The sequence below is a fragment of the Streptomyces sp. 35G-GA-8 genome, from assembly GCF_023534745.1.
In the GTDB taxonomy this organism is placed as follows: Bacteria; Actinomycetota; Actinomycetes; order Streptomycetales; family Streptomycetaceae; genus Streptomyces.
Map to the genome: position 1 here is coordinate 1 of NZ_JAMHJQ010000027.1, position 48,558 is coordinate 48,558.

39 protein-coding genes and 1 rRNA gene are annotated in these 48,558 nt (G+C 69.0%); 18 read left to right on the forward strand and 22 right to left on the reverse strand.

The genetic code is table 11. The annotated features are described in order from the left end of the window. The 4 genes from M1203_RS36655 to thyX form a co-directional block, all read right to left on the reverse strand. Window positions 1-91, reverse strand: a 16S ribosomal RNA gene (locus M1203_RS36655); the annotation flags it as partial. 639 nt (window positions 92-730) lie between these two features. Continuing rightward, window positions 731-2,416, reverse strand: a complete 1,686-nt coding sequence (locus tag M1203_RS36660) for a ribonuclease J (RefSeq protein WP_249954191.1) — start codon at window positions 2,414-2,416, stop codon at window positions 731-733. A gap of 161 nt (window positions 2,417-2,577) precedes the next feature. Beyond that, on the reverse strand, window positions 2,578-3,477 hold the full coding sequence (gene dapA / locus M1203_RS36665) for a 4-hydroxy-tetrahydrodipicolinate synthase (protein WP_249954192.1): 900 nt from the start codon (window positions 3,475-3,477) through the stop codon (window positions 2,578-2,580). A 199-nt stretch (window positions 3,478-3,676) separates the two neighbouring features. Continuing rightward, a complete protein-coding gene (gene thyX / locus M1203_RS36670) occupies window positions 3,677-4,414 on the reverse strand; it encodes an FAD-dependent thymidylate synthase (RefSeq protein WP_249954193.1) in 738 nt (245 codons plus the stop codon). 214 nt (window positions 4,415-4,628) lie between these two features. Here thyX and M1203_RS36675 point away from each other — a divergent pair, with 214 nt between their 5' ends. Together M1203_RS36675 and M1203_RS36680 are read left to right on the forward strand one after the other, a co-directional pair. Continuing rightward, entirely contained in the window at window positions 4,629-4,868 is a 240-nt protein-coding gene (locus M1203_RS36675; protein WP_249954194.1) for a hypothetical protein, read from the forward strand. A 94-nt stretch (window positions 4,869-4,962) separates the two neighbouring features. Then, entirely contained in the window at window positions 4,963-5,508 is a 546-nt protein-coding gene (locus tag M1203_RS36680) for a hypothetical protein (RefSeq protein ID WP_249954195.1), read from the forward strand. A 96-nt stretch (window positions 5,509-5,604) separates the two neighbouring features. Here the strand turns inward: M1203_RS36680 and M1203_RS36685 are convergent, their stop codons facing one another. The 6 genes from M1203_RS36685 to eccD form a co-directional block, all read right to left on the reverse strand. Then, window positions 5,605-6,057, reverse strand: a complete 453-nt coding sequence (locus M1203_RS36685) for a hypothetical protein (RefSeq protein ID WP_249954196.1) — start codon at window positions 6,055-6,057, stop codon at window positions 5,605-5,607. 4 nt (window positions 6,058-6,061) lie between these two features. Then, complete coding sequence (gene dapB / locus M1203_RS36690; protein WP_249954197.1) at window positions 6,062-6,817, reverse strand: 4-hydroxy-tetrahydrodipicolinate reductase; 756 nt, start codon at window positions 6,815-6,817, stop codon at window positions 6,062-6,064. 39 nt (window positions 6,818-6,856) lie between these two features. Next, complete coding sequence (locus M1203_RS36695) at window positions 6,857-8,233, reverse strand: pitrilysin family protein (protein WP_249954198.1); 1,377 nt, start codon at window positions 8,231-8,233, stop codon at window positions 6,857-6,859. Beyond that, the gene (locus tag M1203_RS36700; RefSeq protein ID WP_249954199.1) at window positions 8,230-10,464 is read right to left on the reverse strand and encodes a polyribonucleotide nucleotidyltransferase; all 2,235 of its coding nucleotides are present in this window, start codon (window positions 10,462-10,464) and stop codon (window positions 8,230-8,232) included. The genes M1203_RS36695 and M1203_RS36700 overlap by 4 nt, the downstream gene beginning before the upstream one ends. Window positions 10,465-10,808: 344 nt before the next feature. Then, complete coding sequence (gene rpsO / locus M1203_RS36705; RefSeq protein ID WP_030351649.1) at window positions 10,809-11,099, reverse strand: 30S ribosomal protein S15; 291 nt, start codon at window positions 11,097-11,099, stop codon at window positions 10,809-10,811. A gap of 154 nt (window positions 11,100-11,253) precedes the next feature. Then, window positions 11,254-12,762: a type VII secretion integral membrane protein EccD gene (eccD, locus tag M1203_RS36710; RefSeq protein ID WP_249954227.1), complete on the reverse strand. Its 1,509-nt coding sequence runs from the start codon at window positions 12,760-12,762 to the stop codon at window positions 11,254-11,256. Between the two features lie 401 nt (window positions 12,763-13,163). On the opposite strand from eccD, the gene eccCa reads away from it, so the two are divergent. The 7 genes from eccCa to M1203_RS36745 all read left to right on the forward strand — a co-directional run bounded on the left by eccCa (window position 13,164) and on the right by M1203_RS36745 (window position 22,463). After that, window positions 13,164-17,144 carry a type VII secretion protein EccCa gene (eccCa, locus tag M1203_RS36715; protein WP_249954200.1) on the forward strand — a complete coding sequence of 1,327 codons (3,981 nt, stop codon included), beginning with the start codon at window positions 13,164-13,166 and terminating at the stop codon, window positions 17,142-17,144. After that, window positions 17,141-17,374 (forward strand): hypothetical protein, encoded by a 234-nt coding sequence (locus tag M1203_RS36720; RefSeq protein ID WP_249954201.1) that lies wholly within the window; start codon window positions 17,141-17,143, stop codon window positions 17,372-17,374. The genes eccCa and M1203_RS36720 overlap by 4 nt, the downstream gene beginning before the upstream one ends. A gap of 287 nt (window positions 17,375-17,661) precedes the next feature. Then, a complete protein-coding gene (locus M1203_RS36725) occupies window positions 17,662-18,156 on the forward strand; it encodes a hypothetical protein (protein WP_249954202.1) in 495 nt (164 codons plus the stop codon). Between the two features lie 56 nt (window positions 18,157-18,212). Further along, window positions 18,213-20,477, forward strand: coding sequence for a DUF6571 family protein (locus tag M1203_RS36730; RefSeq protein WP_249954203.1), 2,265 nt, complete (start codon window positions 18,213-18,215; stop codon window positions 20,475-20,477). A gap of 107 nt (window positions 20,478-20,584) precedes the next feature. Next, window positions 20,585-21,145, forward strand: coding sequence for a hypothetical protein (locus tag M1203_RS36735; RefSeq protein ID WP_249954204.1), 561 nt, complete (start codon window positions 20,585-20,587; stop codon window positions 21,143-21,145). Between the two features lie 337 nt (window positions 21,146-21,482). After that, the gene (locus tag M1203_RS36740; protein ID WP_249954205.1) at window positions 21,483-22,121 is read left to right on the forward strand and encodes a hypothetical protein; all 639 of its coding nucleotides are present in this window, start codon (window positions 21,483-21,485) and stop codon (window positions 22,119-22,121) included. A gap of 126 nt (window positions 22,122-22,247) precedes the next feature. Continuing rightward, window positions 22,248-22,463 (forward strand): hypothetical protein, encoded by a 216-nt coding sequence (locus M1203_RS36745; protein ID WP_249954206.1) that lies wholly within the window; start codon window positions 22,248-22,250, stop codon window positions 22,461-22,463. 39 nt (window positions 22,464-22,502) lie between these two features. On the opposite strand, the gene M1203_RS36750 is transcribed toward M1203_RS36745, so the two are convergent. From M1203_RS36750 to eccB, 7 genes are all read right to left on the reverse strand, one after another. Beyond that, entirely contained in the window at window positions 22,503-22,802 is a 300-nt protein-coding gene (locus M1203_RS36750; RefSeq protein ID WP_249954207.1) for a WXG100 family type VII secretion target, read from the reverse strand. Window positions 22,803-22,866: 64 nt separating this feature from the next. Continuing rightward, window positions 22,867-23,226 (reverse strand): WXG100 family type VII secretion target, encoded by a 360-nt coding sequence (locus M1203_RS36755; RefSeq protein ID WP_249954208.1) that lies wholly within the window; start codon window positions 23,224-23,226, stop codon window positions 22,867-22,869. Window positions 23,227-23,340: 114 nt separating this feature from the next. Beyond that, window positions 23,341-24,654 (reverse strand): S8 family serine peptidase, encoded by a 1,314-nt coding sequence (locus tag M1203_RS36760; protein WP_249954209.1) that lies wholly within the window; start codon window positions 24,652-24,654, stop codon window positions 23,341-23,343. Between the two features lie 25 nt (window positions 24,655-24,679). Beyond that, window positions 24,680-26,389, reverse strand: a complete 1,710-nt coding sequence (locus tag M1203_RS36765; RefSeq protein WP_249954210.1) for a hypothetical protein — start codon at window positions 26,387-26,389, stop codon at window positions 24,680-24,682. 7 nt (window positions 26,390-26,396) lie between these two features. After that, the gene (locus tag M1203_RS36770; RefSeq protein WP_249954228.1) at window positions 26,397-26,924 is read right to left on the reverse strand and encodes a hypothetical protein; all 528 of its coding nucleotides are present in this window, start codon (window positions 26,922-26,924) and stop codon (window positions 26,397-26,399) included. A 179-nt stretch (window positions 26,925-27,103) separates the two neighbouring features. Next, complete coding sequence (mycP, locus tag M1203_RS36775; RefSeq protein WP_249954211.1) at window positions 27,104-28,399, reverse strand: type VII secretion-associated serine protease mycosin; 1,296 nt, start codon at window positions 28,397-28,399, stop codon at window positions 27,104-27,106. 8 nt (window positions 28,400-28,407) lie between these two features. Continuing rightward, window positions 28,408-29,940, reverse strand: coding sequence for a type VII secretion protein EccB (eccB, locus tag M1203_RS36780; RefSeq protein WP_249954212.1), 1,533 nt, complete (start codon window positions 29,938-29,940; stop codon window positions 28,408-28,410). A gap of 183 nt (window positions 29,941-30,123) precedes the next feature. Between eccB and eccE the strand changes: the two genes are divergently transcribed. The 9 genes from eccE (at window position 30,124) to M1203_RS36830 (ending at window position 42,344) form a co-directional block, all read left to right on the forward strand. Then, complete coding sequence (gene eccE / locus M1203_RS36785) at window positions 30,124-31,470, forward strand: type VII secretion protein EccE (protein WP_249954213.1); 1,347 nt, start codon at window positions 30,124-30,126, stop codon at window positions 31,468-31,470. Continuing rightward, entirely contained in the window at window positions 31,467-32,186 is a 720-nt protein-coding gene (locus tag M1203_RS36790; RefSeq protein ID WP_249954214.1) for a hypothetical protein, read from the forward strand. Before eccE ends, M1203_RS36790 begins: the two co-directional genes overlap by 4 nt. 149 nt (window positions 32,187-32,335) lie before the next feature. Continuing rightward, complete coding sequence (locus tag M1203_RS36795; RefSeq protein ID WP_030351665.1) at window positions 32,336-32,569, forward strand: DUF397 domain-containing protein; 234 nt, start codon at window positions 32,336-32,338, stop codon at window positions 32,567-32,569. Window positions 32,570-33,159: 590 nt separating this feature from the next. Then, window positions 33,160-36,243, forward strand: coding sequence for an SCO5717 family growth-regulating ATPase (locus tag M1203_RS36805; protein ID WP_308404962.1), 3,084 nt, complete (start codon window positions 33,160-33,162; stop codon window positions 36,241-36,243). Window positions 36,244-36,440: 197 nt separating this feature from the next. Continuing rightward, a complete protein-coding gene (locus tag M1203_RS36810; protein WP_249954217.1) occupies window positions 36,441-38,360 on the forward strand; it encodes an ABC transporter substrate-binding protein in 1,920 nt (639 codons plus the stop codon). A 3-nt stretch (window positions 38,361-38,363) separates the two neighbouring features. Next, the gene (locus M1203_RS36815) at window positions 38,364-39,437 is read left to right on the forward strand and encodes an ABC transporter permease (RefSeq protein ID WP_249954218.1); all 1,074 of its coding nucleotides are present in this window, start codon (window positions 38,364-38,366) and stop codon (window positions 39,435-39,437) included. Then, window positions 39,434-40,342: an ABC transporter permease gene (locus tag M1203_RS36820; protein WP_249954219.1), complete on the forward strand. Its 909-nt coding sequence runs from the start codon at window positions 39,434-39,436 to the stop codon at window positions 40,340-40,342. Before M1203_RS36815 ends, M1203_RS36820 begins: the two co-directional genes overlap by 4 nt. Then, complete coding sequence (locus M1203_RS36825; RefSeq protein ID WP_249954220.1) at window positions 40,339-41,331, forward strand: ABC transporter ATP-binding protein; 993 nt, start codon at window positions 40,339-40,341, stop codon at window positions 41,329-41,331. The genes M1203_RS36820 and M1203_RS36825 overlap by 4 nt, the downstream gene beginning before the upstream one ends. After that, window positions 41,328-42,344 carry an ABC transporter ATP-binding protein gene (locus tag M1203_RS36830; RefSeq protein ID WP_249954221.1) on the forward strand — a complete coding sequence of 339 codons (1,017 nt, stop codon included), beginning with the start codon at window positions 41,328-41,330 and terminating at the stop codon, window positions 42,342-42,344. The genes M1203_RS36825 and M1203_RS36830 overlap by 4 nt, the downstream gene beginning before the upstream one ends. 461 nt (window positions 42,345-42,805) lie before the next feature. Here M1203_RS36830 and M1203_RS36835 read toward each other — a convergent pair whose 3' ends face one another. From M1203_RS36835 to infB, 5 genes are all read right to left on the reverse strand, one after another. Next, window positions 42,806-43,747 (reverse strand): bifunctional riboflavin kinase/FAD synthetase, encoded by a 942-nt coding sequence (locus M1203_RS36835; protein WP_249954222.1) that lies wholly within the window; start codon window positions 43,745-43,747, stop codon window positions 42,806-42,808. Window positions 43,748-43,949: 202 nt separating this feature from the next. Continuing rightward, on the reverse strand, window positions 43,950-44,849 hold the full coding sequence (truB, locus tag M1203_RS36840; protein ID WP_249954223.1) for a tRNA pseudouridine(55) synthase TruB: 900 nt from the start codon (window positions 44,847-44,849) through the stop codon (window positions 43,950-43,952). After that, window positions 44,846-45,295 carry a 30S ribosome-binding factor RbfA gene (gene rbfA / locus M1203_RS36845; protein ID WP_249954224.1) on the reverse strand — a complete coding sequence of 150 codons (450 nt, stop codon included), beginning with the start codon at window positions 45,293-45,295 and terminating at the stop codon, window positions 44,846-44,848. The genes truB and rbfA overlap by 4 nt, the downstream gene beginning before the upstream one ends. Before the next feature lie 40 nt (window positions 45,296-45,335). Then, window positions 45,336-45,629, reverse strand: coding sequence for a DUF503 domain-containing protein (locus tag M1203_RS36850; RefSeq protein ID WP_249954225.1), 294 nt, complete (start codon window positions 45,627-45,629; stop codon window positions 45,336-45,338). A gap of 168 nt (window positions 45,630-45,797) precedes the next feature. Further along, a partial coding sequence (infB, locus tag M1203_RS36855) for a translation initiation factor IF-2 (RefSeq protein ID WP_249954226.1) occupies window positions 45,798-48,558 on the reverse strand: 2,761 nt, incomplete at its 5' end.

Consider the following 48,558-nt stretch of genomic DNA (forward strand, 5'->3'; position numbering starts at 1 on the left):
TAATCCACCCCGAAAGGCTTCATCGTTCGACTTGCATGTGTTAAGCACGCCGCCAGCGTTCGTCCTGAGCCAGGATCAAACTCTCCGTGAATGTTTACCCGTAATCCGGCGGACACCACGAGAGCGGAACAGTCGGGAGGAATAATCCCGACCGTTCACAGCGTCCTCGCTGTGTTTACTACAAAGGAACCTCAACCCACCGGTCATCCGGCAGGTCGGGGTATCAACATATCTGGCGTTGACTTTTGGCACGCTGTTGAGTTCTCAAGGAACGGACGCTTCCTTTGTACTCACCCTCTCGGGCTTTCCTCCGGGCTTTTCCCTTCGGTCTTGCGTTTCCGACTCTATCAGANGCGTTGACTTTTGGCACGCTGTTGAGTTCTCAAGGAACGGACGCTTCCTTTGTACTCACCCTCTCGGGCTTTCCTCCGGGCTTTTCCCTCCGGTCTTGCGTTTCCGACTCTATCAGACTCTTTCGTGTCCGATTCCCCGTCGGAGCGGGGCCGCCTTCCAGTTCCTCGCTTTCGCGTTTCCCTTTCCAGCGATTCCGACTTTATCAGAGTGATTCGAGTCGGATTCCCACCCGCTTCGGAAGGCTCCAGGCATATGATTAACCCGGGTTCCCGTCGAGGTGGAGCCGTAAACGTACTGGAGCGGGGGGCCTCGAAGCAAATCGGGGCCCCCCGCTCCAGGTGACACATCGGACGATGCGTCAGATACGCCTGAGGCGTCAGACCTCGACCACCACGGGCAGGATCATCGGGCGCCTGCGGTACGTGTCCGAGACCCACTTGCCCACCGTGCGGCGCACGAGCTGCTGGAGTTGGTGCGGTTCGGCGACACCGTCCGAGGCCGCCTTGCCGATGGCCTCTTCGACCTTGGGCAGTACGGCGGCGAACGCGGTGTCCTCGATACCCGAGCCGCGGGCCTGGAAGTGCGGACCGCCGACGACCTTGCCCGTGGTGGAGTCGACCACCACGAAGACCGAGATGATGCCCTCGTCGCCGAGGATGCGGCGGTCCTTGAGGGAGGTCTCGGTGACATCGCCGACCGACAGACCGTCCACATACACGTAGCCGGCCTGGACCTTGCCCACGATTCTGGCCCTACCGTCGACCAGGTCGACCACCACGCCGTCCTCCGCGATGACGATGTGGTCCTTGGGGACCCCGGTCAGCGCGCCCAGTTCGGCGTTGGCGCGCAGATGGCGCCATTCGCCGTGGACCGGCATCAGGTTCTTGGGCTTGCAGATGTTGTAGAAGTACAGGAGCTCGCCGGCCGAGGCATGGCCCGAGACATGGACCTTGGCGTTGCCCTTGTGGACGACGTTCGCGCCCCATCGGGTCAGGCCGTTGATCACGCGATAGACCGCGTTCTCGTTGCCCGGGATGAGGGACGACGCCAGGATGACCGTGTCGCCCTGGACGATCCGGATCTGGTGATCGCGGTTGGCCATGCGCGAGAGCGCGGCCATCGGCTCGCCCTGAGAGCCCGTGCAGACCAGGACGACCTCGTGGTCGGGAAGGTCGTCGAGTGTCTTGACGTCGACGACCAGACCGGCCGGGACCCTGAGATAGCCCAGGTCACGGGCGATGCCCATGTTGCGGACCATCGAGCGGCCGACGAAGGCGACCCTGCGCCCGTACTCGTCGGCGGCGTCGAGGATCTGCTGGATGCGGTGGACGTGGCTGGCGAAGCTCGCCACGATGATCCGCTTCTGCGCGCTCCCGAAGACCTGTCGCAGGACGTTCGAGATGTCGCGCTCGGGCGGGACGAAGCCCGGGACCTCCGCGTTGGTGGAGTCCGAGAGCAGCAGATCGATACCCTCCTCGCCGAGCTTGGCGAAGGTGGGCAGGTCGGTGAGTCGGCGGTCCAGCGGGAGCTGGTCCATCTTGAAGTCGCCGGTGTGCACCGCCATACCCGCGGGTGTGCGGATGGCGACGGCCAGGGCGTCCGGGATGGAGTGGTTCACCGCGACGAACTCGCAGTCGAACGGGCCGATGCGCTCGCGGTGGCCCTCGGTGACCTCAAGGGTGTACGGGCGGATGCGATGCTCCTGGAGCTTCGCCTCGATCAGCGCGAGGGTCAGCTTGGAGCCGATCAGCGGGATGTCCGGCTTCAGCCGGAGCAGGAACGGGACACCGCCGATGTGGTCTTCGTGGCCGTGCGTGAGCACGACCCCGTCGATGTCGTCGAGGCGGTCCCGGATGGTGGTGAAGTCCGGCAGGATCAGGTCGATACCGGGCTGCTCCTCCTCGGGGAAGAGGACGCCGCAGTCGACGATGAGCAGACGGCCGTTGTACTCGAAGACCGTCATGTTGCGGCCGATCTCGCCCAGACCTCCGAGCGGGGTGACACGCAGGCCGTTCTTGGGCAGCTTCGGCGGCGCGCCGAGTTCAGGATGCGGATGACTCAAAAGACTCTCCTCACCACACGCGCCACGTGCCGCGGGGGCACGTGGCGCGCATGACATTCGTGCACTTGCTGTTGTCTGTGTGGACCGCTGTCGGTGTGGACCGACAGGTCGGTTTGTGTCGATGGATCATGTCTTCGCGTATTCAGTTGTGAAGTCTGTGATTAGAGCTGTACCCCGCCGGCGGCCAGATCGATCTTGAGCTGAGCGGTTTCATGGTCCGACAGCTCGACGAGCGGGAGACGCAGCGGGCCGGCCGGCAGCTTCTGCAGGGTGAGCGCGGCCTTGGTGGTGATGACGCCCTGGGTTCGGAACATGCCGGTGAAGACCGGGAGCAGCTTCTGGTGGATCTCGGTGGCCTTCTGGACGTCACCGGTGAGATGGGCGTCGAGGAGTTCGCGCAGCTCCGGGGTGACCACATGGCCGACCACGGAGACGAAACCGACCGCGCCGACCGAGAGCAGCGGGAGGTTGAGCATGTCGTCGCCGGAGTACCAGGCGAGGCCGGACTGGGCGATGGCCCAGCTGGCGCGGCCGAGGTCGCCCTTGGCGTCCTTGTTGGCGACGATGCGCGGGTGCTGGGCGAGCCGGACGATGGTCTCGGTGTCGATGGGGACCCCGCTGCGGCCCGGGATGTCGTAGAGCATGACCGGCAGCTCTGTCGCGTCCGCGATGGCGGAGAAGTGCCGGAGAAGGCCCTCCTGCGGCGGCTTGTTGTAGTACGGGGTCACCGCGAGCAGTCCGTGCGCTCCGGCGCGTTCGGCCGTGCGGGCCAGCTCCAGGCTGTGCCGGGTGTCGTTGGTGCCGACGCCGGCGACGATGTGGGCCCGGTCTCCGACGGCCTCCAGGACGGCTCGTACCAGCTGCTCTTTCTCCGCGTCACTGGTGGTCGGCGACTCACCGGTGGTGCCGTTCAGGACCAGCCCGTCGTTGCCCGCGTCCACGAGGTGGAGGGCGAGTCGCTGGGCACCGTCGAGGTCGAGTGCGCCGTCCGCCGTGAAGGGCGTGACCATCGCGGTGAGGACCCGCCCGAAGGGGGTCTGCGGAGTGGAGATCGGAGCCATGGGTAACACGCTACTCGCTGCTCAGCTCACCGTGTCCCTTTGGGGGACGGGACAGGAGGAGCCCGGCACTGCCTGCTCGGGGGTTCAAGCAGTGCCGGGTCCGTTTGATCAGCCTAGATGAAGTTCTCGAAACGCCGCAATCCGGACACTTCACTCGGCCGACCGTACATCTGTGCTCCGGACACGCCCGGAGGCTCTGCTAAGGCGCCACCCGGCCGTTCGCGTTGAAGGCCGCGTGGGTCAGCGGCATGAGCTTCGCCCAGTGCTGCTCCATCCGCTCTCCGACCATCTCGATCTCCCGCTGGGGGAAGGACGGGGTCTTCGCCTGCTCGTGCTGGGTGCGCAGGCCGAGGAAGTGCATCAGCGAGCGTGCGTTGCAGGTGGCGTACATCGAGGAGAAGAGCCCGACGGGCAGCACGGCACGGGCCACCTCGCGGGCCACCCCCGCGGCCAGCATCTCCTGGTACGCCTCGTACGCCCGTACGTAGGAGTCCTCCATGACGCCGCTGGTCAGCTCCCGCTGCTCGCGGGTGCCGTCGACGAACACGTACTTCCCCGGACGGCCCTCCTGGACGAGCTTGCGCGACGCGTCGGGCACGTAGAAGACCGGCTGGAGCTCGCGGTAGCGGCCGGACTCCTCGTTGTACGACCAGCCCACGCGGTGCCGCATGAACTCGCGGAAGACGAAGATCGGGGCGCTGATGAAGAAGGTCATCGAGTTGTGCTCGAAGGGGCTGCCGTGGCGGTCCCGCATCAGGAAATTGATGAGCCCCTTCGACCGCTCGGGGTCCTTCGAGAGCTCTTCCAGGGACTGCTCGCCGGCGGTGGAGACGCGCGCGGCCCACAGCACATCGGAGTCTCCGGCGGCGTGCTTGACCAGCTCGACGGTGACATCGCTGCGGAAGCTCGGTTTGGTCTCGGTGGGGGTGTCGCTCACCGGCGGGGTCCTTCCATTCGCATCGCACGGGCGGCGCCCACTCTACGGCTCGCCACTGACAGCGATGGACGGGCCGACCTTCCACGATGTTCGTTGGTCAATTCGGGGAATTCGGGCACCGAATGGCGCGATTGTTCGTCTCACTCAGTAGCGGCTGGGCATCAGCCGACACACCAGCGTCGTTCCATCACAAGATCACAAGGAGAGTCCCTCCATGTTCCGCCGGCGAGAGGCCGTCCCGTTCGCATTCGTCGCCGAGGCCGACAGCTTCCGCAGTAACGTCACACCCCCGCCCAAACAGCGGGTCAGTACATCCGAGCTCGTCAGCCGGGCCCTGATCGGGCTGACCGTCGCCGCCGGATTCACCGGCGCGCTGCTCTTCGGGCTGCCGTCCCTGGAGACGAATCAGTCGTCCGGGCATACGCAGCAGTCCGAGGCCGCACAGGGCCGCTGACTCGTCCGGACCCCCTGGGGTGGTCCGGTCGGGTCGGTGATCGGTAGCCTCACCGGGCATAGCAATCGAGCGTGCTTGTGAGTGAGGATCAGTCGTGCCCCTGCCCTTCTTGACGGCCGACCGGGCTTTTGACGCGACCGATGACGTCGCCCTGCCCTTCGACGATCATGATCATTGGCGGCGTCCGTACCGCCCAGGCCCCTGGCGCGTGGTGGCGGCGGCGCTGCTTCTGCTGCTCGCCTCGTTCGTTCTGCTCGCGGCGATGATCATCGCGTTCGCGGGCGCTCTGTCGGGTGCGACAGTCTGTTTGGTGGTCGCCGCGGTGGGGATCGCCGTCGCTCTGCGCCTGCTGCGCATGGGCGCGTGGGTCAGCCGGCACGGTGTACGCCGGGTGGGGCTGCTGCTGACGAAGACCGTGCCCTGGAACCAGATCACGGCCGTACGCACCGTCCAGCAGCCGGTGCGCTGGCTCGGGCTGCCGCGCACCGTCCAGGGGCAGGCGCTCGTCGTCGCCCGCCGGCAGGGTGAGCCGATTCAGCTGCTCACCGACCACAACGCGGACTTCCTGTCGCGTGGTGAGGCGTTCGACCGGGCCGCCGACACCGTGGAGGCCTGGGGCGACGAGTACCGCGGCGTCTGACGCCGTCGTACCGGCCGTAAGGGCGGTAGAGCGGTTCGAGCGGGGTCCGGCCATGGCAGGCCGGGCCCCGCTCCGCTGTGCCCGCTCCTCGAAACGTCAGGCCCGTACGGGTTTGCCGTCACGGAGCGCGATGGCCCGCTGCATGGCTTTGCGGGCGCGGGGGGTGTCCCGGGCGTCGTGGTAGGCGATCGCGAGCCGGAACCAGCAGCGCCAGTCGTCGGGCGAGTCCTCGGTCTCGGCGCGGCGCTCGGCGAAGACGGCGTCCGCGGAGTCGCGGTCGATCCGGCCCCCGGCCGTACGGACCAGGGTGTCGACCGGCAGGCCGCCCTCGGCGTCGAGCTCCGCCGCGAGCCGGTTGGCCCGGGCGACGAACTGGGTGTTCTTCCAGAGGAACCAGATACCGATGAGCGGCAGGACCAGCACGGCGATACCGAAGGTGATGGTGAGCGCCGTGCCCTGCTCGATCAGCAGCACGCCCCGGCTGCCGACAAGGACGAAGTAGACGACCAGAACGGCGGCCGTGACGCAGTAGGTGATCTTCGCACGCATGGGGTCAGCTCAGGTCGAGGAAGTGTTCGAGGCCGAAGGTGAGGCCGGGGGCGGAGACCACGCGCCGCACACCGAGCAGGATGCCCGGCATGAAGCTGCTGTGGTGCAGGGAGTCGTGCCGGACGGTGAGGGTCTCGCCCTCGCCGCCGAGGATGACCTCCTGGTGGGCGAGGAGGCCGCGGAGCCGTACGGAGTGCACCGGCACCCCGTCGACATCGGCGCCGCGCGCGCCGTCCAGCGCCGTGACCGTGGCGTCGGGCTGGGGGGCGCTGCCCGCCGCCGCGCGGGCCGCGGCGATCAGCTGGGCCGTACGGACGGCGGTGCCGGAGGGCGCGTCGACCTTGTTCGGGTGGTGCAGCTCGACGATCTCGACCGACTCGAAATAGCGGGCCGCCGTCTCGGAGAACTTCATGGTGAGGACCGCGCCGATGGAGAAGTTCGGCGCGATCAGCACGCCCGTCTCCGGGGAGGCGGCCAGCGAGGTGTTCAGCTGCGCGAGCCGCTCGTCGGTCCAGCCCGTGGTGCCGACGACCGCGTGGATTCCATGCCGTACACAGAAGTCGAGGTTGCCCATCACCGACGCCGGGGTGGTGAGTTCCACGGCGACCTGGGCGCCGCTCTCCACCAGGGTCTCCAGCTTGTCGCCCCGGCCGAGGGCCCCGACCAGTTCCAGGTCGTCGGCGGCCTCGACGGCCCGTACCGCCTCGGCGCCGATACGGCCCCTGGCTCCGAGAACGGCCACGCGCAGCTTGCTGCTCATTGCTCTGCTTCCTTCAGCGTCGGGGTGCGGCCCGGTCGGTCAGGAGACCACGTCGTCGAGGCGGTCCGCCTGCTTGTCCTTGAGGGGTCCGATGACGGACAGCGAGGGACGGTGTCCCAGTACGTCGCGGGCGACCGCGCGTACGTCGTCGGGGGTGACGGCGGATATCCGCCCCAGCATGTCGTCCACGGACATCTGGGCGCCCCAGCACAGCTCGCTCTTGCCGATCCGGTTCATCAGCGCGCCGGTGTCCTCAAGACCGAGGACGGTGGAGCCGGAGAGCTGGCCGATGGCGCGGCCGATCTCCTCGTCGCTGAGCCCTTCCTCGGCGGCCCGGTCGAGCTCGTCGCGGCAGATCTTCAGGACGTCGTGGACCTGGCTGGGCCGGCAGCCCGCGTAGACCCCGAAGAGACCGCAGTCGGCGAAGCCCGAGGTGTACGAGTAGACGCTGTAGGCGAGCCCGCGCTTCTCCCGTACCTCCTGGAAGAGCCGTGAGCTCATGCCGCCGCCGAGGGCGGTGTTCAGGACGCCCAGCGCCCAGCGGCGCTCGTCGGTGCGCGCCAGGCCCGGCATGCCGAGCACGACATGGGCCTGCTCGGTCTTGCGGTTCAGCAGGTCGACCCGGCCCGCGGTGCGCACGGCGCGGCTGCCGTCGCGGGGCGCCAGGGGCGCGGCGTCCGTACGGGACAGGGCGCCGGCCTTCTCGAACGCCTTGCGGACCTGCCGTACCACCGTGGCGTGGTCGATGTTGCCCGCGGCGGCGACGATGAGACGCGTCGGGTCGTAGTGCTTCTTGTAGAAGCGGGCGATCCGGTCGCGGTCGAGGTCATTGATGGTGTCGACGGTACCGAGCACCGGCCGGCCGAGGGGGGAGTCGCCGAACATGGTCTTCGCGAACAGGTCGTGCACGCAGTCGCCCGGGTCGTCCTCGGTCATGGCGATCTCTTCGAGGATCACCCCGCGCTCGGCGTCGACGTCGGTGGCCTCGATGAGCGAGCCGGTGAGCATGTCGCAGACGACATCGATGGCCAGCGGCAGATCGGTGTCGAGGACCCGCGCGTAGTAGCAGGTGTACTCCTTCGCCGTGAAGGCGTTCATCTCGCCGCCGACCGCGTCGATGGCGGAGGAGATGTCGAGGGCGCTGCGCCGGCGCGTGCCCTTGAAGAGGAGGTGCTCCAGATAGTGCGTGGCGCCGTTGAGCGCCGGGGTCTCGTCGCGGGAACCGACCTGCACCCAGATCCCGAAGGTCGCGGAGCGTACCGACGGGAGGGTTTCGGTGACGACGCGCAGGCCGCCGGGGAGGGTCGTACGCCGGACCGTACCGATGCCGTTCTCGCCCTTGAGCAGGGTTTGGGTACGGGCGACGGCCCGCGCCTCCGAGGAGGTGCGGGCCGTCGCCCTGGTGCTGGCTGTCACTTCGCGGCTTCGTCCTTCGCCTCTTCGGACTCTCCGGCTTCTCCGGCCTCTTCACCCTCGATGACGGGGATCAGGGAGAGCTTGCCGCGCTGGTCGATCTCGGCGATCTCGACCTGGACCTTCTGGCCCACGCCGAGGACGTCCTCGACGTTCTCCACGCGCTTGCCGCCGGCGAGCTTGCGGATCTGCGAGATGTGCAGCAGACCGTCCTTGCCCGGGAGCAGCGACACGAACGCACCGAAGGTGGTGGTCTTGACGACCGTGCCCAGGTAGCGCTCGCCGACCTCCGGCATGGTCGGGTTGGCGATGCCGTTGATCGTGGCGCGGGCGGCCTCGGCGGCCGGTCCGTCGGCGGCACCGATGTAGATCGTGCCGTCGTCCTCGATCGTGATGTCGGCGCCGGTGTCCTCCTGGATCTGGTTGATCATCTTGCCCTTGGGGCCGATGACCTCACCGATCTTGTCCACCGGGATCTTGACGGTGATGATCCGCGGGGCGTTCGGGGACATCTCGTCCGGGACGTCGATGGCCTCGTTCATCACATCGAGGATGTGGAGGCGGGCGTCGCGGGCCTGCTTCAGCGCGGCGGCCAGGACCGAGGCGGGGATGCCGTCGAGCTTGGTGTCGAGCTGGAGCGCGGTGACGAAGGTCTTCGTACCGGCGACCTTGAAGTCCATGTCGCCGTAGGCGTCCTCCGCACCGAGGATGTCGGTGAGGGCGACGTAGTGCGTCTTGCCGTCGATCTCCTGCGAGATCAGACCCATGGCGATACCGGCGACGGGGGCCTTGAGCGGCACACCGGCGTTCAGCAGCGACATGGTGGAGGCGCAGACCGAGCCCATGGACGTCGAGCCGTTGGAGCCCAGCGCCTCGGAGACCTGGCGGATCGCGTACGGGAACTCCTCGCGCGTCGGCAGCACCGGCACGATCGCGCGCTCGGCGAGCGCGCCATGGCCGATCTCGCGGCGCTTCGGGGAGCCGACGCGGCCGGTCTCACCGACAGAGTAGGGCGGGAAGTTGTAGTTGTGCATGTAGCGCTTGCGGGTCACCGGCGAGAGGGTGTCCAGCTGCTGCTCCATGCGGAGCATGTTGAGGGTGGTGACGCCCAGGATCTGGGTCTCGCCACGCTCGAACAGCGCCGAGCCGTGTACGCGCGGGATGGCCTCGACCTCGGCGGCGAGCGTACGGATGTCCGTGACGCCGCGGCCGTCGATACGGACCTTGTCCTTGATGACGCGCTCGCGCACCAGGGACTTGGTCAGCGCGCGGTAGGCGCCGGAGATCTCCTTCTCGCGGCCTTCGAACTGCGGGAGCAGCTTCTCGGCGGCGAGCTCCTTGACGCGGTCGAGCTCGGCCTCGCGGTCCTGCTTGCCGGGGATGGTGAGCGCCTGGGACAGCTCGCTCTTGACGGCGGCGGTCAGGGCCTCCAGGACGTCGTCCTGGTAGTCGAGGAAGACCTGGAACTCGCCGGTGGGCTTGGCGGCCTTGGCGGCGAGGTCGGACTGGGCCTTGCACAGCGCCTTGATGAAGGGCTTCGCGGCTTCCAGACCAGCGGCGACGATCTCCTCGGTGGGAGCCTCGGCGCCGTCCTTGACGAGCTGGATGGTCTTCTCGGTGGCCTCCGCCTCGACCATCATGATCGCAACATCGCCGTCGTCCAGGACACGGCCGGCGACGACCATGTCGAAGACGGCGTCCTCCAGCTCGGTGTGGGTCGGGAAGGCGACCCACTGGCCCTTGATCAGGGCGACACGCGTGCCGCCGACCGGGCCGGAGAAGGGCAGGCCGGCCAGCTGCGTGGAGCAGGAGGCGGCGTTGATGGCGACCACGTCGTACAGGTGGTCGGGGTTGAGCGCCATGATCGTCTCGACGATCTGGATCTCGTTGCGCAGGCCCTTCTTGAAGGACGGGCGCAGCGGGCGGTCGATCAGGCGGCAGGTGAGGATCGCGTCCTCGGACGGCCGGCCCTCCCGGCGGAAGAAGGAGCCGGGGATCTTGCCGGCCGCGTACATCCGCTCCTCGACGTCCACCGTCAGGGGGAAGAAGTCGAGCTGGTCCTTGGGCTTCTTGGAGGCGGTGGTGGCCGACAGCACCATGGTGTCGTCGTCCAGGTAGGCCACGGCGGAACCGGCGGCCTGCTTGGCGAGCCGTCCCGTCTCGAAGCGGATGGTGCGGGTGCCGAAGGTTCCGTTGTCGATAACGGCCTCGGCGTAGTGGGTCTCGTTCTCCACTAGTGCTTTCTCCTCATGTTCGTCCGGTGCCCGTGTGGCAGGGGACGTGGCGGAGAAGCGCTCCTCGGTGCGGGCCGGTCTTCGATCGAAGCACCCGGGGCCGCGGCATGGGCCGCGCTCCGTCCGGGAGCCACTACCGAGGACCGGCGGCGGCGGAGTTCGCTCCTCCTCTTCAGTTGTGCTCGTGCGACCAGATTACTGAGCTTCGCCGCAGGATGACATTCCGGTTGTCCCGGGCGGGGCGCTCGTGGGCCCGGTACGGGGGCGGTCACCCCTCCCGTACGTACGCACATACGCGAAAGGAGCGGCCCCCTGGAAGTGGGAACCGCTCCCTTCACGGTGTCTTACTTGGCACCGCCGGCCGCACCGCGGCGGATGCCCAGGCGGTCGACCAGCGTACGGAAGCGCTGGATGTCCTTCTTGGCCAGGTACTGCAGCAGCCGGCGGCGCTGACCGACCAGGATGAGCAGACCACGACGGGAGTGGTGGTCGTGCTTGTGGGTCTTGAGGTGCTCGGTGAGGTCCGAGATCCGGCGCGACAGCATGGCGACCTGGACCTCGGGGGAGCCGGTGTCACCTTCCTTGGTGCCGAACTCGGTCATGATCTGCTTCTTCGTAGCGGCGTCGAGCGACACGCGTACTCCTCGTGGGTCTTCATGGCCACCGAGTGCCCCAGGTCGAATTCTCTGGGGAGCTTCCGTTACTCGGGAGGCGGGGATCCGTTGGGCGCTGTTCCGGATGGTCCCGGAACGCGTACACGAACGGCCGCTACGTAGCGTACCAGCCCGTTCAGGAGGTCAGCGCCCGGATGGCGTGGTAGACGTCGAAGACCGCCAGACAGAGCGGTACGAGCGTCAGCAGGACGAAGGCCTCCGCGATCTCCAGGAAGCGGCCCCAGAAGGGGGTCACCCCCTTGCTCGGCACGATCAGGCCGATGGCGGTGATCAGGGCGGCGACGGCCGCGACCGCGGTGGTGAGCCAGACCGTACGGATGTCGAGCGCCGTGCCGTCACCGCGCAGGGCCTCGTACATCAGATTCGACGGCGGGTTGAGGCAGAGCCCGAGCACCAGCAGCGCCAGGGCGCCGAGGCCCGCGGCCAGGGCGCAGCCGACCTGGGCGGTGTAACGGAAGAGATGCGCGCGCATCAGCATGGCGATGCCGGTGGCGAGCGCGAGCAGCTGTCCCCACACGTTGTCGGAGAAGCCGAGCACCGCGGTGGCGCCCACGGCCACCAGCGCGCAGCCGCCGACCAGTCCTACCAGCAGTTCATGACCCCGGCGGGCCTGGGCCGCGATGCGTTCGGCGTCGACCGGGCCCTGGGGTACGGGGTCGGCGCCGTAGTCGCCGACGGACGAACGGGGCGGCTCGAAGCCGATGGGGAGCCGGGCGAAGCGGGTGGAGAGGCCGGGCAGGAACGCCAGGGCACCCACGGCGAGCGGTGCGCAGACCGCGGCGGTCTCGACCGGTGTCATGTCGGTCATGATCGCGGCGAAGGTCACCAGCAGGCCGACGGCGGCGGCGAACACGAACGCGACGAAGGCACCGTCCCCGCTCGGGGTGACGATCATCAGGATCACCGCGGCGACGAGCACGGCCGCGCAGGCGAGCAGGAACTGCAGCCTGCCGGTGCCCTGGCCCTGTGCGAGGGACAGCAGCCCGGAACCGGCGACACCCGCGTTCGCCAGTGATCCGATGCCCAGCGCGATGGACGAGCCCCGGTCGTCGTAGACCCGGGCCCGTACGCCGGCGAGCGCGAGCAGCAGGACGGCCGTGACGGCGGCGAGGATGCCGGGCAGTCCGTGCATGTCGTGCCGGGGGTCGGCGGTCCACAGCACGAAGGAGAGCAGGACCAGCAGGACCGAGCCGCCGAAGAGCCCGGCGCCGCGCATCAGACCGTCGGTCCAGAGCGTGCTGTCACGGGCCACGGCGGTGGCGACGGCGTCGGAGACATCGTCGAAGACCGCCGGCGGCAGGGACTCGGCGAAGGGCCGCATCGAGAGCAGTTCGCCGTCGAGGATGCGCTGGGCCGCCAGGGAGCGCGCGCTGTCGAGTACGGTGCCGTCCCGGCGTACCAGGTGGTATCCGACCGGCGCGCCCTCCGCGGGGCTCTGTCCCGACAGCCTGAGGATCTCCGGGTAGAGATCGGCGACGGGGATGTCCTCGGGCAGTGCCACATCGACGCGTCCGTCCGGCGCGACGACCGTGATCCGGCAGAAGCCGGTCCCGCCGCCGGCCGGGGCCGCGGGACCGGGGTGACCGGTTCCGGCGGCCGCCGCTTGGGCCGTCTGGGCCGTCATACTCACCTGCTGCTCCCCCTTGTGGTTCTGATGAATCTTCTGGTTCTGATGTGGTTCTGATGGATCGTGTTCCCGCTGGGTACCTGTGACGGATCGTGTACCTGGATCGTGTACATGCTCCGCACGCGTGGATCCGGTGCGCGAATCCGATGCGCGGATCCTGTGGGTGGATCCTGTGAGTGGATCGTGTGGAACGTGGGCCGCGTGCTGATGCCGGGCCTCGCGGTACGACCCGAATCACCCTGTTTTTTGCAGTAGTTCACGGATGCGCAAACGCGTCGCGCCACCCTACCGCCAAGCCTCCTTCCGCCACGCAAGTAGGATCCCTGACCGCGGATGGAACCCGTCGCCACGGGGGCGCCGATAGGAAACATTCCGTCCGGCAAGGGAATTGGTGAGCTGTGAGCCAGATCGTCGTCAAGCGCCCACCACGGGTCCTGCCTGCCGAAGTACCCGGCGAGCAGGTGCAAGTGCAACCTCCGCCCGAGCTGCCGCGAGGACAGCAGGAGGGCGCGCTGATGCAGCTGCTGCCGATGCTGGGCATGGGCGGTTCGGTCGTCTTCTTCTTCATGACCCCGAACCCGATCATGCGGATCATGGGCATGGTGATGATCGCGTCGACGGTCGCCATGGCCATCGCGATGCTGGTCCGTTACCGGCGCGGCACCCAGGGTCAGCTCGCCGACATGCGGCGCGATTACCTCAAGTACCTGACACAGACCCGGCGCGCGGTACTGCGCACCGCGCGCCTCCAGCGTGACGCGCAGTACTACCTCCACCCGTCGCCCGAGCAGCTGTGGGCGCTGGTCGCCGAGGGCAGCCGGGTGTGGGAACGGCGGGTGGGCGACGTCGACTTCGGGCAGGTGCGCATCGGCCTGGGCAACCAGCAGCTCGCGACCCCGCTCATCGCGCCCGAGACTGCGCCGGTGGACGATCTGGAGCCGCTCACCGCAGGAGCGATGCAGCAGTTCCTGAACGCCCACAGCACGCTGGGCGGGCTGCCGATGGCCGTCTCGCTGCGCGCCTTCTACCATCTGACGGTCAGCGGTGAGCCGGAGTGCGTACGCTCCACGGCCCGCGCCGTGGTCTGCTCGCTCGCCTCGCTCCACTCCCCCGACGACCTGGTCATCGCCATCGCCGCCGGGCGAGAGGCGGCCCCGCGGTGGGAGTGGGCGAAGTGGCTTCCGCATGTGCAGGTCCCGGGCAGCACGGACGGCGCGGGCAGCAGGCGTCTGATCACCACCGACGCGCGGGAGCTGGAAGAGCTGCTCGCGAGCCGTCTGGAGGGCCGTCCGCGCTTCCAGCCCGGCGGTCAGCCGCTGCTCGACCAGCCGCACATCGTCGTCGTACTCGACGGCCAGTCGGTGCCCGCCATGTCGGCGCTCGCCGCGGCGGAGGGCCTTCAGGGTGTGACGGTCATCGAGGTCGTCCCGGGCGAGGTCACCGGCGCGCGCGGGGGGCTGTCCGTGGTCGTACACCCCGACTCGCTGCAACTGGAGTCGGGGCACGGCCTGGTGTACGACGGCGTGCCCGACCAGCTGAGCGCCGAGGCGGCCGAGGCGCTCGCCCGCCAGCTGGCGCCGCTCACGGTGGCCTCGGGCGGGGACGACGACGAACCGCTGCTCGCCAACCTCGACTTCACCGATCTGCTGAATCTGGGCGACGCGGCGTCCGTCGACGTCACCCGCACCTGGCGGCCGCGCTCGCAGGCCGAGCGGCTGCGGGTCCCGATCGGTGTCGGCGAGGACGGCACACCCGTGATGCTGGACCTGAAGGAGGCCGCGCAGGAGGGCATGGGTCCGCACGGCCTGTGCGTGGGCGCGACCGGCTCCGGCAAGTCCGAGCTGCTGCGTACGCTCGTACTGGGCCTCGCCGTCACCCACTCCTCCGAGACCCTCAACTTCGTCCTCGCGGACTTCAAGGGCGGTGCGACCTTCGCCGGGATGTCGCAGATGCCGCATGTCGCCGCGGTGATCACCAACCTCGCGGACGATCTGACGCTGGTCGACCGGATGGGCGACTCGATCCGCGGTGAGCTCAACCGCCGCCAGGAGATGCTGCGCGACGCGGGCAACTACGCGAACATCCACGACTACGAGAAGGCACGGGCCGCGGGCGCGCCGCTCCAGCCCATCCCCTCCCTCGTGCTCGTCATCGACGAGTTCAGCGAACTCCTCACCGCCATGCCGGACTTCATCGAGATGTTCGTGCAGATCGGACGCATCGGGCGGTCGCTGGGCGTCCATCTGCTGCTGGCCTCGCAGCGGTTGGAGGAGGGGCGGCTGCGCGGTCTGGAGACCTATCTGTCGTACCGGATCGGTCTGCGGACGTTCTCCGCGGCCGAGTCCCGCGCGGCGATCGGTGTGCCCGACGCCTACCAGCTGCCCAATGTGCCCGGCTCCGGGTATCTGAAGTTCGGTACGGACGAGATGGTGCGGTTCAAGGCCGCCTATGTCTCCGGGGTGTACCGCACGAACCAGCAGCGCGCGACGGCCCCCGGTGGACCGCTCCCGGTGGACCGCAGGCCCGTGGCGTTCACGGCGGCTCCGGTGCCCGTACGGTACGTCGAGCCGAGCACCACCCGGCCCGATGTGCCCGAGCCGCGTTCGGGTGAGGACGACGCGCTGGCCGACTCCGTACTCGATGTGATCGTGCGGCGGCTGGAGGGCCGGGGCGCGGAGGCCCACCAGGTGTGGCTGCCCCCGCTGGACAACCCGCCGGCGCTGGACGAGCTGCTTCCGGGACTCGCGGGGGTGGAGGGACGCGGGCTGACGCAGCCCGGGTTCGAGGGCGCCGGCCGTCTCGTCGTACCGCTCGGTGTGGTCGACAAGCCGTACGAGCAGCGCCGCGACACGCTCTACCGGGACTTCTCCGGGGCCGCGGGGCATATGCAGATCGTCGGTGGTCCCCAGTCGGGCAAGTCGACACTGCTGCGGACGATCATCTCGGCGTTCGCGCTGACCCATACGCCGCAGGAGGTCCAGTTCTACGGACTCGACTTCGGCGGTGGCGGTATGTCGTCGATCGCGGGCCTGCCGCATGTCGGCGGTGTCGCGTCACGCCTCGACCCGGAGCGGGTGCGGCGTGCGGTCGCCGAGGTGTACGGGATCCTGTCGCGGCGTGAGGAGTACTTCCGCGGCGCGGGCATCGACTCCATCGCCACGTACCGCAGGCTGCGGGCGCGCGGCGACATCTCGGCGACGGACCAGCCGTGGGGTGATGTGTTCCTGGTCATCGACGGCTGGGGCAATTTCCGTTCGGACTACGAGGGTCTGGAACAGGCCGTCCTGGACATCGCGGCGCGCGGGCTGGGCTACGGCATCCATGTGATCCTCACGGCCTCGCGCTCGATGGAGGTCCGGGCGAATCTCAAGGACCATCTGATGAACCGCCTGGAGCTGCGGCTCGGTGACACCATGGACTCCGAGCTGGACCGCAAGTCCGCGGTCAATGTCCCCACGGGCGTGCCGGGGCGTGGCCTGACACCGGAGAAGCTGCACTTCATGGCGGCGGTCCCGAGGATCGACGGGATCAACTCCGACAGCGATCTGTCCGAGGCCACGGCCGCGATGACCCAGGAGGTCTCCCGGCACTGGACGGCACCGGGCGCCCCTGCCGTACGGCTGCTGCCGCGCGAACTGCCGATGGCGGACCTTCCGGCGGGCTTCGCCCACCCGGAGCGCGGGGTCGCCTTCGCCATCGACGAGAACAACCTGGAACCGGTCTTCGTCAACTTCGAGCAGGACCCGTTCTTCCTGGTGTTCGGCGAGAGCGAGGCCGGCAAGTCCAACATCCTGCGACTGCTCATCAAGCAGCTGACCGAGCGGTACGACGGCGATTCGTGCAAGCTCTTCGTGATCGACAACCGGCGCGCCCTGCTGGACGTCACCCCGGCCACGCACCTGGCGGAGTACGTCCCCATGTCCAACAACATGGAGCACCATGTGGACGCGCTGGTCGATCTGATGCGGCGCCGCACACCGTCGGCGGATGTCACGGCGCAGCAGCTGCGGGACCGCAGCTGGTGGCGCGGCCCGGACGTGTACGTGGTCGTCGACGACTACGACCTGGTCTCCACGTCGAGCGGCAACCCCCTGGCCAAGCTGACGGAACTGCTCCCCTTCGCGCGCGACGTGGGCGTCCGCTTCATCATCGCCCGCAACGCGGCGGGCGCGAGCAGGGCCTCGTACGAGCCGTTCATGCAGCGGATGACGGAGCTGGGCGCACAGGGCGTGCTGCTCTCCGGCGACCCGCAGGAAGGTGACGTGCTCGGCAACGTCAGGATGCGCCCGATGCCGGTGGGCCGCGGAATCTTCGTCTCACGGCGCCGCGGGAACCCGCTGGTGCAGACCGGGCTGATGCCCTCGCAGGAGGAGCGGTGATCGGGGCGGGGGTCTTCGCGGCCTTCTTCGCGGTGCTGTTCCTGGGCCTGGCGTTCGTGGACCAGCGCAAGGCGTGGTGGCGCTTCCAGGCGAGACGGTTCGAGAACCCGGAGGCGCACGAGCCGTCGGACGGGCTGATCCGGGGGCGGAAGGTGGCGCTGATCGGGGTGGCGCTGATCCTCGGGTGGCAGGCGGTGGAGATGTTCCGGCTGGCGGGGATGGCGTCGTGAGTGCTCGTGGGGCGTGCGTAGGGCCTACGTGGGGTGTGCGTGGGGCGTGCGTGGGGCGTGCGTGGAGCTTTCGTGCGGACATCCGTGCGGCGGGTACTCACGGGTGAACGAGGGCGCGTTGACGGGTTGAGTGGCCTGATGGCTGGATGGCTGGATGGCTTGATGGCCTAAGGGCTTGATCGGTCGTCGGGTTGGTCCAGGCACGGCGAGATCCGTGACGGCGTGATCCGAGCACGACGTGATCCGAGCATGCGGCGATTCAGCGGTGAACACGGGGAGATGTACAGATGGCATGGGACGAGTGGGAACAGCTCAAGGCCTCGGCGGCGGCCAACCAGCCGACGCAGATGCGGCTCAACGGAATCCCGGAGGAAGACCGGCCCAACGCGGGCAGTCCGACCGGCGATCTCAAGGTGACGCAGAAGGACTTGGCGGCGATCGGTGACGAGGCGTTCAAGCTGTACAACCGGCTGTGGGAGGAAGCGCGGGTGACCAGCACCGACACCGCCGCGACCGATCTGAAAGGCCAGGGGTTCGAGCTCGGCGGTGCGCTGAGTCATGTATCGCTGCGCTGGGACCGTCAGCTCGGCTCTCTCATGGACGCTTGCGCGCTGATCTCGAACCATATGGACTTCACGGACAAGGCGCATCAGGGCGACGAGATTTTCATCGAGCGCCATGTGAGCGGCATCGCCACCCTCGACGCCGGCTTCGACGAGTCGTGGGCGCCGCCGGGCAAGAAGAACGAGGTCTACGGCGAGAACAAGAAGAAGGATGAGTAGGGCTGGGCGGACGTAGAGGAACTGGAAGGACCAGAGGGACCAACGGGGAGAGACACATGGATTTCGAAGCCCTTCATTCTGCCAACTTCAAGCTGCTCGACAACGTGGTCGACGACTGGACGAAGATGCTCGGCAAGCTCGCCGACCTGAAGAAAGACGCGAAGGACGGGTTGCACGGCAAGGCCAACAAGGCCAACTGGGCCGGGTACAACGCCACGGTCTCCCGCGAATTCATCGGAAAGACCGCCGGGGAGTTCGGCGACGCCCACACCCAGGCCGAGTCCATCCGCAATATCCTCCGCGACACCCAGGGCGAGTTGAAGACCCAGCAGCGGCTGCTCAAGGAAGCCATCGAGCGCGGTCGGGGCAACCACATGTCCGTCAAGCCGGCGGGCAGCGGCTTCACCGTCACCCCGAATCCCGACCCGGCACCCGCGAACGGCCAGAAGGACGTCGATGCCCTGCGGGACGAGCTTGAGGGAATCCTCAGAACAGCGACGGAGATAGACAGCACGGCGTCCACGTCGCTCAAGGCGCTCGTCGATCTCACCGACTACGGATTCTCGGGTCAGAAGTACGCCGATCGCGATTCCGCCGCCAAGGCGATCAAGGAAGCGGAGAACCTGGCCCGTATCGCGAAGAAGAATCCGGAGGACCTGACGGTCAAGGAGTTCGACGCGCTCAACGCGGGCCTGAAGAAGTACTCGGGCGACGAACTCTTCTCCGAGCGTTTCGCCGAGCAACTGGGCCCCAAGGGGACACTGGAGTTCTGGGCGGGCGTCACCGATCCCTACAAGAACAGGGACGTGTACCAGGCTCGGCGCGAAGAGCTCGACGATCTGCAGAAGAACCTCAGCCTCACACTCGCCACCGCGACTCAGGCGGACACGCCTGAAATGAATCGGTGGAAGTGGGAGATGACGGATCTCGGAAGCCAGCCCATAAACAAGAACAGCACCACTCAGGGTTTCCAGGTCATGAGCAACCTGATGCGGTGGGGCAACTTCGACGACCAGTTCCTCAAGAGCTATGGCACCGAGCTCATGGAGACCGAGAAGGCGGCCACGAGCAACGGCCGCCACGGGGCTGCGGTCTGGAACCCACAGCTAACGGGTTCGACTCTCAACCGCACCGGCGAGGACTCCGGCTCGGACCCCATGATCGGCTTTCTCAAGGCACTGTCGAACAGCCCCGACGCCGCGACGGACTTCTTCAACGACCCGTTCCTGTCGAAGGAGGAGGACCACGACTTCAAAACCAATAAGGGTGCAAAGGAATCGCTCTCGAACTTCGACTATCTCTTCGAGGAGCGGGACTGGCCGCCGGAGATGGACGAAAACCGCGACAACAGCATCTCAGGCCGCAACAATCTGGCGCTGGCCCTGGAAGCCGCCACGACCGGCCACCCGGCGGGCGAGCTGCCGACGGCCGACACCCCGCCGCACAACGCGGAGCAGGCGGATCTCATGGAGAATCTGGTCGCCTCGATCTCGGAGGATCCGAACCGCCTCAAGGACCATGGCTACATGTCGGACAGCGTGGGCCAGATAGCTTCCGAGTATCTGCCGGACATCAACCGTGCCACCGCGGACGGTGGCGAGGACAACGACAGCGTGCCGAAGCTCTTCCCGATCGTCGGCTCGGCGGCGGACATGCAGCACACGGATGTGACGCGCTTCCTGGCGACAGTGGGCCAGAACCCAGAGGGCTACGCCGCCATCGAGGTCGGTCAGAAGGCGTACATGGCCGGCCTGATGGACTACCACCTCAATCCCGATCTCCCCGCCGACAGCCGCTATCCGCACACAACAGAAGAAACGATCAAGGAGATCGCCCGCAGGTCGGGAGAGATCGAGGGAACCCTCGCCATCGGCCGTCAAGAAGCGGTTCTCGGCGAGGCAAAGGCAGCCGACGACGACTTCGAGCACGCGACGAATCAGAAGAAGAACACGATCTCCGGCCTTGTCGGCCTCGGTGTCGGTGTCGGTACATCGTTCATCGCCAGTCCCGTTGTGGGCGCGGCTGTGGGCGGCGCCGCGGGCACGGTGACCGGGGTCGTTCTCGAACAGTTCTTCAAGGACACCGATCCCCATAATCTTTCGGACGTCGGCCACGACGTGGGGCTGCGCTGGGAGGCCAGCAAGGACGCCCAGACCGACATGAGCAGGGTCGCCGGGGAAGAGGCCGCGAAGGCCCACAAGTCTCCTGACGCCGAGCGGATTCAGGAATGGACTCGCATCGGCACCACCGACGGCTTCAACGACGCTTCCACGGCCGCACGCAGGATGGCGGACGACCTGGAGACCGAGATTCCCACCTAAGTCCCGTCCGGTCGATCTCGGCAAGCCTGCGGAGATCGACCGGGCAGTGGCTAGTGGGCACTACTACGGCTGACCGCCACTCAGACCAAGGGAAGACAAGGGAACGTATGAAAAGCCGTGAGAACCGCCCGCACGCCGCATACCGTCGGCTCACCGTGGGCATGGGGGCTCTCTCGTTCGTCCTGCTCGTCTCCGCGTGCTCGGAGCCGGCACAGCGGTACGAGACCCCCAAGGCGCTCTGCGGCGTCGACGTGCCGGCGGACGTGCTGGATCCTCTGCTTCCTGAGGGGGAGAAAGTCTCTGAGCGCTCACAGACGGCCAGTGGCGTCAAGCGCTGCTATGTGTCGGTGGACGACAAGGTCGCACTGTCGACGTCCGTCGAGTGGTACGAGGCCGGGACCCCGGTGGCGGAGATCGCCTCGAAGACCATCGGTGCGGATCCGAGTGACAAGGTCACTGCCGACAAGCGGTACAGCTACTCGGGCAAGGGCGGGGCCGGGCTGATGCGGTGCGAGGACTCGTCCACGATCGACAAGGACGTCGACGGTGACCTCTACGCGACAGTACGGGTCGGCGGCGACCCGGTGGACGCTTCCGCGGTGCTGAAGATGATCGAGTCGTACACGTCCGCCGCTCCTGCGGCGGGCGAATGTGAAGTCGATCTCTGAGGGAAAGGACCAGTTGCGGGCCCTGCCGCACCTTGAAGTCCCGGATCTGGCGTACCGCATCTGAGGCAAGCTGACCACTTTCGGGTCAGAGATGAGCTGCCCGCTCTCCTGCGCCTCGCGGATCCGGACACGGCCCGGCGTACGGACGGCCGTTCTGGCGAACTGCCAGTCCAGCGCATGCCATTGGGCGCGGGGAAAAGCAACCTGCGCAATCGGCGCGCCCTTGGCATCCGCGGCGTCCGTCCTCATGCGCGGCTCGGCTGATTGCCGACCGGGCTTTCCCCCGCGTCTCGAACCCCTGGATCCACTCCATTCGCATCAAAAAGAAGGCACCCCTATGTCAAAACTGACCGAAAGTCGAGGCAGGCGCGTCGCGACCGCTTGTGTTGCCGTGGTCCTCCTCGCCGGCTGCGGCGGGAACTCGGAATCGGAGGCGGGAGGGAGCGACGGCAAGCCCCTCAACGCGCAGGAGACACAGGCGATACTGCCGGACGCGAAGGCCATGCCCGGGTGGCGAGTTTCGGTTGCTCCTGCGGCGTATCCCCTTAAGGAAGCCCTGTCAAAGGGCGCGACGCGATGCTACGGAGAGGAGGGAAGCTCCTGCGACAACGTCCAAATCACCGGTTCCTCATCCTTTCTGGCCGACGGGAAGCCCGTTGTGTCGTTCCTTGCCTACGCGTATAAGGACACGGCGTCCGCTGAGTCTGCCTATGAATCGGTGTGGGAGGTGTGGAAAGAGAGGGCGCCCGAGGGGAGGAAGCTGAACCTCGGTGCGATCGGCGAACGCCGCGATGGCGTGCAGGGACTGAACGCGGCCATGGACGAAGGGTCGAAGGGGATGATCGCTCAAGTGCGCGTCGGTACCGTCATTCTGCTGGTCACGGGAGAAGCCGCTCCCAAGATCGACATGGCTGACACCTTGATCACGAAGTTCGCCACCACCTTCTCGGAACGCGCGCAGGAGGCGCAGAAGTAGGGCCAGAAGTAGGGCGGCGAAGCCGGTGTCGACCTCGGCAGCCTCGGCGCGGGGCGCGACGCCAAGCAGGGCGTCAGCGGCTACCAGGGGGACAGACGCGCGATCGCACAGGCGAGAGTCGGCACGGTGGTGCTGTGGGCGAGTCTCGACGCCTCCCGGGAGACCGGCATCGACGCCGGGCTCGTCAAGGACCTCACGTCCGTGTTCGCCGTACGCGCGCAGGAAGCGCAGGACGGCGAAACGCCGGCGGGTCAAGCTCGGCGCGTGAACTTCAGCGTGGGACCGCTGTACACATACAGGCCGGGGTGGGCACCTCCCGTGCGTGCCCACCCCGGCCTGTGATGACTGCGGGTTACCGGCGACTGTCTACCGGCTGCCTGGCTACTGGAAGTTCGCGGCGGACCGCTTGTCACCGCTCTGGTAGGCGGGGGCTGCCTCGCGGACCGCGGCCGAGATCTTCAAGAGGCTGGTGTGGATCTCGGTGGCCCTACGGTCCCAGTCGGCCTGGGCGACGTTGTACGCCTCCCGAGCCTCGCCTTCCCAGAGCTCGGACACCGACTTGATCTTCGCCTGAATGGCCTTGAGGCTCTGGTCGAGCTTGTCCGCCTGCTTCTTGATGTCGCCGGCGGCGGCCTCAAGTGAAGCGTAAGTGACGATCATCGTGCCGTCGTCATATGCCATGGTGTCCTCCAACTACTGCCTGGGTGTGGTGCGATGGCCGAATTCGCGGAACGGCCATCAGGAATCAGAACTTGCTGAGGTTCGAGGTCCGGGCCTCGGCGCCGGCGTCACCCGAGTAGCCCTCGACCACGTCGATGCCCTTCAGGGCCGCCTCGACCTCGTCTTCGGTGTTGCCGGAGATCGTACGAGCCGCCTCGATCGCTTCCTGGAACTTGAGCAGCAGCTTGCCGATGCCCACCATGTTGTTGTTGATCTGCGTCTGCTTGGCGTTGAACGCGCCGGCGCCGATACCGCGCCAGGCGCCTTCCAGGCTGTCGATCGTCGCCTGCAGCGCGTGCAGCTGGCCCTTGACGTCGTCAAAGCTGTTGGTGAGCTCGCCTTGCAGCGACTTGAGGGCAACGCCATTGACCTTCTGGACTGCCATTGGTCTTCCTTTCTCGAAGATCCCGGTGGGTGTGTGTCTCCCCGGGCCGTGCGTGGGCCTTGACGGCGGGTGGATGCCCGGGCGGTGTGAAGTACGTGCGGGTGGGTCGTACGGTCAGGCGGTGCGGCGCTTGCGGAGGAAGAAGAAGGCTCCGCCCGCGAGGACCACGACAACCGCGGCGCCACCGAGGATCAGGCCCAACTGGCTGTCGTCCTCTGTGCTCTTGCTCGCGCCCGCGGCGACAGCCTTGTCACCGTCGGCGCCAGCCTCCGCAGCCCCCGAAGCCCCGTCGCCCGACTCCGAGGCCGAACCGGAAGGCGCGGAGGAGGCGGAGGACTCGGACGCGCCGGGCGCGCCGGGAGAGCCGGGCGTCCGCTCGTTGGTCAGGGGGTTGAGGTTCGGGTCACCGGGCTTGCCCACACCACGGTTGATGTGCGCGCCAGGACGCACGATGCCGTGACCGATGTAGTCACTGACCGAGCCCGGCTTGGCGTCCTCGCTCCGGCCTGCGGATTCAAGCATGACGCGGAGGACCTGGTTCGCTGTCCATTCGGGATTGGCGGACCAGATCAGGGCGGCGGAGGCAGAGGCGATCGCGGTGGCCGCGCTGGTCCCTCCATTTCCGTCGCAGTAGCTCTTGAACTTCTCATCGCACCAGTGTGGGATGTCGTTGCCGGGCGCGGCGATATCGACGAAATCACCGTGCTGGGAGTAGTCGGCTACCTGTCCCTCTGAATCGGTTGCGGCAACTCCGATTACTTGTCTGTAGCTGGCGGGATACTGCTTCTTGTTGCCTTCCTTGGCCTTGTTCCCAACAGCCGCGAAAAACAGCTTTCCTTTGCTTTCCGCGTACTCCACCGCCTCTTTCTCCTCAGGGCTGACGAAGTCACTGCCGAGCGACATACTGATGATCTGAGCATCACTGTCTGCCGCTGCCCGGATCGCGTCCTCGGAATCCTGAGCATTCACCGGCTTGGTGTTCTGAAGCTCGGTGTCCGTAATCCGCATCGGGATGATCTTTGCACCAGGCGCCAATCCGCGCAATCCACCACCATTCCCGGTGCCTGCGATCAGTTCGGCCATGGTCGTCCCGTGACCGTCATAGTCGTCCGTGGCTTCGCCATCGGTTCCCGTGGCATCGAATCCCTTGAGTACCTGCCCCTTCAGCGAAGGCGTGGACGGGTTGACGCCGGTGTCGATAACGGCGACTTTGATGCCTTCACCGGTGGCGGACTTCCAGATCTCCTCAGCGTCCATGGCATTCAGGTACCACTGCTTCGCCTGCACGCCGTCCGCGGCAATGGCGGCCGGAGCCATGCCGACGACGCCCAAGGTGCATGCGCCGACTACAGCCATCGCGCAGAGCAACCCACGCCGCATCACATGAGGCGCTCCGCGTTTCCGGGCCTGGCTCATTCCTGCCGTCATCCTGACTTCCGCACCTTCCCTGTGCTTATTCGATGACCGGCGGCACGGCACCACGCCGTCGAGCCGCCCACGTCTCTTCATCTTCTGTCAGATAGTCAGGACGCTCTGATCCAGTGCGTTCCTGCTCCTCGTCCCTGGCCTGATTCCGGCCCGGGCCACGGACAAGTCCGGAGCCACCCTGGGTGAAACCGCCTGCGCCTGCGCGTGAGCCAGCAGCACCTCCGCGCGGGGTACCCACGACGCCGTTGGAACTGGCGGTGCCTCGGCCTCCCGGCCGGGGCGCCCCATTCGCATTCGCGCCGATGACCCCTGGCTGGCCGACTCGCCCGGCGGGAGGGCGTCCTGCCGACGCCCCACCGCCACCGATGACGGTTCCACGCGGAACCCGTGAGCCCGAGGAACCCGAGGTGGAGCGTTGCTGAGGCGTACCGCCCACGATGCCGCTCGTACGGCCTGCCCGTGGGCCGGTCCCTCCACCCGTGCCCGCTCGTCCCGCAGCGGGCTGGCCGGGCGTGCCCGGTCTACCGGCAGTGGTCTGGCCAGGCCCACCGGAGCGCCCGGCCGGGGGACCGCCGCCCGTCACTCCAGGACGCCCGGTCGTCGGTGCGGAACGTCCGGCAGACGAAGAGCGATCTCCAGCGGCGCCTGGCTGTCCCAACCTCCCTACAGGTGGCCCACCTGCTCTGGACGTTCCGGTCGGGCCCGGCACTCGCGACGTACCGCTCCGTGAGGTGTTGACCAATCCGGGACCCACCGGGGGGACGGGACCACCGCTGGGGCTTGGCGTCCCAGTGGGAGGGGTAACAGGCGTGGCGCTGGGGCCCGCGGTGGGGGCCGGAGGCGCCTTGACGCTGTCGATCTGCATGGATGTGTTCGGTTCCAGAACGGGCGTCACGGTGCCGAGGGCCTGCGTCCGGGATGGACTGTCACCGATGTCCGTGCGCCCCGTCGCCGACTGTGGTGCGACGATGCCCGAAGACCCGGCATCCGTCGCATTGCCGTTCGAACTCTCCTCAGCGACATAGGTGTCACGCGCGCGCGGCACATTCGCCTTCAGCATCCCAGGAAACTTCGGTGGTTCCTGCGACGCCAGTGACTCCTCGGAGACCGCGTAGAACGAGGCCAGGCGGTTCATCTGGTTGATGGCCTCCTGGCGGTCCTTCTCCACCTGCAAGGCCTTGGCGTACTCCGGGTTGTCGTCCGTGCGCTCCGGCAGAGAGAAGTCCTCGGCCTTCTTCGGGAACGGCCGTTCGTCGCGCGGGGGCGTGGAGTTGCGCACCGAGGCCAGGCCAGTGCTCGCGACCTTCATTTGTGTACCGGCCGCGTTGGCGAACGTAGCGAGGGCCGAGGCGTGGTTGGCGAGCTCTCCCCCGAATCGACGGAACTCGTTGCCAGACTCGCCTTTCCAGTCGACCGACTCAACGTATCCGCGCAGTTCTTCTGCTGCCTTGTTGAGGGCGGCCTTGGCTTTCACCAGAGCGTCGCCCGCGTCTTCCAGATCGTCCGGGTTCGACGACTTGACCAGGTCGATCATCGCGTTGAGTTGGGCGCCCTCGAAGCTCGTCTTCCCGAAGAACCCGCCAGGGCCGCTGCCCCCGAACCCGATTCCGAAGCCCTCCATCATCGCCGCGACGCGCTCGAAGGCGTCGGTCGCGGTGAACTGGCCCTGGATCAGAGCCGAGTCCTGCGCCTGCTGCTGCTCGGGGGTCAGTTCTGGCTGCTTCTCGCCACTCATCAGTTCATCACCCCAGGTCCTTCGTACCGGTCTTGTCCTTGTCACGCGGCTGCCCAGGCTCGCTGCTCCCGTCACGGCGAGCCAGGTCCTGCTTCTCCTGCTCCTCGTCGATACGAGTGCGGATCGTGTGGAAGCGCTGTCGCAGCTCGTCCTCCACGTTGTTGAAGCCGACCTCCGCCGCGTGCACCCCGATGCTCAGCATCTCGATCTGATCGCCGAGAGACTTGGAGAGCTTGACGATCTCCGCATGGACACGGTTGTACTGAGTGAAGAACCCGTCCGCCTCCGCGAACGGCAGGTTGGCACCGCTGAAGGAACTCCTCGAAAGCCGGTGCGCGGACACGCTCTTGTTGCCGGCCGCTCCGTTCTCAAGCTCCGTCAGCAGCGCGTTCACACGCGTCTGGAAGCGCTTGAGCGCTCCGACGCCCTTCTCCAGGTCGCTTCTCGCGCCGGTTCCGCCCCCGCCACCACTACCTGCATCGAGCACGATGCCGTACCTCCCCGTTTGCTCACTCCCCCGCTCCCCCGCATACATCGCGATCGCGGTGACGTGAACATCACTGATCACATGAAAGCCACTCTATCGACTGGCTCTGACAGCCCCAAGTGTCTTATCCATGACGTGACTTCCTCCTACGACGATCCTCACAACCCACACGGTTGCAATCCACGCCGGGGCCCTTTCGGCGATATTCGCACTGAGTTGACTACCCGCTAGCCGCCCGCCCCGCTCAACCGGCGCGTACGCCGTCGCGCGTCGCGGAGTGCCACCGCGCCGCCCGCGATCGCCGCGACCAGGACGCCGCCGCCCACGACCACATAGGTCGCCAGACGGGCGTTGCGCTCCTCCGCCGTTTCTCCCAGGTGGAGTTGGGCCGGAGTGGGCGCTTCCGCCGTGTCGATGCCCTCGTGGGCGACCGGCTTCTCGATGGGCTTGTCGTCCTCCGTCAGGGCTCGCACCGGGTCGACGACTCCCCAGCCCACCAGTCTGTCGGGGCCGGCGATCGACCGTTCGGCGGTCTGCTGGAGCTGCGCGACGATCTGCTCCCGCGTCCAGTCCTCGTGCTTGCTCTTGATGAGAGCGGCGACGCCCGCGACATACGGGGCGGAGAAGCTGGTGCCGTTGTCGGCGCAGTGGCCGCCGCCCGGGACCGTGGAGACCATGTCGACGCCGGGGGCCGCTATGCCGACGAACTCGCCGGACTGGGAGAAGGCGGCGCGTTCGTTGTTGCGGTCGGAGGAGGCCACGGCCAGGACACCGTCGTACGACGCCGGGTAGGTCTCCTTGACGTTGCCGCCCAGGCCGTCGTTGCCCGCCGAGGCGACGACCACCACGTCCTTGTCGAGCGCGTTGTTCACCGCCTGCTCCAGCAGGGGTGTGGGCTTCACCGCGTCGGCCGTGTCCTGGGAGATGTTGATGACGTCGGCTTCCGCCTCGTTGACCGCGTAGTCGATGGCCTGGGCGAGGGTCTGGGCGGTGCCGTTCCCCTCGGCGTCGTTCTGCTGGATCGGGATGATCGTCGCTTCGGGCGCGAGACCGACGAAACCCGTGCCCGCCGCGGGACGGGCCGCGATGATGCCGGCGATCTTGGTGCCGTGTCCCACCGTGTCCGTGGTGCCGTCTTCTTTGCCGCGTTCGAGCTTGTCGCCGTTGTCGTCCTTGAGGTCCCGGTCCATCATGTTCCTGCCGCTCTTGGTGTCCACCGCGTCCTTCAGCTGCGGGTTCTTGACGTCGACACCGGTGTCGATGACCGCGACGCGCACCCCCTTGCCGGTGGACTGCGACCACAGCTCGTCCAGCAGGAGGCGCTGCAGCGACCAGGGGCGGCCCGCGTACTTCTTCGAGGGGAACGTGCACTGCGTGGTCGAGTCCGCGGCGGCGGGCGACACGGGCAGGCCGATCAGCGTGAGCGCCGTCACCGCCGTGGCGGCCGATACGGCGAAGAGGCGCCGAGAGACATACGTGTGCGTGTGAGTGCGCGTGTGAGCCTGAGTGTGAGTGTGTGGCATGGTCACCCTCACGAGCCCTGCGGCTGACGGGCAGCCCCCGTCGACAGACGCGGTCCGGTCGGCAGGAACGCCGACCACGCGGCGGGAATCGGCGCCGGATCGACGTCCTTGTACCCGAGCCGGTTCTGCGCCTGCTGTGCTTCCTGTTGCGCTGCCTGCTTCTGCTCCGCCGAACCTGACGAGCCGATACCGGAGTCGTCCGTCGCGCTGTCACCGTTCGACTGCATCGCATAGCGCAGTCCTGTGTCGGTGACCAGGAAGACGAAACCCGATTTTGTCGTTGAGCCCTTGAACTGGCGGAAGAGCTGGCCGGATCCCGGGGTGACATAGCCGCTGCTCGACCCGGTCGGCAGCGTCGCGGGGAAGTCGGTGCCCGCCCACGTGCTGAGCGTGGTGGTGCCGTTGTCCGCGTCCACCTCGTGCAGCACGTTGCACACCGTGTTACGGCTGTCGTCGCCGCTGCCCGCCGAGTTGACGGACTCCGGAGCGTTCTCGGGCCAGTCCAGGTCCTGCCCGAACGCCTCGCCCGGCTGAATCGCGGCCCGGCTGACCGGCCTCGCCTTTCCCGCCTGGCCGACGTCGATCAGGTCCTTGCTGTTGAGCAGCAGCTTCGCGGTGAAGTCCGAGACGGGTGCGACCCGGCCCTCCAGGACCAGGTAGTGCTGGTTCCTGGTGCCGTCGGTGGCGGTGAGGACCGTGCCCACCGTGTTGGCCTCCGCATCCAGCTCGCCCGGGGCGTCGGCGTCGTCCCCAGGGGTTCCCTCGATCTCCGGGAAGGTGATCCGGTCCCCCTTGTGCAGGGTCTCCAGCCAGCCGGTGGACACCCGCTGCGGCTTGGTGCCCGTGCCCACCAGCTGGCTCACCAGCAGGTTGTTGTCCTTCTCCACCTCGTACGCCTTGCCCTCGGCATCCACGACGTAACGGGTCCTCGTCGCCGAATCCTCCACGTACAGCAGCTGACCGCCGCGCAACTGGTTCGCGCCCTCGGTCTTCTTCTGCTCCCGTTCGGCGAAGACGAAGGACGCCTTCTGGATGGCCCTGCCGCCCTCGCCGGGCCGCTCGCAGACCGCCCAGCGCTTTGTGGCCCCGGCCTCCTTGGCGTCGGGCAGCCGGTCGGGGGCATAGGGGATGCCGAGCGTGGCGCCATGCGGGATCTTGCCGTTGTCGAGCACCGACTCGTCGACGTTGATGACCTTGCCCTTGTCCGGGGCGAGGAGGAGCTTGGCGGACGACATGTTGAGGACGGGGTGGAGCTGGGTCCTGTCGCCGGTCTTCAACACCACATAGCGCGTGGTGGACTTGCTGGCGATGATGACGTTCTCCTCGGGTTTCGCCCAGTCCTTGGGCGCCACCGGCTTGAACATCCCCCAGGCGCCGAACACCGCGAGCACCACCACGCCGACGATGGCACCGGGCACCACCGCGCGCAGCGGGCGGGGCGCGCCCTCCTCGGAGCCGGTCGGGCTCGGCTGTACGAACTGCGCGATCAGCCTTCGCTTCGCGAAGGTGTAGGCGTTGAGTTCGTCCCGTCGTGATGCCATCTGTCCGCTGTCCCTCTCCCCCACCGGGCGACCAGGCTCCCACACTCGCCGAGCGGGCCTGCTGTCGTACCAGCCCCCTACTATGCATGCTGGCGCTTCCGTCGCACTGCTCAGGTAGGGTGATCGGCCGGTCAACGCCCGTAGGAAATTTGGTAATTACGGACACGAGGGGGCAACGCGGCGATGGGTACGGCGACGCGCGAGCGCAATGGGCGGACCACCGGACAACCCCCTGACCAGTCCCGGAGTAATTCCCGACGGCAACGCAGCAACGTACGGCCGGTGACCCCTCCGTCGGCTGTCCCCGCGGCCACCACACCGCGGGCCCTGTCGCGCACCAGCCGCGTCGGCCCCCTCCAGCTGCGTCAACTGGTGCTGATCGAGGCCGCGGTGGCGCTGGCGCTGATCGGTGGGGCGCTCGGCGGGCTCTGGCTGGTGCCCACCCTCGTCGTCGCCGCCGCGCTGGTGCTGTTCGCGGTGATCCGGCGCCGCGGCCACGCCGTACAGGACTGGGTGTCCACGGCCCTCGCCCTCCGCTCGCGCAGGCGGGCCGCGGAGCCCTGCGCCTGGGAGGTCGACCCGTCGCTCGTCCCGGTCGCGGAGAGCGTTCCGGGATTCCGTCCGTTCACCTACGTCGACCGGGACCGCCGTACGGTCGGCATGCTCGGTGACGGCACGTTCCTGACGGCGGTGGTACGGGTCGAGGCGAGCAGCGACGCGCTGCGCCCGGTGTTCGGCGCGCGCTCGCTCCCGCTCTCCCTCCTGGGTGACGCCCTGGAAGTCGACGACATCGTGCTGGAGTCGGTGCAGTTGGTGCAGCAGGTGCGGGCCGCTCCGGCGCCGCATCTTCCCGAGCAGTCGGTGGCCCGGCTCTCGTACGCCCCGCTCCAGGACCGGACCGGAGCGCCCGCGCTGCGGCTCAGCTGGGTGGCGGTGAAGCTGGATCCGGAGCTGTGCCGGGAGGCCGTCGAGGCCCGTGGCGGCGGCATCGAGGGCGCCCAGCGCTGCCTGGTGCGGGTGGCGGATCATGTGGCGAGCCGGATCACCGGAGCGGGTTTCCGCGCGGTGGTGCTTGACCAGGACGAGCTGAACTCGACCATGGCGACCTCGGCGTGCGCGAGTCCCGCGCTGTCCGCCCGCACGGGCCGGCCGGAGGCCGCGCCCCGTCGGCGTACGGCCGAGACACCGCGCGTGTGGCGGTGCGACAACCGCTGGCACACCACGTACGCGGTGGCCCGCTGGCCCGAGCTGGGCCGGGCCGCGACTCCGCTCCCCAAGCTGGCGGCGCTGCTGACCGCGGCGCCGGCGTACGCGACGACCTTCAGCCTCACCCTGCGGCCCGGTTCGCACCGCGGCTCGATGACCATGTCCGGTCATGTCCGGATCACCGGCGGCACGGACACCGGACTGGTGCGGGTACGGCGGTCGTTGGAGCAGGCGGCGCGGGCGGCGAAGGTCGGTCTCGTACGGCTGGACCGCGAACAGCTGCCCGGCGTGCTCGCGACGCTGCCCCTGGGAGGTGCGCGATGAGCGCCGCAAGCGCGACGGCGCGTGGACTGCGGGGGTTGCGCGGCCCCCGCCACGCGGGACACACACTGCCCATCGAGGATCTGGGCGCGCTCTCGCTGCCTGTCGGGGACGACGGTGTGGTGATCGGTGACGACGCGGAGGGGCGCCCCCAGTTGGTGGGGTTCCACCGTTCGACGCCGTACGACGTGCTGTTGATCGGCGGGCTGTGGACGGCGCAGGTGCTGGCGCTGCGCGCGGCGGGCACGGGCGCGCGGGTGGCGGTCGAGACCGGGCGCGCCCAGGCGTGGACCCGGCTGGCACAGGCCGCGGGCGCGGGACTGGACTGCATCACGCTCCATGAGGTCGGTCGTGTTCCGCCGATGGGAGCGACGGTGGGCAGCCCGGTCGTGGTGATCCGGGACTGCGGAATGCGACCGCCCCGAGGGCGTGTGGTGTCATCGCCGTGGCAGTCGGTGCTGACGCTCCTGCCGTATCTGAGCCCGGTCGCGCCCCGGTTGATGCGGGCGGCCACGCTGGTGGGTGTCCAGCGGGTGTCGCCGCAGGAGGCGGAGCAGATCGGCGGGATCCTGGGGCTGTCCCGTGTCGAGTGCGATGCCCTGCCCACGCTGGCGGACGGTGTGACGCTCTGGTGCGCCGGGCGTGAGCGCCACTGGGTGATGACGGGCGCCACGGACGCCGAGACCGGACTGCTCGGTGTCGCGCGCCGGATGGACTGATTCCGGGAGCGGATTCGACACCGGATCTTCACGTGGTGCGCGCACTGCGCGAACAGGCGTCGAACTTACCCGAGCGCCCTGCCGGCTTGAGGGGGCTGTCCTAAGATGTCCGAAGTGACGTCGGCCGTTACCGAAGGGAAGCTTGACTGATGGGGAGCGCACAGGAGAAGGAAGAGCTGTACGCCCTCGACATCTCGGGTGTCGAGTGGATCGGCGCCCCCGGCACGAGCGCGGACGAGGAACGGGTCGAGATCGCCTATCTGCCCGAGGGAGCCGTCGCGATGCGGTCGTCCATCGATCCGGACACCGTGCTGCGTTACACCGAGGCGGAGTGGCGGGCGTTCGTACTCGGCGCGCGTGACGGCGAGTTCGATCTGCGCTGAGGCAGGTGAGGCTGCCGGGGCCGGTGAGGCGACTGCGGCGGGTGAGACGACCGCTGCCGCCTCTGCGGCCGGGGCACGAGACGTATACGCAGGGGGCGCGCTTCGGACGGAGCGCGCCCCCTTGCCTATGCCGGACGCGCGTTCCGCGTGCTCGTTCCGGATTCTTGTCCCGGACCCGTGTGTCACCGGGCGCGGGGCATCGACAACGAGACCGGATTGTTGGGCAGCGCACAGCGGACGGCCTGGACCGGGCCATCGGCGGCCCCCGCACCCGACTGATGCGGATTTCGCCAGGATCTCGTACAGAGATGTGCGGATTTGACCGTGTGTCCCGTTCACTCTCCGCCCTGGGCTGTTCACTTGTGGGCAACGGGAGGGCGGTACGTGTTGTACGGGAAGGCCGTTGACGGACCGGTCCGGCCTGACGTGTCGGCGCCGTTGACGATTAGGGTGGGTGCGGGCGCGGCAGCGTTGAACTTGTGGACAGGCCGACCGCGTCGTAAGGGGAAGAGCCGGGTGGACCGGACGTACAGATTCGGTCGCCCCAACCCACCACGGCACAAGGGTGCTCGACCACACCAGGAGGCAAAGTGAAGGGCGATCGGGACGAGATCCGCGGAGGCTGGAACCGGCCTGCCGCCGACGATCAGTCCGAAGCGGAGCCCGAGATGACGGGTGAGTTCACCATCGACTACACCCCGCCGGCCTGGTATACGCAGAATGCGCCGGGGGACACGTCCGGTGGTGGCGCGGCGAGTACACCGCCACCCGCGTCGTTCACGACCCCTCCCCCGCCGCCCGACGGCGCGCCCGTCGCCGTACCGGGGCTGCCCTCGGGCAGCAGCTTCGAACCCAACTGGGCCCCGGCGCAGCCGCCGGTGTCCCCGGCGCAGGCGCCCGTACATATGCCGCCGCCCGAGCCCCTGCCGGGGTCGGCTCAGGCCCCGTCCGCGCCTGCTTTCTCGACATCGGCACCCACGCCGGCACCGGCACCGACCGCTGCCCCGCTTTCGCCCTCGACCTCGGCCTCCGCCTCGACTTCGGCTTCGGCTTCGGCTTCGGAGCCCGCTCCCGCCGCGCCGGAGCCGTTCGGCGGCGGTGACATCGAGAGTGGGTCGACCATGCGGTTCTCCCCGGCGTCTCTCAAGCGGGAGATCGCCGAGCGGGAAGCGGCGAAGAGCGGGGCGGAACAGGGCCCCGAATCCGGTGCCCCCGAGGCATCGGACAGCGCCGATGCCGAGGGTGTGAGCGAACCCGAGGCCAACCCCAACGCCGATTCCGCGCCCGAGCGCACCCCCGCGCTCCCGCTCCCGCCCGCGCCCGCGCCCGTTGCCGACGCCACGGAGGGAGCCGAAGCGCCGGACGTACCGACGTCCTCGGCCGCCCTGGTCGCGGAACCTCCGACTTCGGTGGAGCCCGAGGCTCCGGAAGAGTCCGCGGGCTCCCGCGAGCGCCCGGACGACGAGCGCGACGGCGGCGAGATCGCTGACGCCGACGCCGACCCGTCGGCCGCTCCCGAGCCCGTGGACGCGATCGCGGACGCCACTCCCCAGGCCGCCGCGCCCACCGACGAGCCCCAGGACGCTCCCCCGGCCCCCGCACCGGCCCAGCCCTGGGCCCCTCAGCCGGGCGCCGCCCCGAGCCAGGGACTGCCTCCACTGCCGCCCGCATACCAGCCCGCCGCGCCGACGGCCGCGCCGCAGTGGCCCGTACAGGCCCCGGAACAGGCACAGCCGCAAGCGCAACCGCAGCCCGAGCCCCAGCCTCAGAGCCCCGCGCAACCTCCGAACGCCTGGCCCGGACAGCCGCCGCAGAGCGGATACGGCTTTCCCCACCAGGCACACCCCGGCCAGCAGCCGGGGCCCACACAGCAGGCTCACCCCGGCCGGCCCGGACACCCCGCCCCCGTCGCGCTGCCACCCGCCGTACCCGGTCCCGACGCCCCTGTGGCACCGGCGGGTTACGGATTCCCGCACCAGCAGGGGCAGCCGGGCCCGTATCAACCGGGCCCGTACCAGTCGGCCCCACAAGGCGGTTACGGATTCCCGCAGCAGGGCCAGCAGGGCGCGCCGGGCGGTTACGGATTCCCCCAACAAGGCCAGCCGGGTCAGCCGGGGCACCCCGGACTCCCCGGCCAGCAGGCACACCCCGGTCAGCCGGGCGCCGGTGCTCCCGCGCCGCTGCCTCCGCAGGCGCCCCATCCGCCCGTACCGGCCAACCCGAACCTCCCTGCCCAGCAGGCACAGCAGGCCCCACACACACCTCAGCCCCATCAGGCCCAGCCGCCGCAGCCACACCAGCAGCCACAACCGCAGCCACACCAGCAATCACCTCAGCAGCCCGCGCCCGGGGCCCCTCCGGTGGATCCCCGTACCGGCGCCGCCTGGCCCTCGGCCGTCTCGCACGACCACCGCGAGCGGTCCGTGCCCGGCGCTCCGCTCGGCTACACGGCCGCCGTGGAACTCTCCTCCGACCGGCTGCTGCGCAACACCAAGCCGAAGGCCAAGAGCAGCCGCAACCCGTCCGGTGGTTCGCGATTCAAGATCGGCGGGAAGGCCGCGGAGGCGGAGCGGCTGCGCAAGCTCGAACTGATCCGTACGCCGGTCCTCTCCTGCTACCGGATCGCGGTCATCAGCCTCAAGGGCGGCGTCGGCAAGACCACGACGACCACCGCGCTGGGCTCCACCCTGGCCACCGAGCGGCAGGACAAGATCCTGGCGATCGACGCCAACCCGGACGCCGGCACGCTCGGCCGCCGCGTCCGGCGCGAGACGGGCGCGACCATCCGTGACCTGGTGCAGGCGATCCCGCATCTGCACAGCTATATGGACATCCGCAGGTTCACCTCGCAGGCGCCCTCCGGTCTGGAGATCATCGCCAACGACGTCGACCCGGCGGTCTCCACGGCGTTCAACGACGAGGACTACCGGCGCGCGATCGAGGTCCTGGGCAAGCAGTACCCGATCATCCTCACGGACTCGGGCACCGGTCTGCTCTACAGCGCGATGCGCGGGGTGCTGGACCTGGCCGACCAGCTGATCATCATCTCGACGCCGTCCGTCGACGGCGCGAGCAGCGCGTCGACCACGCTCGACTGGCTGTCCGCGCACGGCTATGCCGAGCTGGTGCAGCGCTCCCTCACGGTGATCTCCGGGGTCCGCGAGACCGGCAAGATGATCAAGGTCGATGACATCGTGCAGCACTTCGAGACCCGCTGCCGCGGGGTGATCGTGGTGCCCTTCGACGAGCATCTTGCGGCCGGTGCCGAGGTGGACCTCGACATGATGCGCCCCAAGACACGTGAGGCGTACTTCAATCTCTCCGCGATGGTCGCGGAGGACTTCGTACGGGCCCAGCAGGCGCAGGGGCTGTGGACCCCGGACGGGCAGCCGCCGCCGCATCTCGCCCCGCCGATGCCGGGTCCCGGCCAGCCGCCGACGCAGGGTCAGCCCCCGTACGGTCAGCCGGTGCAGGGCCAGCCGTACGCGCCCCAGCAGCATCCGCAGCACTACCCGTATCAGCAGCCGCAGCAGCAGCCGCCGCAGCATCCGCATCAGCAGTCGCCGTATCCGTACCCGCCCCAGCAGCAGGCTGGGCCGCACCCGGGACCCGGCGGTCAGCAGGGCTGGCCGCAGCAGCAGCCCCCACCAGCACCGCCAGCGCCTCAGCAGTAAGGCGACAGAGGTAGAGACCAATGAGGGGCCGCACCGTCTTCACGGTGCGGCCCCTCGCCGTATTCCCGCAGACCACACGGGGTGTGAGCGGCCGTTGACTCAGCCGGACAGCCGCTGATAAACCTTCGCTTCACCAGTTGGCGAATCAGCAGCAACCCGGCTTCTCCGTGCGAGTGATAACACGAGGTCACCGTCCCATGGTCGAAAGAGTCTTCCCGCGCACGCCACGGCGGCCCGCCCGGCCGGCTGCCCGGCCGGCGGCCCGGCAGCCCGTCCAGCGGCCCGCCCCGCAACGCCCCCGTCTCCGTCTGCTCCTGGCCTCCGGTGCCGCCTCCGCCGCGCTCGTGGCCGGGACCGTGATCCCCCTCAACCCGCTGCTCCCCGCGCCCCAGCAGGCCCAGGCCGCCGACGACGGCAAGAAGGTCCTCACCGTCGCGGTCAGCCAGAGTGTCGACACCCTCAGCCCGTTCCTGGCGCAGTCACTGGTCAGCACCAGCATCCACCGGCTGGCCTATGAGTATCTGACCAACTACGACCCCAAGGACGCGCACACGGTCCCCGGCTTCGCCACCGCCTGGGAGTCCTCCGCCGACAAGCTGACCTGGACGTTCACCATCCGCGAGGACTCGAAGTGGTCCGACGGTGTCCGGGCGACCGCCGAGGACGCCGCCTGGACGTTCAACAAGATGATGACGGACGAGAACGCGGCCACCGCCAATGGCAGCTTCACGTCCAACTTCAAGAAGGTCACCGCGCCCGACCCGCGGACGCTCGTCGTCGAGCTGAACAAGCCGCAGGCCACCATGACGGCGCTCGATGTGCCGATCGTGCCCAAGCACATCTGGGAGAAGGTCGGCGACTTCTCCACGTTCAACAACGACAAGCAGTTCCCGATCGTCGGCAACGGGCCTTTCGTCATCACGGACTTCAAGGTCGACCAGTACATCAAGCTCAAGCCGAACAAGGACTTCTGGCGCGGTGCGCCCAAGTTCGACGAGCTGGTCCTCAAGTACTACAAGGACGGGGACGCCGCCGTCGCGGCGCTCCAGAAGGGCGAGGTGTCCTTCACCTCGAACCTCACCCCCGCGCAGGCCGCGGCGCTGAAGAGCGCCGACAACATCAAGGTCAATGACGCGCCCGGGCGCCGCTTCTACGCGCTCGCCACCAACCCCGGTGCCCGCTCGAAGGACGGCGAGAAGTTCGGCAACGGGAACGCCGCGCTGCTCGACCCGGCGGTCCGCAAGGCGCTGTTCCAGGCGGTCGACCGCAAGACCGTCATCGACAAGGTCTTCCAGGGACACGCCACAGAGGGCAAGGGCTATATCCCGCCGCGCTTCAGCGCGTACTACTGGGAGCCCTCGGCCGATCAGACGATCGCGTACGACCCCGCCGCCGCGGCAGAGACCCTCGACGCGGCCGGCTACCGGAAGAACGGCGCGGGCAAGCGCGTGGGCAAGGACGGCAAGCCGCTCGACTTCCGGATCCTCTGCCATGCCACGGACCCCAACGACAAGGCCATCGGCAAGTATCTCCAGGAGTGGTGGGGACAGCTCGGTATCGGGCTGAAGGTCGAGTGCCTCGACAATGTCTCCGACCCCTGGCTCGCGGGCGACTACGACCTGGCCTTCGACGGCTGGTCCGTCAACCCCGATCCCGACTTCGTCCTCTCCATTCACACGTGCGGCGCCCTACCCGCCACGCCCAAGGACAGCGGCGCGACGGACAACTTCATCTGCGACAAGCGGTACGACGACCTGTACGCACGGCAGTTGGCGGAGTACGACCCCGCCAAGCGGGCGGAACTGGTCAAGCAGATGGAATCGCGGCTGTACGACACCGGGTATATGAATGTCATGGCCTATCCCAACGCGGTCGAGGCGTACCGTACCGACCAGATCAAGTCGATCACGACGATGCCGGAGGCCGCCGGCAACATCTGGGGCCAGGACGGCTACTGGAGCTGGTGGTCCGCGGTCCCGGCCGATGACGGCGGCGGTTCCGGCGGCTCTTCCTCGACCGGTGTGGTGATCGGGATCGGGGCGGCCGCCGTGGTCGTCGTCGCCCTCGGTCTCTTCGTCGCGATGCGACGCCGTTCCACCGCGGAAGACCGTGAATGACCGATGAGCACCGCAAGCACCCCGGGTGTGGTGCGGGACACCGTCGACGGCCCGGTGCAGACCGGGCCGTCCGGCTCCGCCCCCACCACCTCGGGCACCAGGACCGCGTATCCGCTCTATGTGACGGGCAAGCTGGGCGGCGCCGTCGTCTCGCTGCTCGCCGTCCTCGTCACCAGCTTCTTCCTCTTCCGGATCATCCCCGGTGACCCGGTCAAGGCCATGACCCATGGCGTGCCGACCTCCGCCGAGCAACTGGCCACGCTGCGCAAGCAGTTCGGACTCGATCTGCCGCTGTGGCAGCAGTTCACCGACTACTGCGGCCGGGCGCTGACCGGCGATCTCGGCACCTCGTACCAGTTCCACGCGCCGGTCGGTGAGCTGATCGCCACGAAGCTGCCCGCGACACTGCTGCTCACGGGTGTCGCCGTGGTGATCTACTCGGCGCTCGGCCTCTGGCTCGGCGCCCGCTCCGCCTGGCGCAACGGCAGCCTGAGCGACCGCCTCAACACCGGTGTGGCGCTGACGCTCTGGTCCGTCCCGTCCTTCTGGCTCGGGCTGCTGCTGATCATCGTCTTCTCGGTGGGCATCGGCCCGATCCCCGGCATGTTCCCGACCGGCGGCATGGAGTCGGGTGACTCGTCCGGCTTCGGTTACGTCCTCGATGTGGCCCACCACATGGTGCTGCCGGTGGCCACGCTGGTCGCGGTCGGATACGCGCAGACGCTGCTCGTCATGCGGTCCTCGCTGCTGGACGAGATGGGCGGCGACTATCTGACGACGGCGCGGGCGAAGGGGCTGCGGGACGATCTCGTACGCCGTCGGCACGCGGTGCCGAACGCCCTGCTGCCCACCGTCACCATGGTCTTCATCAATCTGGGCCATGTGGCGGCGGGTTCGATCCTCGTCGAGACCGTCTTCTCCTGGCCCGGCCTCGGCGGACTCTTCTACCAGGCGCTGAGCGTGCCCGATCTGCCCCTCGTCCAGGGGCTGTTCGTCGTCTTCGCCGGCGCGATGATCCTGATGAACCTCCTCGCCGATCTGCTCTATCCGCTCCTCGATCCCCGGGTGGGCCGATGACCCTGGAGAAGACCCCGCCGGCCTCCTCGCTCGCCTGGGCCCGTCGGCGCGGCTCGGTGACCCGCTTCTGGACGGAGTACCGGACACACCGCGCCGGACTTCTGGGGCTCGCGGGACTCGCGTTCATCGCGCTGATCGCCCTCCTCGCACCGCTGCTCGTCGGCGACGACGTGCGGAGTGTGACCAACGCTCCCGGTACGGCCCTGGAGAAGCCGAGCGGTGAATTCCCGCTCGGTACGGACCAGTTCGGGCGCTCGCTGCTCGGTCTGCTCGTCTGGGGTGCCCGGATCTCGCTGACCGTGGGACTGCTGGCCGCCGCGCTGTCGGTGGCCATCGGCACCCTCGTCGGGGTCGTCGCCGGGCACTACGGCGGCTGGTTCGCGACGGTCGTCATGCGGATCACCGACTGGTTCCTGGTGATGCCGGCGCTCGTGCTGGCGATCGTCCTCGCGACGGTCATGTCACGGTCCATCTGGACGGTGATCCTCGCGATCGGTGTCACCAGCTGGCCGACGACCGCACGGCTGGTACGGGCCCAGACCATCGCCGTCGAGTCCCGTCCGTACATCGAGCGCGCCCGTGCGCTCGGCGGCGGCCACGGCCACATCATGACGCGCCATGTGCTGCCCAATGTCATGCCCTTGGTACTCGCCCAGACCACCCTCGGTATCTCCAGCGCCATCCTGACCGAGGCGACGCTCGCCTTCCTGGGCCTCGGCGATCCCCTCATCATCTCCTGGGGCGGCATGCTCCAGGACGCGCGCGAGGCGGGCGCGGTCTCCTCGGGGCACTGGTGGTATCTGGCGCCGCCCGGTATCGCCATCGCGTTCGTCGCGCTCGCCTTCACACTCTGCGGCCGGGCGATCGAGACCGTGCTCAACCCGAAGCTGGGGGTGTCCCGTTGACCGACACGACGCTGCTGGAGATCAAGGACCTCCATGTGACGTACGGCTCCGGTCCCACCGCCGTGCCCGCCGTACGAGGTGTCGACCTCGCCGTCGAGTCCGGCCGCAAGCTGGGCATCGCCGGTGAGTCGGGGTGCGGCAAGTCCACCCTCGCACTCGCGCTGCTGCGGCTGCTGCCCGCCTCGGCGCGGCTGTCCGGAGAGATCCTGCTCGACGGCGAGGACGTGCTCACCATGAGGTGGGGGCGGCTGCGCGCGGTTCGGTGGGCGGGGGCGTCGATCGTCTTCCAGGGTGCGATGCACTCGCTCAACGCGGTGCACCGGATCGGCGACCAGATCGCCGAACCAGTACTGCTGCACCGGCGCACGACCCCCGCCGCGGCCCGCTCGCGCACCGGCGAACTGCTGGAACAGGTCGGGCTGCCGGCCGCCCGCGCGGACGCCTATCCACACGAACTCTCCGGCGGCCAGCGCCAGCGCGTGATGATCGCGATGGCGCTCGCCTGCGATCCGCGGCTCATCGTCGCGGACGAGCCGACCACCGCGCTCGATGTGATGATCCAGGCGCAGATCCTGCGGCTGATCGAACAGCTCGTCGCCGACCAGGGCATCAGCCTGCTGATGATCAGCCATGACCTGGCGGTCCTCTCGGACACCTGCGACCGGCTCGCCGTGATGTACGCGGGCCGAATCGTCGAGGAGGGACCGGCGCGTACGGTCTACGACGCCGCCGAGCACCCGTACGGCCGGGCGCTCTCCGCCGCCTTCCCGCGCATCGGCGACCTCGCGTCCCGGCGCGCCCCGCGCGGGCTGCCCGGCGACCCGCCGGACCCGGCGGCGCTGCCGTCCGGCTGTACGTTCCACCCGCGCTGCCCGGTCGCGCTGGACTCCTGCGCCACCGACGACCAGGAGCTACGGGACGCCGGTCCCGGCCGGCGCGCGGCCTGCGTACTGGTGGGCTCGACGGCACCCGCGGAGGTACGGCCATGACGGCGCCCGCGACCACCCCTCAGGAGCCACCCTTGACCAGCGCGCCCCTGCTCTCGGCCGCCGGACTGAACGTCACCTTCCCGGGCCGGCGCGGCGCCGCGCCCGCCCGCGCCGTCGACGGCGTCGACCTCGACATCGGCCCCGGGGAGATCGTCGCGCTGGTCGGCGAGTCCGGCTGCGGCAAGACCACACTGGCCCGCGCCCTCCTCGGTCTGGTACCGCCCACCGGCGGCGGGGTCAGCTTCGCCGGGGAACCGCTGGGATACGGCTCCCGCACCCTCAAGGCGTACCGCAAACGGGTCCAACTGGTACTCCAGGACCCGAGCGGCTCCCTCAACCCGCGCCATACGGTGTACGACGCGGTGGCCGAGGGGCTCCGGATCCACGGCTTCCGGGGCGACGAACGCGAAGCCGTCGCCGAGGCGCTGTCCCGCGCCGGTCTGCGCCCGCCCGAGCGCTTCTTCCTGCGCTACCCGCACGAGCTGTCCGGGGGCCAGCGCCAGCGCGTCGTCATCGCCGGCGCGCTGGTACTGAAGCCCGAACTGATCGTCGCCGACGAGCCGGTGGCGTCCCTGGACGCGTCGGTACGGGGCGAGATCCTGGCGCTCCTGCTGTCCCTGCGCGACGAACTCGGCCTCTCCGCGCTGGTCGTGACGCACGACCTGGGCCTCGCGTGGAACATCGCGGACCGGGTGGCGGTGATGTACCTGGGCCGGATCGTGGAGACGGGGCCGGTCGAGGACGTACTGACGAACCCTCAGCACCCTTACACACGGGCGCTGTTGTCCGTCCTCCCCGAGTCGGACGGCCCCCCGGTGATCCTCACGGGCGAGCCCCCGGACCCGTCCCGCATCCCGGCGGGCTGCCGCTTCCACGCGCGATGCCAGGTGCTGGCGTCGGGGGAGGCGGAGAGGGCGGGGGTGGCGGAGAGATGCCGGACGGCGGAGCTGCCGGTGCTGGGGGGTGGGGCGGCTACGCAGGTGGCGTGCCACTGGGTGCAAGCGGGTCGGTAGGCGGCGGGGTCTTGGTTGCGGTCTCGTCGTCGTGGGCCGGGGGCCGGGGTCTCCGGAGGTACATGTCCGGACGGCATGATTTACGGCGCGCAGCTGGCCTGTCGTTGGTTCGGGCGTCCGCGCGCCACAAATCACGCTTTAGTGTCCGGACACGCACCTCCTACGACCCCGACCCCCTCCCCCGGTGGTCGCCCAGCCCGACTCCGCCGGTACCGGCCCGGTGGTGGAGTGCGGGACGGTTCGCCCACCCTCGCGCACGACCGGACCGCTTGAGCGGGCGGTGAAGGGGGGCGCGCAGGGATCGTGTCCGGGACGTAGAGCGTGATTTGTGGCGCGCGAACGCCCGAACCAACGACTGGGCAGCTGCGCGCCGTAAATCATGCAGTCCCGGACGCGAGCCCGGAGCGCACCCCGGCAACAACCCGCAGACGAAAACCGGCCCCAGCCGAACCGCAACCCGGCTACATTCCCAGCAGCGCCCGCGACCTCTTCACGTCGTCCCCCATCGCTTCCAGCAGCGCCTCGATCGACTCGAACTTCCGCTGCCCCCGCACATACGACAAGAAGTCCACGGTCACATGCAGCCCGTACAGATCCAGCCCCACCCGGTCGATCGCATACGCCTCGACCGTCCGCTCCGTGCCGTCGAACTGCGGGTTCGTGCCCACCGAGATCGCCGCCGGCATCCGTTCCCCGTCCGCCGTCAGCCAGCCCGCGTACACCCCGTCCGCCGGGATCGCGGTGTGCGGCAGGGTCTCCACGTTGGCCGTCGGGAAGCCGAGCTCGCGGCCGCGCTGCGCGCCGCGTACGACCACGCCCTCCACCCGGTGCGGGCGGCCCAGGATCTCCGCCGCGCCCGCGACATCGCCGTCGGCGACCAGCTTGCGCGTGAGGGTGGACGAGAAGGGCTCACCGCCGCCCGCCTCGCCGGTGACGTAGAGGTCGACGACCTCGACCTCGTAGTCGTACGTCACCCCCAGATCGGCGAGGACGGCGACATTGCCGGCGGCCTTGTGGCCGAAGCGGAAGTTCGGGCCCTCGATGACCGCCCGGGCGTGCAACTTGTCGACCAGGACCTTCACGATGAAGTCGGCGGGCGACAGCTTGGAGAACTCGACGGTGAAGGGGAGGATCAGCAGCGCGTCCACCCCCAGCTCGCCCATCAGCTCGGCGCGCCGGTGGTGGGGCGCGAGCAGGGGCGGGTGGCTGCCGGGGCGTACGACCTCGCTGGGGTGCGGGTCGAAGGTCACGACGACCGACGGCACCCCCAGCTCGCGCGCCCGTTCCACGGCCCGTCCGATGATCAGCTGGTGACCGCGGTGCACCCCGTCGTAGGAGCCGATGGTGACGACGCTGCGCCCCCAGTCCTGGGGGATGTCCTCCAAGCCACGCCAGCGCTGCACTGTGACCGCTCCTCGCCCGAAACTGTGTACGTCATTACCGATTACGCAGCTCTAAGACTGCCATGCCGAACACGCCCCTCGTACACCGGTGGTGCACTCCGAGCGCCCGGCCGGTGCGGTGAGTGGCGGGCGTGGGGTGGACAGACACCTGTGGGAGGGGGACCGTGGGGCGGGCGTGCCCGTCCGCCCCACGGTGGAGGGTTCAGCCGAAGACCGCGAGGCTCTTGGCCTTGCCGTTCTGCTCCTCGACCAGCGCCACGAAACGCCCCTGGGGGTCGAACGCGGCCACGGGACTCGTCGCGTACGAGGGCATGTCCAGCCGTACGCCATTGATCAGCAGCTTGGCCCGCTTCTCGTCCACGTCCCAGCGCGCGAACGCCGCGGCGGCGGCTTCGGCGACCGGCATGACGGTCAGCTCCTCCTGGAGCTGGTCGAGCGTCTTCGCCGCGTCCAGCGCGTAGGGGCCCACCCGGGTCCTGCGCAGCGCGGTGAGATGGCCGCCGACCCCGAGGCCGGCGCCGAGGTCCCGGGCGAGGGCGCGGATGTAGGTGCCGGAGGAGCAGACGACGGAGACGACCAGGTCGAGGACCGGAGTGCCGTCTTCCGCGACCGCCTCGCGGACGTCGTAGAGCCGGAACGAGGAGACGGTCACCGGGCGGGCCGGGATCTCGAACTCCTCGCCGCCGCGTACCCGCGCGTACGACCGCTTGCCGTCGATCTTGATGGCGCTGACCTTGGACGGCACCTGCATGAGGGCGCCGGTCAGCGCCGCGATCCCGGCGTCGATGGCTTCGCGCTTCACCGCGGAGGCGTCGGTGGAGGAGGTGATCTCCCCTTCCGCGTCGTCCGTGACGGTGTTCTGCCCCAGCCTGATCGTGCCGAGGTACTCCTTCTCGGTCAGCGCGAGATGTCCGAGGAGCTTCGTGGCCCGCTCCACGCCGAGGACGAGGACGCCCGTCGCCATGGGGTCGAGGGTGCCGGCGTGGCCGACGCGGCGGGTTCTGGCGATCCCGCGCATCTTGGCGACGACGTCATGCGAAGTGAAGCCCGACGGCTTGTCCACGATGACAAGCCCGTCGGGCGTGGTGTTCTGCTGAGTCATTCCGCGGCGGCGCCGTCCGTGTCGTCCTCGTCGTCCTTGCGGTACGGGTCGGCCCCGGCCGCGTAGGTCTTGCCGGTCGACACCTCCCGTACCTCCGCGTCCTTGGCGCGCGCCTTGTCGAGAAGGTCCTCGATGGTGCGGGCGTTGTCCGGCAGGGCGTCGGGCACGAACGTCAGCGTCGGCGTGAAGCGGACGCCCGTCTGACGGCCCACCTCGGAGCGGAGGACGCCCTTGGCGCTCTCCAGGGCCGCCGCGGAGGCCGCGCGCTCCTCGTCGTCGCCGTAGACCGTGTAGAAGACCGTGGCCTCCCGCAGGTCGCCGGTGACACGGGCGTCCGTGATGGTCACGAAGCCCAGTCGCGGGTCCTTGATACGGCGGTCCAGGGTCTCCGCGACCACGACCTGGATGCGATCGGCCAGCTTGCGGGCCCGCGCGTTGTCGGTCACCGGTCCGTCACTCTTCCTTCTGGGTTTTCTGGTGTACTGGTCAGTCTTCATCGCCGTGCAGCCGCCGTCGTACCGACAGCAGCTCCACCTCGGGGTGGCCGGCGACCATGCGCTCGCACCGGTCCAGCACGTCCGTGAGGTGCGCCCAGTCCCCTGACACCACCGCGAGACCGATCTCGGCCCTGCGATGGAGGTCCTGGCCGCCGGTCTCCGCGACGCTCACCGCGAATTTCCGCTGGAGCTCGGCGACGATGGGCCGGACGACGGAGCGTTTCTCCTTCAACGACCGTACGTCGCCGAGGAGCAGATCGAAGGACAGCGTCCCCACATACATGCGTTTCCGGATCCCCGCCGGTACGGGTTCAGATGCCCTGCCAGCGCTTGGCAGGGGCACAAGAACCGTACACGGAACGGCCGGGGCCGATCGACGGAATATGCGTCCCGTCGACCGGCCCCGGATCTCGGGGGTCCGGGGGTGTCCCCGGAGAACCCAGCCCGTGCGTCAGCCGCGCGGCTTCTCGCGCATCTCGTACGTCGCGATGACGTCGTCGATCTTGATGTCGTTGAAGTTTCCGAGGTTGATACCGCCCTCGAAGCCTTCGCGGATCTCGGTGACGTCGTCCTTGAAGCGGCGCAGACCCTGGATGTTGAGGTCCTCCGCGATGACCTTGCCATCGCGGACGAGCCGGGCCTTGGTGTTCCGCTTGACCTCGCCGGAGCGGATGAGAACACCCGCGATGTTGCCCAGCTTGGACGAGCGGAAGACCTCGCGGATCTCCGCCGTACCGAGCTCGACCTCTTCGTACTCCGGCTTGAGCATGCCCTTGAGGGCGGACTCGATCTCCTCGATCGCCTGGTAGATGACCGAGTAGTAGCGGACGTCCACGCCTTCGCGCTCGGCCATCTGCGCGGCACGCCCGGCGGCGCGCACGTTGAAGCCGATCACGATGGCGTCCGAGCCCATGGCCAGGTCGATGTCCGACTCGGTGACCGCACCCACACCGCGGTGCAGGACCCGGATGTCGACCTCGTCGCCGACGTCGAGCTGGAGCAGCGAGGACTCCAGGGCCTCGACGGAACCGGACGCGTCGCCCTTGATGATGAGGTTGAGTTCCTGCACCAGACCGGCCTTGAGGGCCTCGTCCAGGTTCTCCAGGGAGAACCGGACGCCCCTGCGGGCGAAGGCCGCGTTCCGCTCACGAGCGGCGCGCTTCTCGGCGATCTGCCGGGCGGTGCGGTCCTCGTCGACCACGAGGAAGTTGTCGCCGGCGCCGGGGACGTTGGTGAGACCCAGGACCAGGACCGGCGTCGACGGCGCCGCTTCCTCGACGTTGTTGCCGTTGTCGTCGAGCATCGCCCGGACTCGGCCGTACGCGTCACCGGCGACCATCGTGTCACCGACGCGCAGCGTGCCGCGCTGGACGAGCACGGTGGCGACGGCGCCGCGACCGCGGTCGAGGTGGGCCTCGATGGCGATACCCTGCGCGTCCTGTTCCGGGTTGGCCCGGAGGTCGAGCGAGGCGTCCGCGGTGAGGACCACGGCCTCCAGCAGGCTGTCGATGTGCAGGCCCTGCTTGGCGGAGATGTCGACGAACATCGTGTCGCCGCCGTACTCCTCGGCCACCAGACCGAACTCGGTGAGCTGACCGCGCACCTTGGTCGGGTCGGCGCCCTCGACGTCGATCTTGTTGACCGCGACCACGATCGGCACGTCGGCCGCCTTGGCGTGGTTCAGCGCCTCGATCGTCTGGGGCATCACACCGTCGTTGGCCGCGACCACCAGGATCGCGATGTCGGTGGACTTGGCACCACGGGCACGCATGGCGGTGAACGCCTCGTGACCCGGGGTGTCGATGAAGGTGATCTTGCGCTCTTCACCGTTGACGTCCGTGGCGACCTGGTACGCGCCGATGTGCTGCGTGATACCGCCGGCCTCGCCCGCGACGACGTTCGTCTTGCGGATCGCGTCCAGCAGCCTGGTCTTACCGTGGTCGACGTGACCCATGACGGTCACGACCGGCGGACGGGACACGAGGGCTTCCTCGCCGCCCTCGTCCTCGCCGAACTCGATGTCGAAGGACTCCAGGAGCTCGCGGTCCTCCTCCTCGGGGCTGACGATCTCGACGACGTAGTTCATCTCGCTGGCGAGGAGCTGAAGCGTCTCGTCGGAGACGGACTGCGTGGCGGTGACCATCTCGCCGAGGTTCATCATCACGGCGACGAGCGACGCCGGGTTGGCGTTGATCTTCTCCGCGAAGTCGGTGAGCGACGCACCGCGCGACAGCCGGACCGTCTGGCCCTGGCCGCGCGGCAGCATCACGCCGCCTACCGACGGGGCCTGCATGGCCTCGTACTCCTGGCGCCTCTGCCGCTTCGACTTACGGCCACGACGGGCGGGCCCGCCGGGACGGCCGAACGCGCCCTGTGTGCCACCACGGCCGCCGGGACCACCCGGACGTCCGCCGAAGCCGGGACGGCCACCGCCGCCACCGCCGAAGCCGCCGCCGCCACCGGGACGACCCGGAGCGCCGCCACCGCCGCCGCCACCCGGGCGACCGGCGAAACCGCCACCGCCGCCGCCACCGGGACGACCGGCGAAGCCGCCGCCGCCACCGGGACGACCGCCGCCGCCACCGGCACCGCCGGGACGACCGCCGCCACCGGGACCACGGCCACCGCCGGGGCCACCACCGGGACGCGGGCCGGCAGCGGGACGCTGCGGCATCATGCCCGGGTTGGGACGGTTACCACCGGGGCCACCGCCGGGACCCGCGGCGCGGGGCGCCTGCGGACGCGGCATACCGCCGGGGGTGGGACGTCCGGTCCCGCCACCGGGACCGGCCTGCGGACGGGGACCGCCCTGACCGGAACCCTGCGGGCGCGGAGCACCACCGGGGGCACCGGGGCCGCCGGGACGCGGGGCGCCGCCGGGACGGGGCGCCTGCGGGCGCGCCATTCCGGTGGAGCCACCCGAGGTGAAGGGGTTGTTGCCAGGACGCGGGCCCGCGGGGCGGGCACCGGGACGCGGGGCCTGGCCGGGGCGCGCGCCGCCGGAGCGGCCGCCCTGGCGCTGGTCACCCTGACGCTGATCGCTCCCTCGCTCGCCCTGGCGCTGGTCGCCCTGGCCGCCCGTCGGGCGGTTGGACGGACGCGGGCCGGGGGTGGCACCGGGCCGGGGACCGGCGGCCGGGGCCGACGGGGGCGCGGTGAACTCCGGGGCCGCCGGTGCGGCGGGCGCCGGCTTCGGCGCGGCGGCCGCGGGG

Coding starts and splice junctions, on each gene's coding strand:
- M1203_RS36750 (WP_249954207.1), bottom strand. CDS start 22,802: ATGGCATATGACGACGGCACGATGATCGTCACTTACGCTTCACTTGAG.
- M1203_RS36850 (WP_249954225.1), bottom strand. CDS start 45,629: ATGTATGTGGGGACGCTGTCCTTCGATCTGCTCCTCGGCGACGTACGG.
- M1203_RS36685 (WP_249954196.1), bottom strand. CDS start 6,057: ATGCGTGCGAAGATCACCTACTGCGTCACGGCCGCCGTTCTGGTCGTC.
- M1203_RS36830 (WP_249954221.1), top strand. CDS start 41,328: ATGACGGCGCCCGCGACCACCCCTCAGGAGCCACCCTTGACCAGCGCG.
- M1203_RS36790 (WP_249954214.1), top strand. CDS start 31,467: ATGAGCGCCGCAAGCGCGACGGCGCGTGGACTGCGGGGGTTGCGCGGC.
- M1203_RS36760 (WP_249954209.1), bottom strand. CDS start 24,654: ATGACGGCAGGAATGAGCCAGGCCCGGAAACGCGGAGCGCCTCATGTG.
- M1203_RS36725 (WP_249954202.1), top strand. CDS start 17,662: ATGGCATGGGACGAGTGGGAACAGCTCAAGGCCTCGGCGGCGGCCAAC.
- M1203_RS36810 (WP_249954217.1), top strand. CDS start 36,441: ATGGTCGAAAGAGTCTTCCCGCGCACGCCACGGCGGCCCGCCCGGCCG.
- eccB (WP_249954212.1), bottom strand. CDS start 29,940: ATGGCATCACGACGGGACGAACTCAACGCCTACACCTTCGCGAAGCGA.
- truB (WP_249954223.1), bottom strand. CDS start 44,849: ATGACTCAGCAGAACACCACGCCCGACGGGCTTGTCATCGTGGACAAG.
- mycP (WP_249954211.1), bottom strand. CDS start 28,399: ATGCCACACACTCACACTCAGGCTCACACGCGCACTCACACGCACACG.
- M1203_RS36815 (WP_249954218.1), top strand. CDS start 38,364: ATGAGCACCGCAAGCACCCCGGGTGTGGTGCGGGACACCGTCGACGGC.
- M1203_RS36730 (WP_249954203.1), top strand. CDS start 18,213: ATGGATTTCGAAGCCCTTCATTCTGCCAACTTCAAGCTGCTCGACAAC.
- dapA (WP_249954192.1), bottom strand. CDS start 3,477: ATGGCTCCGATCTCCACTCCGCAGACCCCCTTCGGGCGGGTCCTCACC.
- M1203_RS36735 (WP_249954204.1), top strand. CDS start 20,585: ATGAAAAGCCGTGAGAACCGCCCGCACGCCGCATACCGTCGGCTCACC.
- M1203_RS36820 (WP_249954219.1), top strand. CDS start 39,434: ATGACCCTGGAGAAGACCCCGCCGGCCTCCTCGCTCGCCTGGGCCCGT.
- M1203_RS36765 (WP_249954210.1), bottom strand. CDS start 26,389: ATGAGTGGCGAGAAGCAGCCAGAACTGACCCCCGAGCAGCAGCAGGCG.
- M1203_RS36770 (WP_249954228.1), bottom strand. CDS start 26,924: ATGTATGCGGGGGAGCGGGGGAGTGAGCAAACGGGGAGGTACGGCATC.
- M1203_RS36675 (WP_249954194.1), top strand. CDS start 4,629: ATGTTCCGCCGGCGAGAGGCCGTCCCGTTCGCATTCGTCGCCGAGGCC.
- dapB (WP_249954197.1), bottom strand. CDS start 6,817: ATGAGCAGCAAGCTGCGCGTGGCCGTTCTCGGAGCCAGGGGCCGTATC.
- M1203_RS36795 (WP_030351665.1), top strand. CDS start 32,336: ATGGGGAGCGCACAGGAGAAGGAAGAGCTGTACGCCCTCGACATCTCG.
- M1203_RS36740 (WP_249954205.1), top strand. CDS start 21,483: ATGTCAAAACTGACCGAAAGTCGAGGCAGGCGCGTCGCGACCGCTTGT.
- M1203_RS36755 (WP_249954208.1), bottom strand. CDS start 23,226: ATGGCAGTCCAGAAGGTCAATGGCGTTGCCCTCAAGTCGCTGCAAGGC.
- eccE (WP_249954213.1), top strand. CDS start 30,124: ATGGGTACGGCGACGCGCGAGCGCAATGGGCGGACCACCGGACAACCC.
- eccD (WP_249954227.1), bottom strand. CDS start 12,762: ATGACGGCCCAGACGGCCCAAGCGGCGGCCGCCGGAACCGGTCACCCC.